Here is a 56579-nt window from a genome sequence, read left to right as displayed (position 1 = left end):
GAATTTACTGTTAGTGCACCAAAATAAAGCATGGGTAAGTGACATCACCTATATTTCTACCGATGAGGGATGGCTATATTTGGCTGGAATAAAGGAACTATTTAATGGAGAGTTGGTGGGTTATTCTATGAGTGAAAGAATGACTAAGAATCTTGTTATACAGGCTTTGTTTCGTGCAACTGCCAGAAAACGTCCGCCCATAGGATTGATTCTTCATTCAGATCGTGGCAGCCAGTACTGTGCACATGATTATCAAGATCTATTGAAGCAGTTCGACATGACCGCCTCCATGAGCCGCAAGGGTGATTGTTGGGACAATGCACCAATAGAAAGTTTTTGGGGAATACTTAAAAATGAACTGGTGCATCATCGGAAATTCAAAAACACGACAACAGGCAATTCAAGAGATTACCGAATACATCGAAATCTTTTATAACCGACAACGTAAGCAAAAAAGACTGCGCTATCTGTCACCGGCAGCATTTACTCAGCAATAATATTATGAAAAGCTTATAGCTGCTTTAACCCGATGGACTCCATATTTGACAACACACATCACATCTGCCTAGTCAGGCATTCTCGTCGATCAACTCTGCACGTCTTATTTTCTGTAACTTACGAAAATATATCTAAACTAAAAAAGGATAGTTTCAAGCGTGTCTCTGCACGTCTTATTTCTGTAACGTTTAAACCTTCGGATGTCAACATAGTCATCGTTTCAAGCGTGTCTCTGCACGTCTTATTTCTGCAACCCCCATTAGAACTAGATTAGATATCTAAACGGTTTCAAGCGTGTCTCTGCACGTCTTATTTCTGCAACAATCATCATTACTTCTTACAATAAAATAACGTTTCAAGCGTGTCTCTGCACGTCTTATTTCTGCAACCCAAGTCTTCGGAATTGTTAGAAGATAGAGTTTCAAGCGTGTCTCTGCACGTCTTATTTCTGCAACTCATACTTTTACAACAAAGAAATAAAAGCGTTTCAAGCGTGTCTCTGCACGTCTTATTTCTGCAACACATCAGTATGACGAACTACACATACCCTGGGGGTTTCAAGCGTGTCTCTGCACGTCTTATTTCTGCAACCCCCATCCATTACTTGGTTTTTATCTCAGAAACAACAGCTTATCCGCTGTTCCCTGAGTTTCTGCAGTAAAACTGTATAACGAGTGTTTTTCCATTTTACCAATTTTTCGGTGATAACCTGCTTTTTTTTCAAAAACATGATGCTGATAGATAATACACGATCTTGGAGAACCATTATAAGACGATCTTAACATTGGGCGAGTCAGTCTGCCAGAATGACAATTTGAGGCGTACCTATATGCGCTACAAGCGTTAGCGCAAGCTACCCTGGACTTATACCCCAACGACTCACACTATACCAAAGAAATAACAAACTCATCTCCTCCCAAACCGCAAGGCTTCGCCATTAGTAATACGCAGGGACTTGGGACACTTTGGTTTTTCAAGTCTGAATATAGCGACCTACTGCGGTTTTACTGATGCCTAGCTGCTCTGCAATCGCCCGCACACTCAAGCCCTGCGCCCTTAGCGCTTGTGCCTGCTGCTGCTTGGTATTCGCGGCTTCCAGGTATGTTTCCCTGTCCACTGCCCCCGCTGCACGTCTGCGCTCTCTGTCGCGGTCTCTGTGACGTTCTGCGGCCATATCCTTACTGATAATCGTGCGTAGTTCTTTTTGTTCGCTGTCTGTGATTTCAAACAGGTTGATCAGGGTGTCGTTACGGGGCGTGTAGAGTGGAGCAAATTCTTTTATCGCCAAAGCTGACCTTTTCCCCAGCCTCGTACTGTTTTCGCCTTAGAATAGAGCGTCATCAGGCTCCTTGCTGTTTGTAGCCCCAATCAGCATCAACCTCACGCGCTAACGCGGCCGCTTCGTGGTACATCAAACGGCTGTTGGTTGCACCCGATAAAAGTAAAAAGTTAAACACCAGAATAGATGCTTCATCCGGTCACCCTCACTGGCACCGCCGCGCAAGGTGGCTAAGGTTCGCAAGTCTTCCAACCGATGCCATGCGAGCTGACGGCCACTAAAGCCGCGCAAATTACTTGTGGTTTTGTCACCATCTAACAGTTTTAGCTGCTTTTGCTTCTGGCGTTGATTACGCGCCTGATTTTGCTTTTCAATATCCCAAACGCGGCTACAGGTAAAAGTATTTCTGCCAAGTATTCAAAATTGTAACGCACTGGTTGGCCGTCTGATCCGTTTTCAACGTGAACAACGCGGCAGACTTGATTGCTTTTACTGTTGACTGTTTCGACCAGGCGAAGCACGCGACTGGCATCTTTAGCGCTTACATCAGCGCCTACTGGCTTTAACCGGTCAATCCAGATAACGCTGGCAAGCATTCCAACGGGGCAATGCAGCCCGGGGTAAAGTACCCTCTAACAGCCACTTTGCCTGAATGCCTCGACCACTGAAAATCAGCATCGACGGGGTGGGGATACCTTCTTTGTGACAATGATATAAAACAGATTGAGCTAACTGTTTGGGGCTGCGCCCAGCTGCCAGTCAGTACGGTAGGTATCTAAATCGGCGAACAACAAACCTACCCGCGCAAGATTTACTACACGGCGATTAGGTCGTATAAACTCGGCTTGACTTATCCAAGTGTCGCAGGTCTTGTCGATCAGGCCCAATACGGTCGGCATTTCAATCAAACGGTGTGATGATTGCCGTTTGTCGCCGCTCACATTGACTAAGATAGAAAAAAAGCCGAAGCGGCTGGGGTCGTGGTACGTCCTGGCCTGGGGTCTAGGGAGCAATGGAACGTAAAACCGGTTAAGGATCTTCATCATCAGGGTTGCGTAATGGTCGTAACTCGCCACGTGTAACTGCTTCAGGTATTGCAAAAGAGTAACGACCTAACAAATTTATGTGTCGCTCATGAATAAAAGGTGATAGCCGTGCAACATCACTATCCAACACTTCATGACCTTCCTCTCGAAGCTGTGCTAAAACTGCATCCATATAGACCGTATTCCATAACACGATGATGTTAACCACCAAGCCAAGCGCGCCCAATTGATCCTCTTGGCCTTCTCTATAGCGTTGACGTAGTTCACCGCGCTTACCATGAAATACATCACGAGCTAAGCCGTGTCTTCCCTCGGTACGATTTAATTGCAACAAAGTAGCTCGACGATGATTTTCATCATCTATATAGCTCAAAGAGTGTAGTGTTTTTTCAATTCGACCAAATTCAGCTAGAGCCAAGGCTAGTTGAGTTGGTCGGTCCCCCACTTGCAAAGTACGCATGATACCAGCGGCAGATACACGACCCAATTTGAGAGAGCCAGCCAATCGTAATAAGTCGTCCCAATGCGCTTCAACTCGTGTAAGGGCTACACATTGTCGTGCGATAAAATTGAGTTCACCATAATCTGCATGAGGATCAATGCGCCAAAAACGCGTGCCTCCGATGTCTGCTAAACGAGGACTGAAGCGATAACCCAGCAACCGAAAGAGTCCAAAGACAATATCGCTATATGCACCTGTATCGGTCATAATCTTCGTTGGTTGCAGCTCAGTTTGCTGCTCCAATACAACTGCCAGCAAAATCAAACTATCACGCAGAGTACCAGGCACTGTGATGGCATTAAGCCCTGAACATTGATTGGACATCAAGTTGTACCAAGTAACACCACGACCAAAGCCAAAATATTTTGGATTGGGTCCGGCGTGAACCGTTCGCACCGGCACAATAAGTCGCATTCCATCCGCTGATGCTACTTCACCTCCACCCCAGATGCGAGCTAACGGAATTTGGTTCTGCGCAGCCACTAAGATTGCATTGGCGGCGACTAAGGTATCATCGCGAATATAATTCTGATCGACCCAAGCCAAGCGCTCACGCCGCAGTGCAGGAACGTCATGTCGAATTAATGGCTCTGGTCCGGTATTGCATGCTTCGGCTAACAATACCGCACATAGACTTGTGTTTAGCTCCTGCGCCCGTGCAGTACGTTCAGTAAGATGAGTAAATGCATCAGTAAAACCTGTACGTTTTGAGATTTCTAGAAGTATCTCTGGCAAGTCCACCACAGGCAACCTAGCAGCTACTGATTCGCGTAGTTTTAGTAACGACTCGGGTTCTTCAAGTTTGTCTAATGGACTCAAAACCAGCTCTTTCTTACCATCCACAACCTCAAACCGGACATCAGCATTATTGGGCAGTCGCGCGGCAACTGCACGATAAGTCTGATCTAGTTCTGCAGATAATGCAGCCAAGGTTGGCGCGGGGTCTGCTGACAGTTCTAGACTACGACAAACAATTGGGCGCGTAGTCTCCCATTCTTGGCCGGAAATTAATCCAGCACGCGGATCGGCATAGCGCCAACTCGGACTGATAAACACGTCACGGCGGCGCAGTGCCTTCCGCAGTTCATCAAGTACACAGAACGTGTATGCTTTCGAATCAACACTGCCATCATCTTGCAAGGCATAGCGTTGCCATGATTTGGTAATTACATCTCGTGGCGCTTGAGGTTCTGGTTTAACACGCAGTTCATGGATTCGTAGCCAGTCAAATCCTGCGGTTATAGATTCACCTGCTGGACTGGCACCGAACTGAACGTGTCGTAATAAAGTGGGAAGAAATAAACGCAAAGTGCGGTAACGTGTTTCTAACTCACTATAATACACATCATCAGGTGGTCTAACCAACGCGTCGACACAAGCTAATGCTTGTTCTAGCATCTTATGTGGGGTACGTATAAATACGATTTCACGTAGATCGCTATCCACATTTTCGGAATCCAACAAAGTTCGGCAAGCCGTTGCTAATACGATAGCAGCTTTATCAAGATCTTTAATGCTACGTAGTCTTGCCTTTTTGTTAGCTTTGGCCGCATCACCAAAAAATTCATGTAATAGCATATCCAGCACTTCGACCACATCATCATATGCGGTCGCTTCCAGACAGTGGATAAAGGCAACTAGAGTGGCCAGCCGACGCACGGCTGGTAATCGGCTAATAGCGGTGACTTTGGCAGTACCTGCAAATCGTGCAAGTGAAGCAAGCCGACTGGGTGGAACACCAGTCAATGGTAGCCTGATACCCAAATTGCGAACGGTTTGTAAGCGTTGAATGGCGAGCACCAATGAACGTCCGCTGACTCGCGCCGGGCCAGATCGCAATTTATCGAGCCAGGAGCTACGACCTTGTGGTGGTGCTGTAAGCAAGTCTTCCAGTTGGGTTCGTTGCTCGCTTGTGATATTACATCCAAGTCGTTTCCATAGTCGATTCTCAACACGGTTGCGCAAACGAGCCACAAAACGTTCAAGAGATGTGCAGCCAGGCAAAAGTACTTTGTGAGCAAGCATCCAAGTTGTGGCACGATCAAATAGAACACCCGATTGTTCGGTACCTGTCCAACATAAGGCATAAAGCCATCTACTCATGCGAAAACTGACAGTCGAGTTACTCCAATCACTGAAACCATATCGCAACCGTATCTCTGCTGTGTGTTCCCAACGCTGATCAGCATCGCGATAACAAAGCACTTGATCAGTGTTTGTAATCTGTAATTGTCGGGCCAATGTTTGCAATACTGAGTCAGGTACATCCAGAGGATCTTCTAGGAAGGTGCCGAGAAAACGGACGGTAGTAAGTTGTAGCGCAAAACCTAATCGGTTATGGTTGCCTCTCTTAACACTAATCACCGCGTGGTCAGCGTCATCTAGATAAAAATAGCGCGTCAATTGATCCGCGTTGGGATCGTCAATGAATCGACCATAGTTGGCGCGTTGTTCTGCTGTCAGAAATTGAACAGGCATCGGAAGGCTATTTTTTAGTTATTGCCATTGTTGCACAAACGGATGTTTGTGCAACAATGGAGCTTTACCTGAAATAAAGGTATTGCCTGTTGCGTAAATATATTGCATTATTGCATCCATTGGCAACAGGTTTTTGCAATTATGCTTATCGGTTATGCACGAGTTTCAACTCAAGATCAGGACAATGCAGCTCAAATTACTGCACTCAAGTCTGCTGGATGTGAGCTTATTTTTGAAGAAAAAGTTAGTGGTGGTCGTTGGGATAGACCTGAATTGCATCGTTTACTCGGACAACTACGCAAGGACGATGTACTTGTAGTCTGGAAGCTAGATCGCTTATCTCGCTCTTTAAAAGATGTTCTGACTTTAATGGAAAAGATTCAACAGGCCGCCGCTGGATTTCAGAGCTTAACAGAAGCAATTGATACTACATCACCTGGAGGCCGTATGATGATGCAGATTGTCGGATCATTTGCTGAATTCGAACGAGCTATGCTACGTGAACGTACACGGAATGGCTTGAATGCAGCTCGTAAAGAGGGTCGTATTGGTGGTCGTCGTCCCAAACTCAAGGTACATCAGGAACGAGAAATCATACATTTGGTGAGTTCAGGTGAGAAGACTGCTGCTGATGCCGCACGGCTTTTTAGTGTACATCCGGCAACGGTTTCACGTTTACTTGCACGCAGTAAATGAAAAACTTAGGGTCCTTAACCGGGTTTTACGTTCCATTGCTCCCTAGACCCCAACACCAAATATACGACACATGGATACAATCGGGTACGATTGTCGCATCGACTCAATTAGACCATATTTCACTGCGACTCCTTCGCGAAATAGGCCGCACACTTTTTTACAAAGTCTCGCTCCATTCTGACTTCTGCTAATTCACGTTTTACTCTGGATAGTTCCAATTCAAGATCAGATAGTGGCTTCTGGTTTTTGCCTAATCCAGCAAGCTCACCTTGCTTATCTGCATAGATCCAGTTTTTTAAAGTCCCCTTGGGTAAAGATAATCGCTTTTCTGCTTCAACGAGCACCAATCCACTTTCTTTAAAAAACTTTATTGATTCTTGGCGAAATTCCGGACTGTACCTCGCTCTCGGTGATTTTTTCATTTTTATCCTCCGTTTCATACCTCAATTTTACAAAACGTTGGACTCCATGAAAATCAGCATACATCAATCGTTTGGGTGTGCGAGTGCTGCATGATTCTGAATATCTGCTCATGTCCGATGTAAACCCCAATTCTTTTGATGCGCGGTATTTTGGACTGATTGCGGGTTTGCAGATTCAACATGTTGTTGAGCCGGTTTTTACGTGGGGTAAGTGAGCGTCTGGCTTAGTCGAACTAATACAGTTTAAGCGTCAAAAGCGACGTTATGATAGGGTTCCCCTTGCTTATGAGGGCTTATTTGGATTGTTATTTTTTGATTCATCCGTTTTAGAAAATCGAGCAATTTATCAACGGTAAAACGGCTAAAATGGCCGTTTAGCAAGTGAGACACTTCAGTTTGTTTAATTCCTAACAGTTCAGCAATTTCCCGCTGTTTCATATCTTTTCTTTTAAGAAGCTCAACCACATGAAAACCAACCATGCCGCGCGCTTGTAGCTCCTCGGCATTATCTATTCCAAGATCATCAAAAACATTACCTGAGCTGTTTTCAAATTCAATGTTCCCTTGTTTTTTCATGGCTCTCTAGCTCCTTTGCTTCCTTGTAACGTTGCTTAATCAAATCCACGTCCTGTTTTGGCGTTGAAATACCTTTTTTGGCTTTTTTCTGAAAAGCATGGAGAATATAAATTCTTTCTCCTAACTGGACGGCCTGAATACAACGGTATGCCTCTTTGTCGTATTTTAATGCGATTTCGATGACCCCTGAACCAACACCCTTAAAAATCTTTGCATCCTTCGGTATTCCGCCAAATTGGATAAGTTGAAGCTCATCCCCAATCAGCTTCCTGACTTCCTCTGGAAACGCCATAATATTTTTTCTGGTGTTTCCCAGCCATACAACAGGCCGTAACTTCGGGGGTTCCGCAATATTCATAACAACCAATTTATCATCTACAGAGCCAGGGTATAGGAAATATCCTATAATGTCAACTTATAAAGCTTTCTTGGGGTTTCGCCTCAGTTTTAATAATCTCTTCTTCCGTAGTTGCTTTGTAGCATAGCAGGCTGCATGGCTCAAAGAGACACTCGTTAAACTTCCAACCCGGCCAAATAGTCGTATCGATGAGTTGCTACCAGATATCGCCGACCGCGTGGCGGCACATTCTGCTCAATGGATTACACCTCTGGATTTCAAGAAATGCATTAGCTGGTCGATACTTTGAGAACAAATGTTTTCGTTCTCAAAGATCATGTCGACGGCCACACCCCGAGCCCAATTCCACCAAAAGAACCTGCGCCAACCAGCTCAACACGCAGCGGTTGAAAATCAGCTCCACTATGAACGGCACCGACCGGAAGAAACCACTCTGTATCGGTTGGTGCAAGAACACATCGGAACTTTCTTTGCACAGATTGAGACGGAAACCGGTTCAGGGTTACCTGACTTTGTTAAAGACGAATTTGAGACATTTCTTGAGTGTGGTATTCTGGCCCATGGGTTCTTGACATGGTCAAGTAAAACCGTACACCCCAGTTAAGCGACTTTTATCATTTTTGCGGCTTCTGCTTCATATTGATTTGGACTTTTGTATCCCAGATATGAATGTAGTCGGTAACTGTTGTAGAACATGGAAATATACTGCAATATATCCTGCTGTGCTTCATAGCGGGTCTGATAGCTTTTCCATTGGACACGCTCCTGTTTTAGGCTGCCAAAGAAACTTTCTGCAACAGCATTATCCCAACAATCACCCAGACGACTCATGCTTCCTATAAAACCATTATCTTTTAGCAATCTTCGATATTCTTTACTGGCATATTGTGACCCGCGATCCGAATGTACAATCAAACCAATTTGTGGTCGACGCTGCCATATGGCCATCCTCAACGTATCACAAACCAACCGCGCTTTCATTCTTGAACTCATACCCCAGCCAACTATTTTTCTGGAAAACAAATCAATTACAATCGCCAAATACAACCAACCTTCTTGCGTCCAGATGTATGTGATGTCACCAACATACACCTGATTTGGGCCAGCAACATCAAACTGTCGATTCAACTTATTATCGAATACCGGTTGTTTATGATTACTGTTCGTTGTTGATCTGTACTTCTTCCGGTGTCTTACCTGAACTCCAGCCTCTTTCATCAGGCTTCGAACTCTCCACCGACCAACCGTATAACCTATTGCATTTAAAGCCTTCTTTATTCTACGGCTACCATAGGTATAATGGCTGGATTCTGCAATATCAAAAATAATATCAATGAGTTTGATGTGATACGAATTATCAAAATAATTTGCTCGACGCCGAACATAATCATAATATGCACTACGACTCACCCTAAACAGCCGACACATCATGCCAACTGGATAGGTCTTCTTCTTTTGGGTGATGAACGAATATTTTACTTCGTTTCTTTCGCGAAGAAGACCGCCGCCTCCTTTAGTATTTGTTTCTCCATCTTAAGCTGCTTGTTTTCTAACTTTAAACGTCGAATTTCCTCTTGTTCCGGCGTTAACTTTCCATTCCCTCGAAATGCCTGCCCATCATTATCCGCCTGGTATTCCTTGATCCATCGCCTGAGCATGTTGGCGTTGATCTCAAGGTTACATGCAGCTTCTGCAACTGTATAACTCTGATCCAATACCAAGCTTACTGCATCTAATTTAAATTCTTTTGTATATTGTTTTTTTGCTACCATCTCTTCCTCCAGTTAAGAATATTTTCTCTCAACCGGGGTGTCCGGGTCTATTAAACCATGCCATATTTTTGAAGAAAAAGTTAGTGGTGGTCGTTGGGATAGACCTGAATTGCATCGTTTACTCGGACAACTACGCAAGGGCGATGTACTTGTAGTCTGGAAGCTAGATCGCTTATCTCGCTCTTTAAAAGATGTTCTGACTTTAATGGAAAAGATTCAACAGGCCGCCGCTGGATTTCAGAGCTTAACAGAAGCAATTGATACTACATCACCTGGAGGCCGTATGATGATGCAGATTGTCGGATCATTTGCTGAATTCGAACGAGCTATGCTACGTGAACGTACACGGAATGGCTTGAATGCAGCTCGTAAAGAGGGTCGTATTGGTGGTCGTCGTCCCAAACTCAAGGTACATCAGGAACGAGAAATCATACATTTGGTGAGTTCAGGTGAGAAGACTGCTGCTGATGCCGCACGGCTTTTTAGTGTACATCCGGCAACGGTTTCACGTTTACTTGCACGCAGTAAATGAAAAACTTAGGGTCCTTAACCGGGTTTTACGTTCCATTGCTCCCTAGACCCCAATTATCAATCGCCAGGCGACCAGGCGACCTTGCTGCCGGTAGGCAACGGCCATAAGATGGTCAATCGCGGTGAATTGTGCAGTGGTTAATCCGAAACGGGCCGGATCGATTATTGTGAGCACCGGAAATTTCTGGCGTAGCACTTTTTGGGTATCTTTTTTAGCATCACATTGCGGTTGCCTGTCATTTCGATGCCTGGAAAGTGATATGGAACTATTTGGTACATTATCATCCGTCTCTTCAAAATGTGCCCACCTGCAGCCACCCTCTTCCCTGGTAACCATATGCAGCGCCGAGTTCTGCCAGAAAAGACGCGCTTCAACCAGTGGGAAATTGTCAGGCCAGTTAGGGTAACCACGCACGAGAGGCTCAAAATTCTTCAGGCGACCGGGAGCGCCGTTAATATTAAGCGTCGTCGGTTCCGGTTCGGCCCAAGAGAGCAACGGCACGCATTCACTGGCCTGTTCAGCGAGGAACTCGACAACACTGCGAGCTGATTCGCCATTCCGACGTATGATCTTGCATGTTGTCTCTGTTTCATTATTCATGCCGTCTCCTCCATACCGATTTCTTGGCCATCAATCTCCCAGCGCAACCAGCCATGGCCGCGCCACTGGCTACCACCAATGCCGATCTGCCCGTCATGCATCAGGTCAAACAGTTCTTCCAGCGCCTTTTTTTCAACAGACGATGCGTCTTCAAGCACCATTTTCCAGATGAAGCTTGCTTGCATGACGGCGACGCGATCGAATTTCGAACTTTTGAAAGTCCCACCAGCAAACTCATCTTCGGCATGATGTTGTAACCAAGCCAGGCGCAGCGGACTTTTTTCATCTGGCAGCACATCACAAATCAAGAGCTTGGCGCTACATTCAGTTGTGCCAAACAATGTTTCGACCAATGTCTCGCTCTCTCCTCGTGCCTTGAGTAGACGTGCCAGTGCATGGCGCAAGGGGCCGCGCAGACCGGAGCCGGGAATGTAAGGCAGACGGGTGCCATCTTGCTGCTCAATCGTGACGATGGAAAAATCGGGATCAAAACCGTCCTTCGCCTTTGATGTATCCATGGCGTCTGGCGCAAGAAAGTCATTATTCCAGGCCGCGGCCAATTCCTCGCTGGCGTGACCGCCTATGGACAGGCTGTCGATCCCGTAGCCATTATCACGTTCGCCAACAATGACTCGACCGGTTATTTCCTGCCAGCCAGGTAAGGAATTTTTCGTTGGTTCGACCTTTGTAGCTATATCCTGGAATTGTTCTGTGATATAGGCCTTATAATTTTGCGATTTTTCAGCACAAGGCCAATGGTCGATATGATCAAGGGTGAGCGGATATTCAAACAAATTCTCCAGACGCATCCAGCCGAGGCCGCGTGCGACTTCACGACCAATCAGGCAACGGCCTGTTGCCCAGTGGGCAAGTGCCTTTCTTGCGCGCTCTGCGGCTTCAGGATCGCGCGCGGTGTCAACTTCCAGTATAAAATGCCAGCAAGTACCTGGTGGCAGTGTTTCGACATTAAACAAGGCATTGTCAGCCGCCGCGCCAGTTTGCGCATGAATAGCGTTATGCTGACGAAAAGCGTATTTCACGGCAGATGATGGATGGCTGTTAAAAAAACGCCAGACCGATGAGCAGTGGCCTTTATTGCTACCGGAAATCGTGTCGCTAACTTTGCCATCAAGCCTGCGCAAGATGGCGATCAGTGCACCGGCTAATCCGGTGCCACGCAGGGTCGGTCGACCCAGGCCATCGCGGCAAAACGGGCTATCTACGATGGTAAGCGGATCATCGTTACCACCAACACTCAAAAAGGACTCCTGCACCAGTGTGCCGACGAAGAGGGTGCAATAAAGCATAGAATTATTCATCCGTACTTTCCTTTTCGAGAATCAAATATTGAACAAGATAGGAAACCAACAAGCGTTTTTCTTCCAGGCTGGAAAATTTTTTAAATTCATCTTTTAATTGATCGATTGGAAATTTTTCCCAGGGCTTACCGCTCTTTGGACGTCGTTCTGGTGCGGTGCTAATCTCCTTAAGGAGATTGTCCAATTCTTTTTCATTGTTGACGGCAAGCGCATGGTTACGCAACCATTGCAGCTGGCTTGCACTGGGTTTTCTCGCACCTGATTCTTTGGCAAGATTTTTGGCAGATAAGAGCAATTTTTCTTGCTGGTTGACCAAGGGCTGATTTTCCAACCGTTTAGGTTTTTCAAGAGTCGTGATTGGTTGCACACCGATGACAAAGCGGCCGTGGCCTTCGCGAGTGCGTTCACCCATCGCCTGTTTGACAGCCAGCGCTCTTGCAAGGGCTGCACTGCCAGAACCTGTGATCCGCCAGCATGAACCGCGCCGCAGCGCCAGTGCCGGAACACGATGCAATCCACTGGCGGCGTTGAAACCGTGCACTACTTCGGTCTCAACAATGCTTTTCTCAATTCGCCATCCATCTTGCTTATCTTTACAGTTGTCTTCGCAGGCAAGTTTGCACAGCGTATCAACATCCAGATCATAGAGAAAACCGAGGTAGTCGCCACGAATGATTAAATCACTACTGAGGGTGAGTATCCAGTCGTCTTTAAAATCACTTTCACTTTGTCTGGTTTCTTCTATCGAGGTGAATGACGCTACACCTACCGGTTGTCCACCGCGTCCGACTCTGAACCAATCTTGACCTGTGAGTAGCGGAGTAAAGTCGTTAATGAATTTGGTAGCGGCAGCTGCATTGTCAAAGCACAGCTCTGCCTGAAAATAGGTTCCTTCAGCGATTTCTTCCAGACTGAATAATTTCGCTTCGGTCTCTACACCCTTGAGCGTTTTATTTCGTAATCGTACGTTCATGGTGGGGGTGTAACGTAGCCACGTACTGGACTCGTCTATTTTACAAAGATATTCGTGCATACCGGGGCGCTTGCGCTTCTCACCTTCGGTTTGCTCCTCGGCCTCGCTCAGACTATCAGAAGCCTTGAATTGCTCAGAACCACCCGCCCACCACGGCAGCGTTGTATTTTTTGCTTTAGGTTTCTGGGTCAGGATAGACAGCGGGATTGGCAAGACTGTATGGGCTTGAGTAAAACCTGCTGGCAGTGGCAATGCATCACCAATCGAAATTTTTTCCAGCTGTGCCTCTTTGGCATTGGCAAGCGCCCAGGCCATCAGCGCACCACGTAGTCTCTGGCCACGAATGAATGAATCGCTACGGATCAGGTTACCGGGATGCCCGGTCACCGGCAGGCACAGCGGTTCGTAATTGCGCAGTACAAGGCGCAGGCGCGTTACGGTCGGGGCGGGGTGCTCAACTTGGGGGTTTATTCGGGGTGCTCTATCTGACTTTGTTTGTAAAAACTCTTCAAGGAGAGTATCCGCCTTACAGGTTTGCCAATCTACTTGCACTAGCCCGCTGCCACGATTACGGCCACCACCGATTCGATCGATACGACGGAGCAAACGTTCAAGCAATGTTTGTTGGGCCTCGTTTTGTATTCGTAATATGGCTTTGAAACAAGCGCCGGCAGCCACATATTCGATAAAACGCAGCGTATCTTTTTCTGGTACTCGACTATTTGGTTTGCGCTTGCTTGAAGCCCAGACCAGGGTCTTGCTGTTTTCGTCTGTTCGCAATGAGGTCATGCACAGGGAACTTTGTTTCCCGCCTTCATCACCAAGCAATGCGGCCAGTTCTATCTTTTTAATTTTTTCTAACCAGATTAATTTGTCTCCCGCTTCGCGCAACAGTCCTTCAAAATGGCTGGCGCGAATGACTGGATTACCATAGCGGTCGCGAATGACAAGGGCATCAATATCCCCCTGGCCAGTGCCAGTTCCCGTATGCAAATTTTCTAATACTTTAATTATAAGCTGAAAAAAAAGAGGCGCGGACTGATCAGTCATTAATTCCTCCCAAGCGGGAAATTTCCCAGATACCGATGACATCGAGCGCACGCGTCATATAAAGCGGCTTATTCTCTTCGCATTGCTGCCAGAGTTTTCTGTCATCAATACTCAGTACCTTGCGCACGCAATCCGGCAGACGCTCGAAAGCCAATTCACCGGTCAGCCGTCCCTGCTCGCAGGCGCCGCGTAGTCCGCGTAAAGCCGAGCGACTCACTTTGTTATCATCCTTCCCACCCAGCGCTTTAGCTGAAGTGAGCAGCCCTTCAAGACTATCATTACCCAAAACACGGTAGGGGCGATCGGTAAACAGCAAGGTTTCTGTTTTGTCATCAACAGCATAAACTCTTTTTTCACCTTGCTGGCGCGCTACTTCGACATCAGCAAACCAGGATTGGGTGACGATTTGCCAGTCAATTACCGAAGTTCTTTCACCTACAGGTAAAGCACGATAAAGCCGCTTGGCACTGGAAGCCAAATTTTCGGCCAGTTCATGCAGTCGATGTAGTGGATAACTTGATTGCGCGATGACGACACCCAGCGCCACATGGAGTGGGTTACCATCGGCTAGCTTGTAGTTCTTTAATTCATGCGCGTAATTGTGGGCGAATTCAAGCGCGTTTTTGGCTCGGCAGACAAGCAGCAGATCATCACCACCCAGCATCAAAACCTGATAGGGCCGATTGCCACCACGTTCAGTGAACGTTTTTGAGAGTGCTGACACGACGGCCTTGCGCGCGGCTACGCGCATGCTGCGATAAAAAATTTCTCCACGAGCTTCATTATGTTCCGGCTTAACGCTTTTTTCTTTATCTTTCCATTCTTTATAGCGTAAACCGATACCGTTGCCATCGGCATGGATCAATGCAAGATAATCGCCTGACACAAGAGCAGCGAGATCGTTTGGCCTTTTCCAGCCCATGTCTTTGTCGGGGTATAGGCTGTCGTGCATCAGACCGATGATGTCACACGCGTGCCCTTGATTGAATTCTTTCCCTTTATTCTCTCGCTCGGTAACCGAACGCGCAACGGGAATATCTTTTCCCTCTTCTTGAGGCGACGCTGGCTCTTTACCCGTCACCTGGCATATCTGCAGTACCGGCAAATTTAATACATGTATTTCTTGCGGAACAGTTTGCGTAGAATCTTCTTCCGGCGCTTTTTTTAAATTTTTCTCGTCCTCTGTTTGCTCTAACGGTTTAATCCGGGCCTGAAACAACACGCCAGGTAAATGTTTTGCCAGTTCTTTTTCTGCCAGTTCCCGGAAGGCTTTTGCATCGCTTTCTTCCGAAAAAGCCACAATGAAGTGCCCGCCATCACGTGCAAGTATACCTTTCTGATAAAGCATAGCAGGGTCATCCAGATGCTCTTTTAATCCCTTTAAACAGTCATCTTTCAAATCATATTTAATGTCTTCTGGCCAGATGAATTTACAGCCTTTTCCATTTCTCTCCATCAATCCGGGCAACACATTGCGCATTGTCTCCCCAATCATGGCATTAGCACCCAGCATCGCTTTGAGCTTCGGCACGTCAAAAATGAAACTCTGGACGCGCTTTAGACTGATTTCGAGTTTGATTATGCTCATGCTTTAATGACTTCTTTCAAAAGATCGTCAAGCTGCTGACCAATGGCTTTTGTATGTTCAGAAGCCCCGAGACTACCCAGTAAATTATTTACATCTTTGCCAATCAAGAAGTTATTTCCGAACGATTGATTGGTATCCTTAATCAGCTCATTTTCTTTCAAACAACTTTTCAACGCTTTTATTTTAATGGGCTTATCTGAACCATGCGAAAGAAGATTTCTGTAATCGCGCGCACTGTTCTGGGCATTATCTTTCTTATTATAACAATGGCATATGGCATCCAAAGCATTCCCGCTCTGTCGTTGCTCACCTTGCTTAAACCATCCGGGCCAACGCCGCGTTAAGCCAAGTACCTTATGCTTACCGCAGCGCTTTGGTTCTAATAACTTTTGCTCAAATAGCTCATGGTTTGGCGATAAGTCGCCATTAACGGTTTCATTGGCACGATCCACCGTTAGATTCCATTGTTGAATTCGCGAATCATTTTCAATCAGCTTCCATGCGGAAGACTCGATGAACACGCCGAGAAGCCTCAATGCCCCGGCACAATCCCCCATGCACAAACAGATTTCAATCTGGCAAGCAATTTTCACGAATTGCTCTATCGTTTGACCCTTTACCTGCAAAGGGTGATTTGACATTCCTAACAACGGGCCAAGCAGATTTTTGACTGATTCAGTCCAAGGTAACTCTGGATATCGGCGCGCAAACCCATAGGCACTGGCATAATCAGGGCTGCGCAATGCTTCAGCACAGTGAAAACGTAACGTTTCCTGTTCGGAAACGCGGACATTATAATCAAGCGGGGCAATTACTGCGGGACCTCCTCTTTCGGATTGCTCCAGCAGGGTAATTGCCTGTTGTCCCAGGCATGTGGCCGGCACACGCTCAATGATTGGTTTGAGCGGCGGCATGCCACCCGAAGTCGTCACAACAATCTTGTGATCCGTATCATGCGTTGATTTCCATGCCTGAATAATCGCAGTCAAACGCTTGACGACTGCTTTCTGGGCAATTGTGTTCTCCATCTTTTCATCGCCGGTTAAGATATCAATCCAAGTGCTTACGTTTTGTTCTAGAATGTCAGGAATATTTCCCTGATTATCCACCCATTTTAATTTAAGCCGTTCGGCCAGATATCTTGCGACCAACGGACCGGAAGCAATAGGCTCATCTGGATCGTCACCTGGTTTCTCATTGCGATTGGTATTCAGTACGATGACTGTAACCGGTTCCTCTGCAAACAACTTCAGTGCGGGTTTCAACAGCGGATAAACTTTCGGGCAATACAACGGCAATGCTGGTTCCTGATCATTTGGGATGGCATCTCCGCCATTGGAAATTTGATACTGTTTATGCGTAATGATCGCTAAAAATTGATCGTCTATCACTTCAAACTCGAGTTTTATATCACGCGCTTCTTCACGCGAAACTGGTTTAGGCAGCTCATCGCCTGAGTTTGGAAACTTGACCTTATCTTGCTGGAGCAAGGTAAGTAATCCTTCGTGCACACTACGAATGCCTCCACGACCTTTTTCAAAACGTAATGGCCCATTCCATTGTCCACATTGGTCTTTCTTGTACACCGGAAATTGCACATCGGATACACCCACCGAAATTAGCCATAACCATGACATGTTTGTTATTTCCTTTATTTTTCGTCACGAAACTTTTGGTCATTGTGGAATCAATTCAACACTGCCAAATCCCTTATCTGCATTTTCACCACCACCACAGATGGACAAAATGCTGAGCCATGGCAGCAGTGTCTCGTCGACTGACAATGTCACATCACCATTCCAGACAAGTGCATTGAACATTCCACCATTTCCTCTGCTTGAAAGCTTCAGTCGCTGCGGTTCAATACGCACTTGGTCAATTGAAAATGCTGTCGGTAGCAGTGCATTGGTCACGTGATGCGCGAGATGACAGGTCAATTTTTGCCAGGTAGCCTCTCGTGAACATAGTGCAGTAAATTTTTTTGCTCGCTCACGCAAGCTTTTGCCAATCTCGTGTGCTATCGCGATAGCATCAGGCTTACTTTCCAAAGATGTTATTGTTCGTTTGCTTTTAAAAACCAACCAGGGTGTTACGAACACCAAGCGCCAGTGCTTTGTGCCACGAAATTCCAAATCCCCATAATGGGTGACGTCGGTTGATAATACCGCGTCCAGTCCATGATGTTCACGTAAGCAACGTGCCGCCCAGTCAAGTTCTTCACAAGCCGTTTCACCTACGGAAATCAGGTGTAATTCTTGTACACTTGGCCGCCACTGTAGAAACATCGTAGCCATGCGCCATTTTTGTGCACCACCTCCGATTTGAGCCGGAAACAAGACATCCGCCCGACAGCAGTTACGATCCACCATAGCGCATGAATTACCCGACTCTACGCAACTCACCGTTGTCGCTGCGGCACAATGTTCGCGCCAGGCACGCGCTCGCAGGATGTCACTCAAAACTGCAGTACCATGCGCGGGTGCCAGAGTTGATGCAGGGTAACGCAGTATGGATACTGGCAATGTGCGCCATAGCTCAACCAGGTCTTGTGCGCCACGCACCTTGATTGAGTGCTCAGACTTTTTCATTATTCTGCTTGATCCATATTTCCTGGCTAAATTGATCAGATTTTTTTTTAAGAATATCCGACACTGTTTGCTGGCTGAGACCTAGCAGTTTACCGATCTCTTTTTGACTACGTCCCTCAGCTTGAATCCGGCGAGCGATAGCGGAACGGATTATATTAAGTATGTCATCCAGCTTCGGTCTTCCCGGACCAAACTCTAACCCGACAAGTATTTCCCAGGCATGTGCGAGCACTTCATTTGCACTCTTTATTTGTCTTGATCGTTCGTAAGCTAAGCGATCAATATGCGCACCGGAGCTTTGTGCAGCCGCTGTCGCCAATAAGGATTTCAGATCGTGTAAATTCCGTGGATATAAATCAGTCTGTAAATCATGCTGCAATCGTTCCTTCAGTTTACCGTTCATCAGCCCAAGCTGTCGCAACAGTGCTTCACTCAATGCCACGACGTCGCTACGCGCACCCAGTGAGGGCAGCTCGATATGGATAGCGCCGCGCAACCCATCATGTGTCAATGTGTTCAATGTTGCAGCAGGCGTATGGTCTGTGCGGAATGTGGCTGCAATGGCGATTTTTGAATATTTTTCTGACAGATTTGTCAATTTTTGCAACGCTTTTTCTGGCCAGGCATCAAGATGCCTGATCAGCAGTGTACCTGTTTGAGCAGAGCCAATTTCTGGTTCTTTTGACCATTCTGTCCATTTAATCATTTCGCCACCATGCCACTTGGAAAATTGTTCACTGGCGTGCCATTTACCGCTGCCGCTCGGTCCTTTTATCAACAATCGCTGAGGCATCTTTCTGTTGGTTGCTGCCCTATGTATCGCAGCAAAACTCGCTTTCACATGGGGATCATCAAACACGGTATCGGGTATTAACTGTCGCCTGGCTCTGTCTGATAATTTGGACAAGCTTTTTGTACGTGCACGTTCATGAATCCCGCGAGCAGCTAATACATAAGGTGGGTACACTTCCAGAACATCATTTTGAATCGAAGTCTCGAACATGCGCACATTTTCCAGCGGCAGACAATTGGCAGCAAGCAACAATGTAAACTTCATAGCAGGTGTGCCTGAAGATAGATGAAAAATCACTTCATTATTACGTTGCGCGCCTGAAGTCGGTATCTTCTTCCAAACAATCTCATATAGTGCGTTCAGGTCAGTAGGACCTTCAGGCAGAACAATTTTACGCCGCTCTACTGCCAGCCCATCAAGTCCCATTTGTGGCAATACTTGCTGCAGCTTTTGGTAAAATTCATATCGATCAGTCTTACCATCGAGATCATCATCAAATAATAGTAAACATGTCTGATGCAGCGAAAGTTTTGGCTCGAGACACGAAAGATGTGTTAACAGTCTTAGAATAGGACTGATATTTTCTCCTTGAGACTCAATATAATTAAGATCGGTTCTGCCAATAAACGAAATGACCAGGCGTTTTTTTATTTTTTTCTTAGATAGTATAGTCATGAGATATTTGCCCAGAGAGCGATACGCCTGATTTACACAGTAGCAAGGAATGAAGCAGTATTTTTGGCATATCTTGTGGCAATGCCGCGCCTTCTATGGAGATAGAGAAAAGCATTTTCAACCAGATGCCGTCGTTTATAGCGTTCCTTGTCGTAAGACCTTTGTGCTGTACGATTCTTTTTTGAGGAGATTACGATTTCCATACCCTGCCTTCTTGCCTGTTCAATAGTTGCATTACTAGCATAACCGCAATCGCCAATAGATAATCCACATCAGGTCCTTCGATTAAGCGATTAGCCCGCGGGTAATCCGCTGTGGTGCCTTGTGTAATAAAAACGCTGACTGGCACACCATGCGCATCCACGGCCAGACAAATGAACCTCAAGCAGTGCCCATACTTCATCTGATATAGCATGCCTACGATGTGAGTGTGTCATATGAAATCCTTTCTTTTTTACAAGCCGCTCATATTTTTTTCCATAACTTGATTATGAAAAAAAATATTCAGAAAGCGGGGTTTTTTTGTTCGAATCCACAAGTATCAAGTCACCCATCGAAAATAATTCAGGAGGAAAATTTTTCGGATTCTTTTTTTGCACACCGGTTTCTACCATATATTCCAATAAACTGCGAACAAGATAGCGTTGCGACGTCTCTAAATTGCGGATCTTATCCAATATGAGCAAGGCATATTCCGCATTCTGGCTTTGTGCTGCACTTGATCTGAGCATGCGCTCCCCTAAACCGTCTGTTTCATCCAATGCACCGAGTATCAGATTTGGCTTCTGCAACACAGATATTTTTTCAATCAAATTCATCCAATCAAACCAACGCTTAAGCGGTTCGGGAGGATTCCCCTTAGTCCGCTGGTAAAGTTCGACAAAGGTTTCTCTCACTGATTGACTCAGGATAACGGCATCATTAGGATGGCAAAGAAGGCAATCGTGAATGCTGCCAATGTCTGTCACACCTGAAGCTTTAGCGTCCAATAGCGTCATAGCTAAATGAGTGGCGTCCAGGCTATGAATCAAGTTGGGTAATAAAGAAGATTTTTGCTTACTGGATTCGACCCCATCTCCCAGGCGCTCTACACCGATAGTAATTTTCTTGGTGCCTAAACTTGCCGTTACAGAGCTTCCTCCAAGCTTAAACTTATCCTGGCATACCGGAAAACCAAGCGGAGTCAACCATAGCAGCGGCAGACCGGCACAGGCATCCGCAATATCTTCCAACCAACCGGCAAATTTATCGACAGATGGATATTTTTTCGATAACGCAAATCGTAAATGGTGAACTATCGTCAGTGCTACATAACTTGCCAGCGCGGTTAGTTCGATTAATTCCTGCCATGCTTCTTGTTTTTCAATAACATCACTACAAAAAGCCTTTTTACGTAAAGCCTTATAATGAGGCTTACTGCAGTTGATAACAAATTTTTTCTGTTTTTTACCTTTACCCTTCTCGTCCCAGGGAATCAATTGTGCAAATTGATTATAAATCGCGGTATCTTTTTCGTTCTCTTGTTCCTTTGTTTTACGCCATTCCTCAAAAACCAGCTCAGCAATGGCTTCAAGTACGAAACCAGCTTGCGAGGTTTCACTCGCACCGTAAGGAATGGTCATGACAATTTTTTTTGCAGTGTCACGATTTAGCCATTTCTGCCGATTCTGATTATTGACAAGCCAGGCATCAGCCAGAACGAGTCCTTTCTCATGAATACCAACACCAAGCTTCCTCAGTTTGCCGAGTTGACCAATTGTTGTAACCGCTTCGTTCGCCAGCTCAATGTATATATCACTTGGAAGGTTATCATTGCTCGGCATCACATTGACTGCGCGCGCCAGTCCTTCGTCACAGGTTAGCGCTGATATATGCTGTAATCCATTACAGGTGCCATCTATCTGTATGGGTAAATGGATAGATTTCTGCGGATCATTTTTCCATTGTTGATATGTCAGACAAAATGCAAGAAACTGCATTGGCTTGGATGCAACGTCTCGCCAGAATGATTCTTGAAGCGGTGCTTTCGCACTAGCCAGGATTTCAGATTCATGATCCACTACCCATTGCTCGCGCTCATCAAGCGTAAGCACCTGCCTGTCCGTTATTCCAAGATCTGACAAAATCTGTGTACGCCGCACCAAATTCGCGCCATGCCGACATAGCGCACTAATGCCCTGCTCGTTAAGCGGTTTACCATTGGCAAATTCAAACAATGCTCGCTGCATATCGCCCCCTTGCGGTGTTAACCAGGGTGTTTCAGCGTAGATACGGCCACGATAATCTGCTTTCCACGGCAGGTAGAATACGGTTCTGGAGCCTTCATCAGTTATTTGGCTCAATTCATCAAGCGCTTGGCGTGACAGGATATGATCGAGAAATTCACCGGACCGCTCAAAGTGTTTGCGCTTTTCAGCTGCATCGGGTTCATAAAATGCTTTGGCAATCCATTCGCGCAGACTGTCGAGTTGTGCAACATTCAAATCATAATCCATGACAAGTGGATTTGCAGCCTGTTCGCTTTCTTCAACATTTGTTTTCTCCCGGATGGCATATTTTTTAGCCAGATCATTGAAGCATTTTGCCCAATGCAACACTGTCAGGTTTATGCGCCAGGGTACGGCCTGCTGGACATTAATTGCTTTAATGTATTGTTTAAATTGCTTGGCCATATAGTCAGTTTTTATGGCACCCGCATGGAATTGGTACAAAAAATTATTTGTAGAGCGATATTTGATGAGTTCAACACAAAAAAAATTGTCACCATTACTGGCGATTGGATTAATATCGCCAATTTCATACTGAACTGCTTGTCTGAGCGGTTGCAGGGTATAGCGATACGGTAATTTCGTTAAAAATGATTTGATTCGCTGTGTGAAATCGTCTGAGCTGACTCCGATGTAATAGCGTTCCCATTTTTCGTTATCAGGCCTAAGTTTTTCCACGATAATCCAACCATGCATTGCCACAAGCAAACTTTCTAGTAATACCTTGGCCAATAGCTGATAGATCTCGGATTTTGTCGTTTTATCATTGACATCATGATCCCGTAACCAACGCCAGGTACCTTGTTGCAACAAGGAAGCAATGATGTACACCACTTGCGTGTACGCAGCCCGTCCTTGTTTAAATTTTGTAGCTATATCAGGATATTTTTCATCGTTTTCACTTTCAAAACCCAATTCCTTCACAAATGATTCTGCCAATGCTTGGCATAATCCCTGAATAGCCACACAAAATACAACTTCGAAGGATGCAGGCACTTGTTGGGAATCCAAATCAACTAGCTTGGCAGCTTGGATATCTTCATCTGTAAGTATCGCTTGCCTCAAGGAATGGACCGACAATTGTGAAGCTGAAAATTCTCTCAGCTGTTTTGTAAATACTACTAACATCTGGTCATAACTATAATTGTTATTATCAGTGTTATTCGTATCGTCAAATAGATGGCGTTTAATGTACTCCACTAGCACGCGTTGCATTGCACCACTGCGTGCAACACCTGGCGCCACTTGTCCATACTGCAAATCTGCTGAAATCCACATTGATAGTGTCATGCCAAATCTCCATATTTAACGCAAATCAACTTTGCTTTTAACTAGATTTCTTGATGATTAATGATTACGTTGATACTTATCTTAAAAAATGGTGATTTTAGGCACGATTTTCTCAACAATTTATTATCACCTATTCTATATGATAGAGACTTTTGAAAAGCTCTCTGGGAGTGTCTTCATCTTCAGCAAATACCGCATCAAATTGGCCGGCTGGTGTAAGAACCTTATAAATGGTATCCATCATGATTGCTCTCTTGATAGTTGATGGGACTGTCTCGTAATGAGACCTTTGCCGAGGCTTTTTTTGGATACGGAACCGTAACAACATAATCATAGTCAGGGTGAGAAAACTGATAGTGACTACCACGCACCCGAATTTCTTTCCATCCGGCTTGCTTCATTTCCTTGATGAGTTACTTACTGTTCATCATGTGTATGACACACACATATTAAAAATAATATCAACATAATGGGGCTCCGTGGAGAAACCCCTTGTTGGCATTAAAATATTGGCAGACGGCAAACATAAAGAAGAATTGGATATCGCATTGAAGGAATTGGTGACGGAGCTTGGAGGTCAATTGGCATGGTTTAATAGACCCGGACACCCCGGTTGAGAGAAAATATTCTTAACTGGAGGAAGAGATGGTAGCAAAAAAACAATATACAAAAGAATTTAAATTAGATGCAGTAAGCTTGGTATTGGATCAGAGTTATACAGTTGCAGAAGCTGCATGTAACCTTGAGATCAACGCCAACATGCTCAGGCGATGGATCAAGGAATACCAGGCGGATAATGATGGGCAGGCATTTCGAGGGAATGGAAAGTTAACGCCGGAACAAGAGGAAATTCGACGTTTAAAGTTAGAAAACAAGCAGCTTAAGATGGAGAAACAAATACTAAAGGAGGCGGCGGTCTTCTTCGCGAAAGAAACGAAGTAAAATATTCGTTCATCACCCAAAAGAAGAAGACCTATCCAGTTGGCATGATGTGTCGGCTGTTTAGGGTGAGTCGTAGTGCATATTATGATTATGTTCGGCGTCGAGCAAATTATTTTGATAATTCGTATCACATCAAACTCATTGATATTATTTTTGATATTGCAGAATCCAGCCATTATACCTATGGTAGCCGTAGAATAAAGAAGGCTTTAAATGCAATAGGTTATACGGTTAGTCGGTGGAGAGTTCGAAGCCTGATGAAAGAGACTGGAGTTCAGGTAAGACACCGGAAGAAGTACAGATTAACAACGAACAGTAATCATAAACAACCGGTATTCGATAATAAGTTGAATCGACAGTTTGATGTTGCTGGCCCAAATCAGGTGTATGTTGGTGACATCACATACATCTGGACGCAAGAAGGTTGGTTGTATTTGGCGATTGTAATTGATTTGTTTTCCAGAAAAATAGTTGGTTGGGGTATGAGTTCAAGAATGAAAGCGCGGTTGGTTTGTGATACGTTGAGGATGGCCATATGGCAGCGTCGACCACAAATTGGTTTGATTGTACATTCGGATCGCGGGTCACAATATGCCAGTAAAGAATATCGAAGATTGCTAAAAGATAATGGTTTTATAGGAAGCATGAGTCGTCTGGGTGATTGTTGGGATAATGCTGTTGCAGAAAGTTTCTTTGGCAGCCTAAAACAGGAGCGTGTCCAATGGAAAAGCTATCAGACCCGCTATGAAGCACAGCAGGATATATTGCAGTATATTTCCATGTTCTACAACAGTTACCGACTACATTCATATCTGGGATACAAAAGTCCAAATCAATATGAAGCAGAAGCCGCAAAAATGATAAAAGTCGCTTAACTGGGGTGTACGGTTTTACTTGACCATGTCACCAGAAAGAGGCCCAATGCACCCAGTCAGAATAATTGTTATTCAACTCATTGCAAAACCAATTAGAAATAATCTTTTCTTGGTTTAAATACTCGAATCCCACTGCGGCCACATCAAGACTATGATAAACCAGTGGGTGCCACTTCTGTTTACCTTGGTAGTTCTGATCTGCTTTACCCCAGTACTTAAAAACCAGTTCCTCTAGCGACTTCATTATTTTCTAATTCGAAGGATTTTCATGTGTCATGGCATTATTGCTTTTTTTCTCAGTTTTATCGCATTAGCTATTGGTAGTGAATTTGGCATTCTAAGCACATTTCCAATAAGAAGCTGCAAATCTCCCTGCTTAATATCAAAAAAATGCGATTTCCGTTAGATATAACCTTATTACGCATGTTGATACGTAACATATCTCATTGATTTATAAATATATTGAAAAATGATGAGAAAAGAGGTGTATTTGCCGGGCATAATCACTGGCCGACCCATTTTCTCTATCGTTCCTTGAAAAATTTTTCGCAAGAACAAGCGCCCGATTGGCGTGAGTTGGAACGGAGATCTCCGTAAGGCCACGGTGGATAAGAATAAGACCGCTGCATAACTGTGTTTTTGAGCTTTTCTGATTACTTGCAGCATTGATAACTCAAGCACTTAAAAATCTTTCCCAGCTCGAAATAACCAGTTATGTAGCGGCCTTAGAATGGCTCCAACCTCCATAATCCGATGGTAAATCCCGTCACGGTGCGCCCGTGCGTATAATCCAGAGAACGGCATTAATGAACTGGCGATTATCTCTAGCTATACCTCCCCAAGCGCCTTGGCGGCCAGGTAAAGGAGTCTCAAGCAGCGCCCCATACTTCTTCTGATATATTTATTATGCCTACGATGTGAATGTGTCATATTTTTAATCTCATGACTGCACTATCTAGCGAAATAACAAAAAGAATTGAAAAGCTTCGGAAAAAGAAAGTTAATCAGAAAGAGTCGAATGAATTGACAGAGCATCATTCTCAGGAACATAATAGAAGCCATGCAACCATGCAACCATGCAACCATGCAACCATGCAACCATGCAACCATGCAACCATGCAACCATGCAACCATGCAACCATGCAACCATGCAACCATGCAACCATGCAACCATGCAACCATGCAACCATGCAACCATGCAACCATGCAACCATGCAACCATGCAACCATGCAACCATGCAACCATGCAACCATGCAACCATGCAACCATGCAACCATGCAACCATGCAACCATGCAACCATGCAACCATGCAACCATGCAACCATGCAACCATGCAACCATGCAACCATGCAACCATGCAACCATGCAACCATGCAACCATGCAACCATGCAACCATGCAACCATGCAACCATGCAACCATGCAACCATGCAACCATGCAACCATGCAACCATGCAACCATGCAACCATTTTTATTTATTATGACGTCGTGAGTTAGTAGATTCATGACGCAATAACGCTATGAAGAAGATTGCTTTTCTTGCCCAAAAGGGTGGAAGTGGTAAAACAACACTCGCAGTACATACAGCCGTAGCTGCTGCTGAATCTGGAGAGATTGTCGTTGTCATCGACACCGATCCTCAAAAGAGCGCCACAGTTTGGGGTAATTCTCGAATGCAGGAGACACCTATTGTTGCGACAGCTGTCGCTACTGATCTAGGTCGTGTGATTGAAGCTGCCATTCAGGAGCAAATGACATTAGTAATCGTTGACACTGCCCCTCATGCAGCCCCAGCCGCTACGCATATCGTTCGTGCTGTCGATTTAGTAGTTATCCCTGTTCGTCCCACTGCTTTTGACGTTGCTGCTGTCGGGAGTGCTGTTGATATTGTCAAGGCAGCAGGTGTTCGTGCAGTGTTCGCTTTGTCAGCCTGTCCGTTTCGCTCACCAGAAATTGCAGAAACTCGGATTGTATTAGCGGAGTATGGTTTGCCAGTGGCGCCAACTGAAATTATTGATCGTCGCGCTTTCGCGCGTGCGATAGCTACAGGCCGATCTGTCACTGAATTTGAGAGTGATGGAAAGGCTGCAATTGAAATTCGCGCTTTTTGGGCGTGGCTTAGGGAGGAATTAAAATGAGTAGTAAAACAATAGGACTTGCGGCCTTTACAAAAAAAGGGACTGCTGATATTCAGCAAACTTCAGACGATCAAGGGGGGGAGCCAATAGGCAGAACCCATAAACGCGGACGAGGAAAAGGCGAAGTGGTTGCTCTCACAATTCGTTTTTCTCGTGCAGATTGGGAGCGTGTGCATCAACTTGCGGTATCTGAGGGAGTTAGTATCCAGCATCTAGCTATTAGTGGGATATCTAAGATTTTTGAAGAAAAAGGGCTTGCTGGATTGAAGCTGTGACTGCATGATTTTATGCAACCATGCAACCATGCAACCATGCAACCATGCAACCATGCAACCATGCAACCATGCAACCATGCAACCATGCAACCATGCAACCATGCAACCATGCAACCATGCAACCATGCAACCATGCAACCATGCAACCATGCAACCATGCAACCATGCAACCATGCAACCATGCAACCATGCAACCATGCAACCATGCAACCATGCAACCATGCAACCATGCAACCATGCAACCATGCAACTAGCTTCTATCCATTGAATTTTGATGTTTGCATTTTTATCCATCGTGACCTTTTCAGGAACGCCATTGGCTTGTATGGCTTTTTCGAAGAAGCGTTTAGCAGCAGCCTTATCGCGCTTGGCCGTTAATAGAAAGTCGATCGTTTTACCATCCCTGTCCACAGCGCGATAGAGGTATGGCGTGGTTTAATAGACCCGGACACCCCGGTTGAGAGAAAATATTCTTAACTGGAGGAAGAGATGGTAGCAAAAAAACAATATACAAAAGAATTTAAATTAGATGCAGTAAGCTTGGTATTGGATCAGAGTTATACAGTTGCAGAAGCTGCATGTAACCTTGAGATCAACGCCAACATGCTCAGACGATGGATCAAGGAATACCAGACGGATAATGATGGGCAGGCATTTCGAGGGAATGGAAAGTTAACGCCGGAACAAGAGGAAATTCGACGTTTAAAGTTAGAAAACAAGCAGCTTAAAATGGAGAAACAAATATTAAAGGAGGCGGCGGTCTTCTTCGCGAAAGAAACGAAGTAAAATATTCGCTCATCACCCAAAAGAAGAGACCTATCCAATTGACATGATGTGTCGGCTGTTTAGGGTGAGTCGTAGTGCATATTATGATTATGTTCGGCATCGAGCAAATTATTTTGATAATTCGTATTACATGAAACTCATTGATATTATTTTTGATATTGCAGAATCCAGCCATTATACCTATGCTAGCTGTAGAATAAAGAAGGCTTTAAATGCAATAGGTTATACGGTTAGTCGGTGGAGAGTTCGAAGCCTGATGAAAGAGACTGGAGTTCAGGTAAGACACCGGAAGAAGTACAGATCAACAACGAACAGTAATCATAAACAACCGGTATTCGATAACAAGTTGAATCGACAGTTTGATGTTGCTGGCCCAAATCAGGTGTATGTTGGTGACATCACATACATCTGAACGCAAGAAGGTTGGTTGTATTTGACGATTGTAATTGATTCGTTTTCCAGAAATATAGTTGGCTGGGGTATGAGTTCAAGAATGAAAGCGGGGTTGGTTTGTGATACGTTGAGGATGGCCATATGGCAGCGTCGACCACAAATTAGTTTGATTGTACATTCGGATCGCGGGTCACAATATGCCAGTAAAGAATATCGAAGATTGTTAAAAGATAGTGGTTTTATAGGGAGCATGAGTCGTCGGGGTGATTGTTGGGATAATGCTGTTGCAGAAAGTTTCTTTGGCAGCCTAAAACAGGAACGTGTCCAATGGAAAAGCTATCAGACCCGCTATGAAGCACAGCAGGATATATTGCAGTGCATTTCCATGTTCTACAACAGTTACCGACTACATTCATATCTGGGATACAAAAGTCCAAATCAATATGAAGCAGAAGCCGCAAAAATGATAAAAGTCGCTTAACCGGGGTGTACGGTTTTACTTGACCATGTCAGTCTTGGGGCTGAAGCGGCCATCGATCTGGTACGAAATTCAGAAATCTTTGTTGCCATGTTTGTTCAAGATGGGTAACTTGATCAGCGCACCTAGTACCGACAAACTCTTACTCTTACTTACGATGTAATCAACGTCACCAACCAGATACACCGCATCACGAGCACGGGAAATGGCAACGTTCATTCGCCGGTCATCAGCGTAAAACTTTGCAGGCCCGGTATTTCTAACAAATGAAAAAAACACGATATCAGCTTGCCTACCTTGGAAAGCATCTACAGTATCGACTTCCACCGTGATGGTCTCTCTAAAGTCGTGTTTCTTTAATGCCTTGCACAACTCTTTGCTCTGGGCGCGGTATGGCGTGATGAGGGCTACACTGATTTTTCGCTCGATCTTGGCTTGCAGGAGGCGTTCATTTATCTCAGCAAGGCGGTCCATAATAATTCGGATCTCAAAACAGTTGATTAGAATCTTCTTCTCCTCACCCCGCTGAGCAGGTACGCGGTAGCCATTGGACTTGTATGTAAGCCAACCAAAATCCTGAAATTCATGATCGGTTTCCGTGCGATGGTGCTCAAGCTCTCCTTTGTAGAAGTGGTGAGAGATGAACAGACCAATATCCGGAAGCATGCGGAACTGCTTGCCCAGGGTTCCTTTCATATTTGATGGCAGGTTCTCAAAGAGTCGCTCGATAACTCCGTTTCGGATCAGCCCCTCCTTATTATCGTTCATTTGCTCCAGAACTTCTGACTCTTCCGTACAGAACGTAGGCGGTAACTGTTTGTGGTCGCCGACCAGAATGCACTTCTTGGCCACGCTCATAGCCATGAGCCATTCTGGCATAGTAGCCTTAGAGCATTCATCGACGATGGCCAAGTCGAACATCTGAGTTTCTCTATCCCTCAGGTGGTCAATCTGATTGCAGGTGACGCCAATCACCTGGTGCATTTCAGCAAGGCTGCGGGCTTGCCAGCGAGCAATAGAGGGAACACCGCTGTCATTCTCTACACATGCAGCCAGATCAGTCCATAGCTGCTTGGTCAGCTCTGGAGCTGCTTCGTGAGCCTTGTGCCAGAGAGTATCCGCTCGTGTTAGCGCATCTGCCTGCGGAGTTTTTTCGCATTCAAACTCAGAAATAGAGAACTTTGGGTAGCGCAAGATTGATTCCATAAGCTCGGTGGATGCCTCATTTGCTAGGCGGTCTAAAGCATTATCAACGGCCACGTGAGTTTCAGAGCTAATCAAGATACGAACATTGGGCTTAGCTTTTATTAACTGCAGGACGATTTCCACAATTGCCGTTGTCTTGCCAGTACCTGGCGGCCCTTGCATGAAGAACAGGTCTTCGCTGGCCAAAGCCTTGAGGATTAGCTTGAAGGCAGAATCGTTGGGCTGGTAGCTTTTTTGGATAGGCTGAGTCGGGTGGATCGACATGGAGGTTGAACCTTCCCGGGCTTTAAACTCCGCAATAAAGCTATCTACGCTGGCTTGTGCCTCAGACGATCTTTTGTTCGGAACGCACTCATCTTCAGCGCTGTAGCTCTCATCGGGCAAAGAGATGTTGTCGCCGCCTTCCTTGGCTTGGTTGCTATAGTAATATTGCAGCAGTCGGTTGTGATTGATATTGCAGTTCGTACCGGCGCGAAAGCCTAGTAGATATTTGATTTGACGCTCCAGCTTCGGCTTGGTTGCTTTATCAGCATTGCCAAGCAGTGCCGTGAGATACTCAAGCCAATGGTCGATGTGATCGACGAAATCAATGGATACTTCGGGCTCGATGTGCAAATTCGGTTGTTGTTTGCTCATTTAAACTCCAGGGGTACTTATGTTCAAGAGTGTTTCCACGCCAGCGGGATTCTTGCAACCAAGTTTGTTTAAGAGTACTCGGCGTATTGCTGGTGCCTTTGCGTCCTTCAAACTCAACGGGAGCACAAACTTGCCTTTTAGTAGCTCAAAGACAATATCCATGTCAGGATGAATCGAAAGCGTGCCGAGATTATTTTCTGCCATGTCAGCAGTAATCAGCGCATCGATTGCCAAGGCAATTCTAAAGGTTGAGAATTGAGGCAACGCGGCCAGCAGTTTAACTTTGGTATCGTAACCAGCAGCGATAGCCTTAGCGACTGCGGTGATGGCTTCCTTGATATCCTGATGTCTCCAGTAAAACTGCAGTTCAATTTGTGGATGCATTCTCAATCCTATTTTGTTTTTTCTCCCAGTATTCGCGCTTTTGCTTACTGGTGTTGATGCCGAAGGCGAGCCAGGCATTGAATTCGCGGTCAGAGTTCAGGATTTCACGCATTGCATCAATGGCCACGTCGGGATGCAGTAAGGGTTCAATGCGAGCGATATAGCCGTGTAGCTCATCGCGGCGGGTGCCAATGAGAGATTGAGCCGCACGGCGTTTATTTAGATCCTCCCATGCATCATCAGCTGCGTGCTTCCAATGATCTCTTAGAGATTTGTCGTTTTCAAAGCTATCTGGATATTCTTTGGTGTCATGTGCCTTTTTCACACGAGATGCATAGCGCTTGCGCTGCGCTTCAAGCTCTTTGTGATTTTCACTGGCACATGAGACGCTCTGTTTTGCTACTTCTATAAGTTTTTTGATTTCAGGCAATGCTTCGGTCTTCCTAAGATTGCTAATCCAGTCGTTGACATAGCTGAGTTCGCTAACCTCAAATGCATAGTAGGCTTCAAACTTCTTGGCAATCTGACTCCAATGCTCAACGCACAACTTATGTTTGTCAATCAAAGCCTTTTTGTTGGCTTTATGCTGTTGGTCCACGTATTCTTTTCTGTTAGATAAATCAGTACGCTCAGTACATAGCTCACGTCTGTCTTTTTTAAGAACTTCGAGATGGCTTTCAAGACGCTTGAGCTCATTCTTGAATTCATCGTGATTAGATTTCGAGGTGCGATCAATGCGATCCTTTGTTTTCTCAACAAAGTCGTTGGTGACCGTCAGCTTCCGTGCCGCAGTAAATTCCCGCCATGCATGTCGCCCCTGGCGCTGAGATAGTTTACCCAGCTCGGAAATATATGCATCGAGCAGGCTAATCGTGGTGACGACGGCACTAAGCTTCTGAGAGACGATATCGATCTCTTGCTGACACAAATCGACGCGCATCCAAGAGTCCACGCAAGTGAGCGTGAAGCTTTGAAACTGATTGAGTTCTGGCAAATAATCTGCAGTTATCTCCTCTAACTGCTCATTCATAAAGTCAATGTAAGTCTTCAGCTCTTTATTGCGTTTTTCTTGATGAGCTTTGATTTTGTGTGAACATTCACTCTTCTTGTTTTGGATACGCTTGCTGGCAGAGGCTTTGGCCCGGTCTAGTTCACGGATCAGCGATTGTGTGCGCGCTTCTTCTTTTTCCAACTTGGAGCTGGCCCAGTAATAGGCTACGGATTTTAAAAACATAATGACAGGTCCTTACTGCAACTCAAGAAATTCGCAGGCTTGATCCCAGCCTGTCTTGTTGGGGATGAGTATTTCCATGCGGGTAAGGATCGTCTCCTGCACGGCTTGCCTGATGGTGCGGTCTGCTTGATTCGACTCGATAAAGCTTTTGAGTTTGTTCTGCAGCCCCTCAAGCTCACGGGTAAAAGCTTGCGAGCGTTCATGATTCTCTTGCTGCTTGCGCAGTTCAATGTCCATCAGCACGGAGCCTTCAATATAGTTTTTGCGTATAGGTGCGAACATTAGATACTGCATCTCCAGGTGCTGACTGAGATTTTTGCTCATGGAATCGAACTGGTCGAATGCCTGCTTGGTAATGCTTGCGCGAGCCTCTTCGTATTGGCGATCAATATCGGTAATAGCTTTGCTGTACTGATTGGCCAGCTCCTGCATCATTTCCCGTTCTTGCTCTGGCAATGCATCGAGTTGGTTGAGGATGCTGCTTTGAACGGCACGCAGTTGGTTCTTGCGGGAGCCGTATTCGGAAATAACCGAGATCGCACCGCTGAAGGGCAGTATGTCGCTCCAACTGAAGGTCAAATCAGACATCTTGCCAACCTTGCCCACATAGGTAGACAGATCGATTTGTCCTCCATTGAGCAGATCCAAAGCCGATTTCAAGTCTGTATTGGCAAGCGCAACGCCTTTGGACGAGAAGTGATTGACGTAAGCACCAGCTGCGACAGCGAACCCAATCGCAAACACTGCGCCGCTGGCTATCACGCCCAGGCTTCCCAGTGTAGTGCCGCCAATCGCGTAGCCTGAAATAGCCGCGGGAACGCTTGCGCCAAGGTAGACACCAACACCTGTCCCCACATTAAATGCCAAGCTGGTACCAACAACCTGTACCGCACCACCAATCGTTGACGAAGCAAACTGCAGATTGTCAATCTCACCTGTGGAGAATTTGTACAGGTTCTGGGCCAGCTGTACAGTGATTTGAGCAACGGCAGCAGCTACGTTGCCCTTGATGAGTTGTTTGCCGATTGTCTGGCTGATGGCTTTGCCGGTTTGTTTGGCTGCAGCATCGATCATCGCTTGGCCTGCATGCTGGATACTGGTGATCAGCAGCGCGTTGCCGGCACCTTTTACGGAGCTAACTACCACTCGTTGTGCGGCTTCCATGCATTGATCCATGGTCAGAGGTTCGTCGCTGCGCAAGACCTCTAGCAAGATGGTTGCACTCTCGCTAACAGCGCCACCAATTGCGCCAGCCTTGGCTGCATTGCGGTACTGCATCGAATTAAAATCGCTACGCACGCGCCCTTTTTCCTTGTACTCAGGGCCGTTTTCTTTTGTCTTAGCTTCCTTTACAAGTTCTTCAGCACTGCCGTCACCCTTTCGGTTTAGTCCTTTGCTGGAAATCTTGCCATCGCTCGATGTCAGCGTGTCGGTGGCGTTGTCAGCGGTGTCCTGATTGCTCTTCGAGACGTTGGGGCGTATTTCTTCGTTGCGTAGCGCCTGCTTGTGCGCCGAAGCCTTCACGGAGTCAACTTGATCTTTGGGTACGATCTTACCGACGTTGTCGTATTTTTCAGGTGATAACGCAGCAGCGGTCTTCTCGCCATCCTTATAGAACTTGACCTGGTGCCTGGTCGTGCCATCAGGCGTTGTCACGTGGATGTCGGCCACGGGGTCGTTATGGGCGCCAACATCGCGGGTGGCGCGATGGTTGTTCTGTCCCTTGGATGCTGCTTCAATATTGAACGAGCCAGTGTGATGTGCTTCTGCTGCAAAGCCCTGCTGTACGTCCATAGACTGATTGGTGAATCCGCCCCCTTTTTGGGAAATGGATTCCTGGATGCCTTTCCCGTAATCGGACAGTGCTTTATTCAGGGCGTCGCCCTGCTGTTGATTCCATAAGCCTTGGGAGTACGCAATACCTTGGTTGATGCTGTCTTTTGATTTCATTTTATCGCTCATCGTCTGTTCAAGCTGGTGTTGATTATTCGCTCGCAGTTTTTCCACAGTATTCTATTCTTTTCCGGCCAGGCGAAACTACGCTTAACGATTCATCGCTTGGGCATGACCTTGAAGCTGTGTAGTTCACTGTATTTGGCAATTTGTACTTGCACATGCGTGTCCAGGATTTCGCGCACACCCTGTGCAAAGGCCTGATAAGCTCGAATTGCTCCGGCTTGATATCACTTGGATAACCTCTTCTCATAATTCAGAGACTTTGAACAGATTCTTACGCTGCATGACCAACTCAGGATCGGTGCTTGTAATCGCACAGCAAACACGCAGCAACATATCAGGTGTATTCTGATTACTCATGACGGATCTTCTTTTGAAAATAATAGGGTTTGCAGCAACATTCGATTCGATGCTTTTCCGAAGCGAGGTGTTCTTCATCTTGCCATTTTGAAAAAACTGCGGGATTTCACCGGAAAACCGGTAAATAAATTTGTAGATTTAAGAAACAATTGTTTCAGATGAACGATAATGACGCAGATCCGAAAGCATGTTTGCCAGCAACATGCGCATCGGGTGCAAAGCGACACGATAACCCTCACGATACCAGTCTGGATAAAACAATCCTCGGCCTTCTTTGGTCAGCCAGACAGATCCGTCTGCGGAATGCGAGAACATAGCGGGCTTTATCGTTTGTTGTTCTATTAGCAGCTTTTTTACCCATTCATCGAGTTCGGCCCTTGCCGGTTCGATCAAATCCAATGCCAGCGATTGCCGGTCACGGTGTATGCCATGCAAGAAACCCACTTGAACATCCAGCCCAGCTTGCAAAACGAGTTGGGTAGCCAGGGACTGAGCCAGCGTATAAGCCAGTGACATTAATGCATTCACTTCATCTTTAGGAGGCTGCCGTGAACGTTTATCAAAACGGAAAGTGTCGCTATTCTCATACACAGCTGCCAGCACCTTGAAATGTTGCAATGTCGCGGCACCCTCCAACCCCATCAGGCTTGCCACATCGGATGCACTTGCAGCAGCATGTATCGTTTGATAGTATCCGTTCACATGATCAGGCGCATATTGACGAGCAAACTTGGCCATCGATTCCAACTTGGCCCAGATAACCCTACGCGCCAAATTGATTCGACGATATGCATCTGCATACGCCAGATGTTGCTGATGACGCAATGTGGCATGTCGAACCGGTAGTTGACCAAATCCCATGACAGGCGTATGACCCTGATGACAACGCAGCGGCAATACGGTGAGAGTCACACCATGCGCAGATATTGTCTGCAATAACCCGGTGCTCAACTTCACATCGCCATGAATGACGACAGAACCGAGTGCCCGCAAACCAACACGTTCACGACGGCCATCAGCATGAATCAATACAACCGTATCATGTGTTCCTTTTTCAAGTGTAGCGCCGGTTTTATCGACAACTAACGCCATTTTTCCATTCATGGTTATTTACTCCAGCGATGTGTTGAAATAGGCAAAACGGACTGCTCGAAAATACCGATATGCCACAAATCATGACAACCGCGCAATGGATAAATCCATAATCGATCACCGTCCGTTAAATATTGTGCACAACTTTCCATCAATCCAGATAATTGCGAAGCTGTGCCCCTCAGCCAGTACACAGAGCGTTGTATAAATGTCGTTTCAGATGCGATCTTACCGGCCACTGTTCGCAATGCATCAGGATCGGAAATATCCGAACAAATGATAAAATTACCTGTATTTGGTGGCAAAATTGCAACTTCGCTGCATGTCTGACCTGAACGTGCGCAAACCATGAGCCGTTTTTCTTGATGACGCAACCGCAGACCCTCGCGTGGCCACCATACCACCAGTGAATCCTGCTCAAGATCACAAAGCTCGCTCAGTTCAGCAAGCAACCCTTTGAATTCACAGTTATCCAGTATCGCCTCAAATACCGAATATTGCTTGGCATGATGAATCGAATCCAGCACGCGCCGTACACGGCGCGCACGACGTTCGCATGTCATATCGTACGAGATGACAACAAGCCGGGATGGTTTGTTATTTCCTTGTATTGTAAATAGCATATAATTTTATTCTGGATTGAGTGGTTGGGCTGCAAGCAGATTTGTCGTACGCAACCATTGCCCTAGAAAACGAAACGGCTTTACAGCATTGACGACTATCGTTTTGGATGGGTTCAGGCGTAAACGCATTGTGCTAACTAGATCGGCACATTGATTCTTAACCGTTTCCGCCATACAGCGCGTTGCAGTCATCAACAAAAAATCATCCGCAAAACGAACCATCGAAACATTCTGTTTGCGCATATCATCATCTAAACGCCATAAATAGATATTGCACAGCCAGGGTGCCAATACAGATCCTTGTGGAATGCCGATTGACTGCTCGGTCAAGTCACCCTGCCACCCAAGATATTGTGTTACCAGATCAGATGCGGCTGTATCCTGTAACCTATACGCTACCTCCTTGAGCAAGGCCTGGCGTGGAATAGCGTCGAAACAACGTTCGATATCGGCATCAACAACCCACGGCAAACCAGCATCAATAAATGCTTTTGCCTGCGTTACCGCATCTTTAACACCACGCCCGGGGCGATAACCATAAGAAAATGGCGACATCAATTGATCAGTGCGCGCTTGCAATGCCTGTAACAATGCACGTTGGGCAACACGATCACGAATCATATAAACTTTGATATCTCGTCGCTCGCCATTTGCCTTGGCAATTGATATGCACTTTGGCGGGGTAGGGCGATAACTGCCATTACGCAATGCCTCGGCAAGTGTTAGGATTGGGCCGACCGGATCATTTGCGACCGATGACATTGGCATTCTGTTCGCCCACAGGCCGCGATAACGCTTGTAGCGCATATAGGCACGCCTCAAATTGTCACTCTGGCAGACTGACTCGCCCAATGCTAAGATCGGTCTTATAATGGTTCTCCAAGATCGTGTATTATCTATCATCATAATGTTTTTAAAAAAAAGCAGGTTATCACCGAAAAATTGGTAAAATGGAAAAACATCCGCTACACTGCTTTACTGCAGAAACTCAGGGAGCAACGGATAAGCTGTTGTTTCTGAGATAAAAACCAAGTAATGGATGGGGGTTGCAGAAATAAGACGTGCAGAGACACGCTTGAAACGTGTATATCGTTAAACTTATCATAAACTTCCCGTTGCAGAAATAAGACGTGCAGAGACACGCTTGAAACCTTTACGTCGATAGCTTCTACTGGCTTATTGTTGCAGAAATAAGACGTGCAGAGACACGCTTGAAACATAGTTGTTCTAAGCTCTGACAATGTTTTCGTTGCAGAAATAAGACGTGCAGAGACACGCTTGAAACTTTGTAGTCTTCAGGCTTCATACCTTCAGGGGTTGCAGAAATAAGACGTGCAGAGACACGCTTGAAACGTGTATATCGTTAAACTTATCATAAACTTCCCGTTGCAGAAATAAGACGTGCAGAGACACGCTTGAAACCTTACTTTGATGTAAGAATTAATAACGAAATGTTGCAGAAATAAGACGTGCAGAGACACGCTTGAAACAACATAAACACATATATAACCTGATTTATGGTTGCAGAAATAAGACGTGCAGAGACACGCTTGAAACAGCATGAACATTCAGGTATTTAATTATATGTTGCAGAAATAAGACGTGCAGAGACACGCTTGAAACGTTCTCAGTAGATCGTCCATTACTACCGTGTGGTTGCAGAAATAAGACGTGCAGAGACACGCTTGAAACAGACCTTCATGCTGGCCCTCCTTTTCATTTCGTTGCAGAAATAAGACGTGCAGAGACACGCTTGAAACGTCGTAAGGCACCTGTAAGTTCATTTTATGTTGCAGAAATAAGACGTGCAGAGACACGCTTGAAACTTAATTCATTGCCAGTAACCAGCTCAGCTGTTGCAGAAATAAGACGTGCAGAGACACGCTTGAAACAGAACTTTTAGGATCAACTACATTTTCGATGTTGCAGAAATAAGACGTGCAGAGACACGCTTGAAACTCTTACTGATGACGCGATTTTTTGCTGACTGTGTTGCAGAAATAAGACGTGCAGAGTTGATCGACGAAAATGCCTGACTAGGCAGACGACATGGTGAACCGAAGATTTTCAAACAGGCTAGACGGTGAAATTGTAGGGGAGAATTACGAAAACGGGGTTAGTTGTACGCGATGGTCTGTGTTTTTACAAGTAACCTGAGCCGGCTATTTTTCTACGAGATTTTTTGATCTTATGACGATGGTTCTCGTTGTGTTTATAAGGCATTGGCTTCTCTGCAGGTGAAATTCCTCAACATTATGCCTGACAGATTATCTTCTCGCCGCTAAGTTCGATTTATTCAACAACGTCTATGCAACCATGCAATCAGCTTCTGCTCATTGAACTTTGATGTTTTCATTATTGGATATTGCTTGACACCATAACAGGGGTGATGCATGATTAAGTATGTTTAAATCTGAATTAAAAACTGTTATCACTCCGCCCGCGTTTAAAGAGATCCTGTTGATTGGCGGCGTCAAGAGCGCAGCTGTTCGCATGGCAGATAAGGGCTTGGTTCTTATACTGCGGATCGGTGGAGAAGATCGTATATTGGGGCAGTATCGGGGCGGCCCTCGCTATTTCCGTTCGCTGGATGGAGCAGCATCAGTGCTGATTCAACATGGTATCTACCAGTTCGAAGTGAATGTGACCGGATGGCTACCGAGAACATTGGTTCGAAAGGGTGGTGATTTGCTGGATGGTACCAACGAGACATCTTAGAAAAAGCAAAAGCCCCGTTTTTTGGCAACGGGGCTTTGCAGGGATCGGTTCCTATCAGTCTTGGCGGACTGATAAATACCACAGCCGTAGAATAGAAAAAAACAACGACTGTTTCGCAAACGCTATTCTACGGCTTGATCCCTGCTTTGACAAGTTTTTGTGTTTTTAGCACAGGGCTGAAAGGGGAAAAATGGCTGTTGTACAGTTAGCACTATTTAATGGAACCGAAGAGGCCAGGACGTACCACGACCCCAGCCGCTTCGGCTTTTTTTCTATCTTAGTCAATGTGAGCGGCGACAAACGGCAATCATCACACCGTTTGATTGAAATGCCGACCGTATTGGGCCTGATCGACAAGACCTGCGACACTTGGATAAGTCAAGCCGAGTTTATACGACCTAATCGCCGTGTAGTAAATCTTGCGCGGGTAGGTTTGCTGTTCGCCGATTTAGATACTTACCGTACTGACTGGGCAGCTGGGCGCAGCCCCAAACAGTTAGCTCAATCTGTTTTATATCATTGTCACAAAGAAGGTATCCCCACCCCGTCGATGCTGATTTTCAGTGGTCGAGGCATTCAGGCAAAGTGGCTGTTAGAGGGTACTTTACCCCGGGCTGCATTGCCCCGTTGGAATGCTTGCCAGCGTTATCTGATTGACCGGTTAAAGTCAGTAGGCGCTGATGTAAGCGCTAAAGATGCCAGTCGCGTGCTTCGCCTGGTCGAAACAGTCAACAGTAAAAGCAATCAAGTCTGCCGCGTTGTTCACGTTGAAAACGGATCAGACGGCCAACCAGTGCGTTACAATTTTGAATACTTGGCAGAAATACTTTTACCTGTAGCGCGTTGGGATATTGAAAAGCAAAATCAGGCGCGTAATCAACGCCAGAAGCAAAAGCAGCTAAAACTGTTAGATGGTGACAAAACCACAAGTAATTTGCGCGGCTTTAGTGGCCGTCAGCTCGCATGGCATCGGTTGGAAGACTTGCGAACCTTAGCCACCTTGCGCGGCGGTGCCAGTGAGGGTGACCGGATGAAGCATCTATTCTGGCGTTTAAACTTTTTACTTTTATCGGGTGCAACCAACAGCCGTTTGATGTACCACGAAGCGGCCGCGTTAGCGCGTGAGGTTGATGCTGATTGGGGCTACAACAGCAAGGAGCTGATGACGCTCTATTCTAAGGCGAAACAGTACGAGGCTGGGGAAAAGGTCAGCTTTGGCGATAAAGAATTTGCTCCACTCTACACGCCCCGTAACGATACCCTGATCAACCTGTTTGAAATCACAGACAGCGAACAAAAAGAACTACGCACGATTATCAGTAAGGATATGGCTTTAAATCGCAGACGTGACCGTGACAGAAAGCGAGACGAAGAGCGGAGACGCGCTGCAGGCACAATGGACAGAGAAACATACCTGGAAGCCGCGAATGCCAAGCAGCAACAGGCACAAGCGCTAAGGGCGCAGGGCTTGAGTGTGCGGGCGATTGCAGAGCAACTAGGCATCAGTAAAACCGCAGTAGGCCGTTATATTCAGACTTGAAAAATCAAGTGTCCCAAGTCCCTCCCCTATTACTAATGGCGAAGCCTTGCGGTCTGGGAGGAGGGGATGAGTTTGTTATTTCTTTGGTATAGTGTGAGTCGTTGGGGTATAAGTCCAGGGTAGTTCGCGCTAACGCTTGTAGCGCATATAGGTACGCCTCAAATTGTCATTCTGGCAGACTGACTCGCCCAATGTTAAGATCGGTCTTATAATGGTTCTCCAAGATCGTGTATTATCTATCAGCATCATGTTTTTGAAAAAAAAGCAGGTTATCACCGAAAAATTGGTAAAATGGAAAAACACCCGTTATACAGTTTTACTGCAGAAACTCAGGGAACAGCGGATAAGCTGTTGTTTCTGAGATAAAAACCAAGTAATGGATGGGGGGTTACAGAAATAAGACGTGCAGAGTTGATCGACGAGAATGCCTGACTAGGCAGATGATGACATGGTAAACCGAAGATTTTTAAACAGGTTAGACAGTGAAATTGTAGGGGAGAATTACGAAAACGGGGTTAGTTGTACACGATGGGCTGTGTTTTTACAAGTAACCTGAGCCGGCTATTTTTCCTTTTGTAACGCTTGTATCATTTTTTTCAGTGGTTGCCAGTCTGGATTTCTTTTCCGGCGTAGTTTACTGTAGTTACTGCGGTACCTTCGCTTTTAGACGCGGATAATCGAGAAGTCCGTGATCAGTATATGCGTGCATCGTCAGCCAATCCTGTGTAGCAATTTTGTTTGTAGCGAGTTTATCCTTTAAAGCTACCAAAGCTTGCGTTTTGTGTTTCTCAACGTCATTATTTTCCAGAAACCGGGTATCTTTTTCCTGCCGCAGGCGAATTTGATCGGTTATGATATACACGCTTCCCATTCCCAGCGGGCGTCCCAGTCCAAGCTTATGAGCATAATCTATTGGATTTCCATTTTTAGCAAGCTGATGTGGTTGGAGCACCGCCAGCAAGGCGCCCAGTTCCCAATCTTGTAGCCGTGCAAACCGGATGGTATATTTGAATTGTGTCTCTGGTGCACAAATGAAGCGTGCTAGTGTAGATTGATTAGAGTTGATTGCCTTTTCACCTTGTGCAGCAATATCGTTATCAGTCTTGACAGAAGGCTGGTGCCGATAATACTTGCGTCCATTTCGGTTAAGATAGTGCTTGGCCGTTGGTTTTGGTTGACCAAGAACCTTGAGTGGTACGCAATAACTTTTTTCCTTTTTACCCATAAACCTAGGAACACCCACGCTGACGGCATGGTTGGGCACGATGCGCCCGGCCATCCGCTCAAAAACACCCTTACCGATCGGCGTATCTTCGTCGTTACGCACATAGCCAAACAGAAGGCGTGCACCGGTAAGACATTCCGGCGCGACATCCCTGTCGTTCTGTTTTTCTCTCGGAACTTTTTCGCAATCTTTTGGTGTCAGGCAGTTTTGAAGTACAACTTTCTTCCCGTGCTCATTAACCCGCTCCATTGGCGCTGACAATAACGCGCTCAGACTGTGACGGATCATGCCTTTCAAGGCGCTACCGGCAATGACCACACGGCCATCTTCCAGAAGCAGTGGCTCTGAAATCTGTTTTTCTTTGTCCAGGTTGCCGAACCGCCATTGTCGCAGTTTTGTTTGATCTGCTTCATCTACTTTATACCGCGCATTGCCGGGCAATAGTGGTGTCAAAGCTTTGAGAGTGCAAAGAATTTCTCCCGATAGCAAGTCTCCACCACTTGAACCATCGTGCCAGACTGGCGATTCTGTGACGGCCTGATCGATGTTGATCATTTTAAAGCCATAAGGCAGCAGGCTAGATGCAGCAGTTGTAGTTGTAGCTGCTTTTTCCAGGGGTTTGATGAGCCTGACGTTGACTGCATCTTGTTTGCCAGGTTTCTTTTGGCTTTTCTTCAGATCATAACTGACAACCTGTCCTTCCTGTAATGTATCAAAGCGATAAGGCTTGACAATATTACTAGAATGGAAGAAATGGCTTTTCTTGCTACCAGAGGATCCAACAAAACCAAATCCTTTGTCTTTGACGAGTTTCTGAATTACGCCTTCAGGCATGGTTATTCTCCTTTTGAATTAGGGGTCTAGGGAGCAATGGAACGTAAAACCCGGTTAAGGACCCTAAGTTTTTCATTTACTGCGTGCAAGTAAACGTGAAACCGTTGCCGGATGTACACTAAAAAGCCGTGCGGCATCAGCAGCAGTCTTCTCACCTGAACTCACCAAATGTATGATTTCTCGTTCCTGATGTACCTTGAGTTTGGGACGACGACCACCAATACGACCCTCTTTACGAGCTGCATTCAAGCCATTCCGTGTACGTTCACGTAGCATAGCTCGTTCGAATTCAGCAAATGATCCGACAATCTGCATCATCATACGGCCTCCAGGTGATGTAGTATCAATTGCTTCTGTTAAGCTCTGAAATCCAGCGGCGGCCTGTTGAATCTTTTCCATTAAAGTCAGAACATCTTTTAAAGAGCGAGATAAGCGATCTAGCTTCCAGACTACAAGTACATCGTCCTTGCGTAGTTGTCCGAGTAAACGATGCAATTCAGGTCTATCCCAACGACCACCACTAACTTTTTCTTCAAAAATAAGCTCACATCCAGCAGACTTGAGTGCAGTAATTTGAGCTGCATTGTCCTGATCTTGAGTTGAAACTCGTGCATAACCGATAAGCATAATTGCAAAAACCTGTTGCCAATGGATGCAATAATGCAATATATTTACGCAACAGGCAATACCTTTATTTCAGGTAAAGCTCCATTGTTGCACAAACATCCGTTTGTGCAACAATGGCAATAACTAAAAAATAGCCTTCCGATGCCTGTTCAATTTCTGACAGCAGAACAACGCGCCAACTATGGTCGATTCATTGACGATCCCAACGCGGATCAATTGACGCGCTATTTTTATCTAGATGACGCTGACCACGCGGTGATTAGTGTTAAGAGAGGCAACCATAACCGATTAGGTTTTGCGCTACAACTTACTACCGTCCGTTTTCTCGGCACCTTCCTAGAAGATCCTCTGGATGTACCTGACTCAGTATTGCAAACATTGGCCCGACAATTACAGATTACAAACACTGATCAAGTGCTTTGTTATCGCGATGCTGATCAGCGTTGGGAACACACAGCAGAGATACGGTTGCGATATGGTTTCAGTGATTGGAGTAACTCGACTGTCAGTTTTCGCATGAGTAGATGGCTTTATGCCTTATGTTGGACAGGTACCGAACAATCGGGTGTTCTATTTGATCGTGCCACAACTTGGATGCTTGCTCACAAAGTACTTTTGCCTGGCTGCACATCTCTTGAACGTTTTGTGGCTCGTTTGCGCAACCGTGTTGAGAATCGACTATGGAAACGACTTGGATGTAATATCACAAGCGAGCAACGAACCCAACTGGAAGACTTGCTTACAGCACCACCACAAGGTCGTAGCTCCTGGCTCGATAAATTGCGATCTGGCCCGGCGCGAGTCAGCGGACGTTCATTGGTGCTCGCCATTCAACGCTTACAAACCGTTCGCAATTTGGGTATCAGGCTACCATTGACTGGTGTTCCACCCAGTCGGCTTGCTTCACTTGCACGATTTGCAGGTACTGCCAAAGTCACCGCTATTAGCCGATTACCAGCCGTGCGTCGGCTGGCCACTCTAGTTGCCTTTATCCACTGTCTGGAAGCGACCGCATATGATGATGTGGTCGAAGTGCTGGATATGCTATTACATGAATTTTTTGGTGATGCGGCCAAAGCTAACAAAAAGGCAAGACTACGTAGCATTAAAGATCTTGATAAAGCTGCTATCGTATTAGCAACGGCTTGCCGAACTTTGTTGGATTCCGAAAATGTGGATAGCGATCTACGTGAAATCGTATTTATACGTACCCCACATAAGATGCTAGAACAAGCATTAGCTTGTGTCGACGCGTTGGTTAGACCACCTGATGATGTGTATTATAGTGAGTTAGAAACACGTTACCGCACTTTGCGTTTATTTCTTCCCACTTTATTACGACACGTTCAGTTCGGTGCCAGTCCAGCAGGTGAATCTATAACCGCAGGATTTGACTGGCTACGAATCCATGAACTGCGTGTTAAACCAGAACCTCAAGCGCCACGAGATGTAATTACCAAATCATGGCAACGCTATGCCTTGCAAGATGATGGCAGTGTTGATTCGAAAGCATACACGTTCTGTGTACTTGATGAACTGCGGAAGGCACTGCGCCGCCGTGACGTGTTTATCAGTCCGAGTTGGCGCTATGCCGATCCGCGTGCTGGATTAATTTCCGGCCAAGAATGGGAGACTACGCGCCCAATTGTTTGTCGTAGTCTAGAACTGTCAGCAGACCCCGCGCCAACCTTGGCTGCATTATCTGCAGAACTAGATCAGACTTATCGTGCAGTTGCCGCGCGACTGCCCAATAATGCTGATGTCCGGTTTGAGGTTGTGGATGGTAAGAAAGAGCTGGTTTTGAGTCCATTAGACAAACTTGAAGAACCCGAGTCGTTACTAAAACTACGCGAATCAGTAGCTGCTAGGTTGCCTGTGGTGGACTTGCCAGAGATACTTCTAGAAATCTCAAAACGTACAGGTTTTACTGATGCATTTACTCATCTTACTGAACGTACTGCACGGGCGCAGGAGCTAAACACAAGTCTATGTGCGGTATTGTTAGCCGAAGCATGCAATACCGGACCAGAGCCATTAATTCGACATGACGTTCCTGCACTGCGGCGTGAGCGCTTGGCTTGGGTCGATCAGAATTATATTCGCGATGATACCTTAGTCGCCGCCAATGCAATCTTAGTGGCTGCGCAGAACCAAATTCCGTTAGCTCGCATCTGGGGTGGAGGTGAAGTAGCATCAGCGGATGGAATGCGACTTATTGTGCCGGTGCGAACGGTTCACGCCGGACCCAATCCAAAATATTTTGGCTTTGGTCGTGGTGTTACTTGGTACAACTTGATGTCCAATCAATGTTCAGGGCTTAATGCCATCACAGTGCCTGGTACTCTGCGTGATAGTTTGATTTTGCTGGCAGTTGTATTGGAGCAGCAAACTGAGCTGCAACCAACGAAGATTATGACCGATACAGGTGCATATAGCGATATTGTCTTTGGACTCTTTCGGTTGCTGGGTTATCGCTTCAGTCCTCGTTTAGCAGACATCGGAGGCACGCGTTTTTGGCGCATTGATCCTCATGCAGATTATGGTGAACTCAATTTTATCGCACGACAATGTGTAGCCCTTACACGAGTTGAAGCGCATTGGGACGACTTATTACGATTGGCTGGCTCTCTCAAATTGGGTCGTGTATCTGCCGCTGGTATCATGCGTACTTTGCAAGTGGGGGACCGACCAACTCAACTAGCCTTGGCTCTAGCTGAATTTGGTCGAATTGAAAAAACACTACACTCTTTGAGCTATATAGATGATGAAAATCATCGTCGAGCTACTTTGTTGCAATTAAATCGTACCGAGGGAAGACACGGCTTAGCTCGTGATGTATTTCATGGTAAGCGCGGTGAACTACGTCAACGCTATAGAGAAGGCCAAGAGGATCAATTGGGCGCGCTTGGCTTGGTGGTTAACATCATCGTGTTATGGAATACGGTCTATATGGATGCAGTTTTAGCACAGCTTCGAGAGGAAGGTCATGAAGTGTTGGATAGTGATGTTGCACGGCTATCACCTTTTATTCATGAGCGACACATAAATTTGTTAGGTCGTTACTCTTTTGCAATACCTGAAGCAGTTACACGTGGCGAGTTACGACCATTACGCAACCCTGATGATGAAGATCCTTAACCGGGTTTTACGTTCCATTGCTCCCTAGACCCCAGGCCAGGACGTACCACGACCCCAGCCGCTTCGGCTTTTTTTCTATCTTAGTCAATGTGAGCGGCGACAAACGGCAATCATCACACCGTTTGATTGAAATGCCGACCGTATTGGGCCTGATCGACAAGACCTGCGACACTTGGATAAGTCAAGCCGAGTTTATACGACCTAATCGCCGTGTAGTAAATCTTGCGCGGGTAGGTTTGTTGTTCGCCGATTTAGATACCTACCGTACTGACTGGGCAGCTGGGCGCAGCCCCAAACAGTTAGCTCAATCTGTTTTATATCATTGTCACAAAGAAGGTATCCCCACCCCGTCGATGCTGATTTTCAGTGGTCGAGGCATTCAGGCAAAGTGGCTGTTAGAGGGTACTTTACCCCGGGCTGCATTGCCCCGTTGGAATGCTTGCCAGCGTTATCTGATTGACCGGTTAAAGCCAGTAGGCGCTGATGTAAGCGCTAAAGATGCCAGTCGCGTGCTTCGCCTGGTCGAAACAGTCAACAGTAAAAGCAATCAAGTCTGCCGCGTTGTTCACGTTGAAAACGGATCAGACGGCCAACCAGTGCGTTACAATTTTGAATACTTGGCAGAAATACTTTTACCTGTAGCGCGTTGGGATATTGAAAAGCAAAATCAGGCGCGTAATCAACGCCAGAAGCAAAAGCAGCTAAAACTGTTAGATGGTGACAAAACCACAAGTAATTTGCGCGGCTTTAGTGGCCGTCAGCTCGCATGGCATCGGTTGGAAGACTTGCGAACCTTAGCCACCTTGCGCGGCGGTGCCAGTGAGGGTGACCGGATGAAGCATCTATTCTGGTGTTTAAACTTTTTACTTTTATCGGGTGCAACCAACAGCCGTTTGATGTACCACGAAGCGGCCGCGTTAGCGCGTGAGGTTGATGCTGATTGGGGCTACAACAGCAAGGAGCTGATGACGCTCTATTCTAAGGCGAAACAGTACGAGGCTGGGGAAAAGGTCAGCTTTGGCGATAAAGAATTTGCTCCACTCTACACGCCCCGTAACGACACCCTGATCAACCTGTTTGAAATCACAGACAGCGAACAAAAAGAACTACGCACGATTATCAGTAAGGATATGGCCGCAGAACGTCACAGAGACCGCGACAGAGAGCGCAGACGTGCAGCGGGGGCAGTGGACAGGGAAACATACCTGGAAGCCGCGAATACCAAGCAGCAGCAGGCACAAGCGCTAAGGGCGCAGGGCTTGAGTGTGCGGGCGATTGCAGAGCAGCTAGGCATCAGTAAAACCGCAGTAGGTCGCTATATTCAGACTTGAAAAACCAAAGTGTCCCAAGTCCCTGCGTATTACTAATGGCGAAGCCTTGCGGTTTGGGAGGAGATGAGTTTGTTATTTCTTTGGTATAGTGTGAGTCGTTGGGGTATAAGTCCAGGGTAGCTTGCGCTAACGCTTGTAGCGCATATAGGTACGCCTCAAATTGTCATTCTGGCAGACTGACTCGCCCAATGTTAAGATCGGTCTTATAATGGTTCTCCAAGATCGTGTATTATCTATCAGCATCATGTTTTTGAAAAAAAAAGCAGGTTATCACCGAAAAATTGGTAAAATGGAAAAACACTCGTTATACAGTTTTACTGCAGAAACTCAGGGAACAGCGGATAAGCTGTTGTTTCTGAGATAAAAACCAAGTAATGGATGGGGGTTGCAGAAATAAGACGTGCAGAGACACGCTTGAAACCCCCAGGGTATGTGTAGTTCGTCATACTGATGTGTTGCAGAAATAAGACGTGCAGAGACACGCTTGAAACGCTTTTATTTCTTTGTTGTAAAAGTATGAGTTGCAGAAATAAGACGTGCAGAGACACGCTTGAAACTCTATCTTCTAACAATTCCGAAGACTTGGGTTGCAGAAATAAGACGTGCAGAGACACGCTTGAAACGTTATTTTATTGTAAGAAGTAATGATGATTGTTGCAGAAATAAGACGTGCAGAGACACGCTTGAAACCGTTAGATATCTAATCTAGTTCTAATGGGGGTTGCAGAAATAAGACGTGCAGAGACACGCTTGAAACGATGACTATGTTGACATCCGAAGGTTTAAACGTTACAGAAATAAGACGTGCAGAGACACGCTTGAAACTATCCTTTTTAGTTTAGATATATTTTCGTAAGTTACAGAAATAAGACGTGCAGAGTTGATCGACGAGAATGCCTGACTAGGCAGATGTGATGTGTGTTGTCAAATATGGAGTCCATCGGGTTAAGCAGCTATAAGCTTTTCATAATATTATTGCTGAGTAAATGCTGCCGGTGACAGATAGCGCAGTCTTTTTTGCTTACGTTGTCGGTTATAAAAGATTTCGATGTATTCGGTAATCTCTTGAATTGCCTGTTGTCGTGTTTTGAATTTCCGATGATGCACCAGTTCATTTTTAAGTATTCCCCAAAAACTTTCTATTGGTGCATTGTCCCAACAATCACCCTTGCGGCTCATGGAGGCGGTCATGTCGAACTGCTTCAATAGATCTTGATAATCATGTGCACAGTACTGGCTGCCACGATCTGAATGAAGAATCAATCCTATGGGCGGACGTTTTCTGGCAGTTGCACGAAACAAAGCCTGTATAACAAGATTCTTAGTCATTCTTTCACTCATAGAATAACCCACCAACTCTCCATTAAATAGTTCCTTTATTCCAGCCAAATATAGCCATCCCTCATCGGTAGAAATATAGGTGATGTCACTTACCCATGCTTTATTTGGTGCACTAACAGTAAATTCACGTTTTAATACATTAGGCGCTATTGGCAAGCGATGTTTAGAATCGGTTGTCACCTTAAATTTTCGATTCTGTTTACAGCGTAAACCCAGCTTCTTACGTAGCGTTCGCACACGGTACGGGGTGGTCTGCACGCCATGATCTGCTAGATCACTATGCAGACGTGTTGCACTGTAGGTTTCACGTGTTCGTTGATGGGCAGCTTTTATCTCTATTTCCAGCCTTGCATTCTCCCGTTCACGCTCACTCGGCGCACGAACTCTCCAAGCATAAAAGCCACTTTCAGAAACACGGGGTCTAGGGAGCAATGGAACGTAAAACCCGGTTAAGGATCTTCATCATCAGGGTTGCGTAATGGTCGTAACTCGCCACGTGTAACTGCTTCAGGTATTGCAAAAGAGTAACGACCTAACAAATTTATGTGTCGCTCATGAATAAAAGGTGATAGCCGTGCAACATCACTATCCAACACTTCATGACCTTCCTCTCGAAGCTGTGCTAAAACTGCATCCATATAGACCGTATTCCATAACACGATGATGTTAACCACCAAGCCAAGCGCGCCCAATTGATCCTCTTGGCCTTCTCTATAGCGTTGACGTAGTTCACCGCGCTTACCATGAAATACATCACGAGCTAAGCCGTGTCTTCCCTCGGTACGATTTAATTGCAACAAAGTAGCTCGACGATGATTTTCATCATCTATATAGCTCAAAGAGTGTAGTGTTTTTTCAATTCGACCAAATTCAGCTAGAGCCAAGGCTAGTTGAGTTGGTCGGTCCCCCACTTGCAAAGTACGCATGATACCAGCGGCAGATACACGACCCAATTTGAGAGAGCCAGCCAATCGTAATAAGTCGTCCCAATGCGCTTCAACTCGTGTAAGGGCTACACATTGTCGTGCGATAAAATTGAGTTCACCATAATCTGCATGAGGATCAATGCGCCAAAAACGCGTGCCTCCGATGTCTGCTAAACGAGGACTGAAGCGATAACCCAGCAACCGAAAGAGTCCAAAGACAATATCGCTATATGCACCTGTATCGGTCATAATCTTCGTTGGTTGCAGCTCAGTTTGCTGCTCCAATACAACTGCCAGCAAAATCAAACTATCACGCAGAGTACCAGGCACTGTGATGGCATTAAGCCCTGAACATTGATTGGACATCAAGTTGTACCAAGTAACACCACGACCAAAGCCAAAATATTTTGGATTGGGTCCGGCGTGAACCGTTCGCACCGGCACAATAAGTCGCATTCCATCCGCTGATGCTACTTCACCTCCACCCCAGATGCGAGCTAACGGAATTTGGTTCTGCGCAGCCACTAAGATTGCATTGGCGGCGACTAAGGTATCATCGCGAATATAATTCTGATCGACCCAAGCCAAGCGCTCACGCCGCAGTGCAGGAACGTCATGTCGAATTAATGGCTCTGGTCCGGTATTGCATGCTTCGGCTAACAATACCGCACATAGACTTGTGTTTAGCTCCTGCGCCCGTGCAGTACGTTCAGTAAGATGAGTAAATGCATCAGTAAAACCTGTACGTTTTGAGATTTCTAGAAGTATCTCTGGCAAGTCCACCACAGGCAACCTAGCAGCTACTGATTCGCGTAGTTTTAGTAACGACTCGGGTTCTTCAAGTTTGTCTAATGGACTCAAAACCAGCTCTTTCTTACCATCCACAACCTCAAACCGGACATCAGCATTATTGGGCAGTCGCGCGGCAACTGCACGATAAGTCTGATCTAGTTCTGCAGATAATGCAGCCAAGGTTGGCGCGGGGTCTGCTGACAGTTCTAGACTACGACAAACAATTGGGCGCGTAGTCTCCCATTCTTGGCCGGAAATTAATCCAGCACGCGGATCGGCATAGCGCCAACTCGGACTGATAAACACGTCACGGCGGCGCAGTGCCTTCCGCAGTTCATCAAGTACACAGAACGTGTATGCTTTCGAATCAACACTGCCATCATCTTGCAAGGCATAGCGTTGCCATGATTTGGTAATTACATCTCGTGGCGCTTGAGGTTCTGGTTTAACACGCAGTTCATGGATTCGTAGCCAGTCAAATCCTGCGGTTATAGATTCACCTGCTGGACTGGCACCGAACTGAACGTGTCGTAATAAAGTGGGAAGAAATAAACGCAAAGTGCGGTAACGTGTTTCTAACTCACTATAATACACATCATCAGGTGGTCTAACCAACGCGTCGACACAAGCTAATGCTTGTTCTAGCATCTTATGTGGGGTACGTATAAATACGATTTCACGTAGATCGCTATCCACATTTTCGGAATCCAACAAAGTTCGGCAAGCCGTTGCTAATACGATAGCAGCTTTATCAAGATCTTTAATGCTACGTAGTCTTGCCTTTTTGTTAGCTTTGGCCGCATCACCAAAAAATTCATGTAATAGCATATCCAGCACTTCGACCACATCATCATATGCGGTCGCTTCCAGACAGTGGATAAAGGCAACTAGAGTGGCCAGCCGACGCACGGCTGGTAATCGGCTAATAGCGGTGACTTTGGCAGTACCTGCAAATCGTGCAAGTGAAGCAAGCCGACTGGGTGGAACACCAGTCAATGGTAGCCTGATACCCAAATTGCGAACGGTTTGTAAGCGTTGAATGGCGAGCACCAATGAACGTCCGCTGACTCGCGCCGGGCCAGATCGCAATTTATCGAGCCAGGAGCTACGACCTTGTGGTGGTGCTGTAAGCAAGTCTTCCAGTTGGGTTCGTTGCTCGCTTGTGATATTACATCCAAGTCGTTTCCATAGTCGATTCTCAACACGGTTGCGCAAACGAGCCACAAAACGTTCAAGAGATGTGCAGCCAGGCAAAAGTACTTTGTGAGCAAGCATCCAAGTTGTGGCACGATCAAATAGAACACCCGATTGTTCGGTACCTGTCCAACATAAGGCATAAAGCCATCTACTCATGCGAAAACTGACAGTCGAGTTACTCCAATCACTGAAACCATATCGCAACCGTATCTCTGCTGTGTGTTCCCAACGCTGATCAGCATCGCGATAACAAAGCACTTGATCAGTGTTTGTAATCTGTAATTGTCGGGCCAATGTTTGCAATACTGAGTCAGGTACATCCAGAGGATCTTCTAGGAAGGTGCCGAGAAAACGGACGGTAGTAAGTTGTAGCGCAAAACCTAATCGGTTATGGTTGCCTCTCTTAACACTAATCACCGCGTGGTCAGCGTCATCTAGATAAAAATAGCGCGTCAATTGATCCGCGTTGGGATCGTCAATGAATCGACCATAGTTGGCGCGTTGTTCTGCTGTCAGAAATTGAACAGGCATCGGAAGGCTATTTTTAGTTATTGCCATTGTTGCACAAACGGATGTTTGTGCAACAATGGAGCTTTACCTGAAATAAAGGTATTGCCTGTTGCGTAAATATATTGCATTATTGCATCCATTGGCAACAGGTTTTTGCAATTATGCTTATCGGTTATGCACGAGTTTCAACTCAAGATCAGGACAATGCAGCTCAAATTACTGCACTCAAGTCTGCTGGATGTGAGCTTATTTTTGAAGAAAAAGTTAGTGGTGGTCGTTGGGATAGACCTGAATTGCATCGTTTACTCGGACAACTACGCAAGGACGATGTACTTGTAGTCTGGAAGCTAGATCGCTTATCTCGCTCTTTAAAAGATGTTCTGACTTAATGGAAAAGATTCAACAGGCCGCCGCTGGATTTCAGAGCTTAACAGAAGCAATTGATACTACATCACCTGGAGGCCGTATGATGATGCAGATTGTCGGATCATTTGCTGAATTCGAACGAGCTATGCTACGTGAACGTACACGGAATGGCTTGAATGCAGCTCGTAAAGAGGGTCGTATTGGTGGTCGTCGTCCCAAACTCAAGGTACATCAGGAACGAGAAATCATACATTTGGTGAGTTCAGGTGAGAAGACTGCTGCTGATGCCGCACGGCTTTTTAGTGTACATCCGGCAACGGTTTCACGTTTACTTGCACGCAGTAAATGAAAAACTTAGGGTCCTTAACCGGGTTTTACGTTCCATTGCTCCCTAGACCCCTAATTCAAAAGGAGAATAACCATGCCTGAAGGCGTAATTCAGAAACTCGTCAAGACAAAGGATTTGGTTTTGTTGGATCCTCTGGTAGCAAGAAAAGCCATTTCTTCCATTCTAGTAATATTGTCAAGCCTTATCGCTTTGATACATTACAGGAAGGACAGGTTGTCAGTTATGATCTGAAGAAAAGCCAAAAGAAACCTGGCAAACAAGATGCAGTCAACGTCAGGCTCATCAAACCCCTGGAAAAAGCAGCTACAACTACAACTGCTGCATCTAGCCTGCTGCCTTATGGCTTTAAAATGATCAACATCGATCAGGCCGTCACAGAATCGCCAGTCTGGCACGATGGTTCAAGTGGTGGAGACTTGCTATCGGGAGAAATTCTTTGCACTCTCAAAGCTTTGACACCACTATTGCCCGGCAATGCGCGGTATAAAGTAGATGAAGCAGATCAAACAAAACTGCGACAATGGCGGTTCGGCAACCTGGACAAAGAAAAACAGATTTCAGAGCCACTGCTTCTGGAAGATGGCCGTGTGGTCATTGCCGGTAGCGCCTTGAAAGGCATGATCCGTCACAGTCTGAGCGCGTTATTGTCAGCGCCAATGGAGCGGGTTAATGAGCACGGGAAGAAAGTTGTACTTCAAAACTGCCTGACACCAAAAGATTGCGAAAAAGTTCCGAGAGAAAAACAGAACGACAGGGATGTCGCGCCGGAATGTCTTACCGGTGCACGCCTTCTGTTTGGCTATGTGCGTAACGACGAAGATACGCCGATCGGTAAGGGTGTTTTTGAGCGGATGGCCGGGCGCATCGTGCCCAACCATGCCGTCAGCGTGGGTGTTCCTAGGTTTATGGGTAAAAAGGAAAAAAGTTATTGCGTACCACTCAAGGTTCTTGGTCAACCAAAACCAACGGCCAAGCACTATCTTAACCGAAATGGACGCAAGTATTATCGGCACCAGCCTTCTGTCAAGACTGATAACGATATTGCTGCACAAGGTGAAAAGGCAATCAACTCTAATCAATCTACACTAGCACGCTTCATTTGTGCACCAGAGACACAATTCAAATATACCATCCGGTTTGCACGGCTACAAGATTGGGAACTGGGCGCCTTGCTGGCGGTGCTCCAACCACATCAGCTTGCTAAAAATGGAAATCCAATAGATTATGCTCATAAGCTTGGACTGGGACGCCCGCTGGGAATGGGAAGCGTGTATATCATAACCGATCAAATTCGCCTGCGGCAGGAAAAAGATACCCGGTTTCTGGAAAATAATGACGTTGAGAAACACAAAACGCAAGCTTTGGTAGCTTTAAAGGATAAACTCGCTACAAACAAAATTGCTACACAGGATTGGCTGACGATGCACGCATATACTGATCACGGACTTCTCGATTATCCGCGTCTAAAAGCGAAGGTACCGCAGTAACTACAGTAAACTACGCCGGAAAAGAAATCCAGACTGGCAACCACTGAAAAAAATGATACAAGCGTTACAAAAGGAAAAATAGCCGGCTCAGGTTACTTGTAAAAACACAGCCCATCGTGTACAACTAACCCCGTTTTCGTAATTCTCCCCTACAATTTCACTGTCTAACCTGTTTAAAAATCTTCGGTTTACCATGTCATCATCTGCCTAGTCAGGCATTCTCGTCGATCAACTCTGCACGTCTTATTTCTGTAACCCCCATCCATTACTTGGTTTTTATCTCAAAACAACAGCTTATCCGCTGTTCCCTGAGTTTCTGCAGTAAAACTGTATAACGGGTGTTTTTCCATTTTACCAATTTTTCGGTGATAACCTGCTTTTTTTTCAAAAACATGATGCTGATAGATAATACACGATCTTGGAGAACCATTATAAGACCGATCTTAACATTGGGCGAGTCAGTCTGCCAGAATGACAATTTGAGGCGTACCTATATGCGCTACAAGCGTTAGCGCGAACTACCCTGGACTTATACCCCAACGACTCACACTATACCAAAGAATAACAACTCATCCCCCTCCTCCCAGACCGCAAGGCTTCGCCATTAGTAATAGGGGAGGGACTTGGGACACTTGATTTCAAGTCTGAATATAACGCCTACTGCGGTTTTACTGATGCCTAGTGCTCTGCAATCGCCCGCACACTCAAGCCTGCGCCTTAGCGCTTGGCCTGTTGCTGCTTGGCATTCGCGGCTTCCAGGTATGTTTCTCTGTCCATTGTGCCTGCAGCGCGTCTCCGCTCTTCTCTCGCTTTCTGTCACGGTCACGTCTGCGATTTAAAGCCATATCCTTACTGATAATCGTGCGTAGTTCTTTTTGTTCGCTGTCTGTGATTTCAAACAGGTTGATCAGGGTATCGTTACGGGCCGTGTAGAGTGGAGCAAATTCTTTATCGCCAAAGCTGACCTTTTCCCCAGCCTCGTACTGTTTCGCCTTAGAATAGAGCGTCATCAGCTCCTTGCTGTTGTAGCCCCAATCAGCATCAACCTCACGCGCTAACGCGGCCGCTTCGTGGTACATCAAACGGCTGTTGGTTGCACCCGATAAAAGTAAAAAGTTTAAACGCCAGAATAGATGCTTCATCCGGTCACCCTCACTGGCACCGCCGCGCAAGGTGGCTAAGGTTCGCAAGTCTTCCAACCGATGCCATGCGAGCTGACGGCCACTAAAGCCGCGCAAATTACTTGTGGTTTTGTCACCATCTAACAGTTTTAGCTGCTTTTGCTTCTGGCGTTGATTACGCGCCTGATTTTGCTTTTCAATATCCCAACGCGCTACAGGTAAAAGTATTTCTGCCAAGTATTCAAAATTGTAACGCACTGGTTGGCCGTCTGATCCGTTTTCAACGTGAACAACGCGGCAGACTTGATTGCTTTTACTGTTGACTGTTTCGACCAGGCGAAGCACGCGACTGGCATCTTTAGCGCTTACATCAGCGCCTACTGACTTTAACCGGTC

General features: G+C 46.0%; 42 protein-coding genes, 10 pseudogenes and 3 CRISPR repeat arrays. Of the genes and pseudogenes, 16 read left to right on the top strand and 36 right to left on the bottom strand.

The window, feature by feature from the left end:
* Positions 1-497 (top strand): annotated as a pseudogene (locus tag BUQ89_RS13130) (IS3 family transposase); the annotation flags it as partial.
* 150 nt (positions 498-647) lie between these two features.
* A CRISPR array of direct repeats spans positions 648-1089; the repeat unit is 37 nt; unit sequence GTTTCAAGCGTGTCTCTGCACGTCTTATTTCTGCAAC.
* Positions 1090-1471: 382 nt separating this feature from the next.
* Here BUQ89_RS13130 and BUQ89_RS13780 read toward each other — a convergent pair.
* The 4 genes from BUQ89_RS13780 to BUQ89_RS13120 all read right to left on the bottom strand — a co-directional run bounded on the left by BUQ89_RS13780 (position 1472) and on the right by BUQ89_RS13120 (position 5803).
* Positions 1472-1786, bottom strand: coding sequence for a helix-turn-helix domain-containing protein (locus BUQ89_RS13780; protein ID WP_178377651.1), 315 nt, complete (start codon positions 1784-1786; stop codon positions 1472-1474).
* Between the two features lie 314 nt (positions 1787-2100).
* Positions 2101-2373 carry a hypothetical protein gene (locus tag BUQ89_RS13775; RefSeq protein ID WP_178377650.1) on the bottom strand — a complete coding sequence of 91 codons (273 nt, stop codon included), beginning with the start codon at positions 2371-2373 and terminating at the stop codon, positions 2101-2103.
* A gap of 132 nt (positions 2374-2505) precedes the next feature.
* Positions 2506-2718, bottom strand: a complete 213-nt coding sequence (locus tag BUQ89_RS13770; RefSeq protein ID WP_178377649.1) for a hypothetical protein — start codon at positions 2716-2718, stop codon at positions 2506-2508.
* Between the two features lie 88 nt (positions 2719-2806).
* Complete coding sequence (locus BUQ89_RS13120) at positions 2807-5803, bottom strand: Tn3 family transposase (RefSeq protein WP_028462522.1); 2997 nt, start codon at positions 5801-5803, stop codon at positions 2807-2809.
* Positions 5804-5944: 141 nt separating this feature from the next.
* Between BUQ89_RS13120 and BUQ89_RS13115 the strand changes: the two genes are divergently transcribed.
* Entirely contained in the window at positions 5945-6499 is a 555-nt protein-coding gene (locus tag BUQ89_RS13115) for a recombinase family protein (protein ID WP_074202673.1), read from the top strand.
* Positions 6500-6618: 119 nt separating this feature from the next.
* Here BUQ89_RS13115 and BUQ89_RS13110 read toward each other — a convergent pair whose 3' ends face one another.
* Positions 6619-6921, bottom strand: coding sequence for an IS3 family transposase (locus BUQ89_RS13110; protein WP_074202679.1), 303 nt, complete (start codon positions 6919-6921; stop codon positions 6619-6621).
* A gap of 110 nt (positions 6922-7031) precedes the next feature.
* On the opposite strand from BUQ89_RS13110, the gene BUQ89_RS13105 reads away from it, so the two are divergent.
* A complete protein-coding gene (locus BUQ89_RS13105; protein ID WP_083399586.1) occupies positions 7032-7136 on the top strand; it encodes a S26 family signal peptidase in 105 nt (34 codons plus the stop codon).
* A 28-nt stretch (positions 7137-7164) separates the two neighbouring features.
* Here BUQ89_RS13105 and BUQ89_RS13100 read toward each other — a convergent pair whose 3' ends face one another.
* From BUQ89_RS13100 to BUQ89_RS13085, 3 genes are all read right to left on the bottom strand, one after another.
* Positions 7165-7497 carry a helix-turn-helix domain-containing protein gene (locus BUQ89_RS13100; protein ID WP_028462532.1) on the bottom strand — a complete coding sequence of 111 codons (333 nt, stop codon included), beginning with the start codon at positions 7495-7497 and terminating at the stop codon, positions 7165-7167.
* Positions 7475-7855: a type II toxin-antitoxin system RelE/ParE family toxin gene (locus tag BUQ89_RS13095; protein ID WP_028462533.1), complete on the bottom strand. Its 381-nt coding sequence runs from the start codon at positions 7853-7855 to the stop codon at positions 7475-7477. Before BUQ89_RS13095 ends, BUQ89_RS13100 begins: the two co-directional genes overlap by 23 nt.
* A 600-nt stretch (positions 7856-8455) precedes the next feature.
* A protein-coding gene (locus BUQ89_RS13085; protein ID WP_143772793.1) for an IS3 family transposase occupies positions 8456-9627 on the bottom strand; the annotation gives its coding sequence in 2 pieces (ribosomal slippage) (positions 8456-9378 and positions 9378-9627; 1173 coding nt in all).
* A 37-nt stretch (positions 9628-9664) separates the two neighbouring features.
* On the opposite strand from BUQ89_RS13085, the gene BUQ89_RS13075 reads away from it, so the two are divergent.
* Complete coding sequence (locus BUQ89_RS13075) at positions 9665-10159, top strand: recombinase family protein (RefSeq protein WP_074202676.1); 495 nt, start codon at positions 9665-9667, stop codon at positions 10157-10159.
* 42 nt (positions 10160-10201) lie between these two features.
* On the opposite strand, the gene BUQ89_RS13070 is transcribed toward BUQ89_RS13075, so the two are convergent.
* From BUQ89_RS13070 to BUQ89_RS13025, 10 genes and pseudogenes are all read right to left on the bottom strand, one after another.
* Complete coding sequence (locus BUQ89_RS13070) at positions 10202-10759, bottom strand: hypothetical protein (RefSeq protein WP_028462376.1); 558 nt, start codon at positions 10757-10759, stop codon at positions 10202-10204.
* The gene (locus BUQ89_RS13065) at positions 10756-12078 is read right to left on the bottom strand and encodes an RAMP superfamily CRISPR-associated protein (protein WP_028462375.1); all 1323 of its coding nucleotides are present in this window, start codon (positions 12076-12078) and stop codon (positions 10756-10758) included. Before BUQ89_RS13065 ends, BUQ89_RS13070 begins: the two co-directional genes overlap by 4 nt.
* Positions 12071-14101: an RAMP superfamily CRISPR-associated protein gene (locus tag BUQ89_RS13060; protein WP_028462374.1), complete on the bottom strand. Its 2031-nt coding sequence runs from the start codon at positions 14099-14101 to the stop codon at positions 12071-12073. Before BUQ89_RS13060 ends, BUQ89_RS13065 begins: the two co-directional genes overlap by 8 nt.
* Positions 14094-15689 (bottom strand): Cas10/Cmr2 second palm domain-containing protein, encoded by a 1596-nt coding sequence (locus tag BUQ89_RS13055; protein WP_028462373.1) that lies wholly within the window; start codon positions 15687-15689, stop codon positions 14094-14096. Before BUQ89_RS13055 ends, BUQ89_RS13060 begins: the two co-directional genes overlap by 8 nt.
* A complete protein-coding gene (locus BUQ89_RS13050; protein ID WP_028462372.1) occupies positions 15686-17326 on the bottom strand; it encodes a hypothetical protein in 1641 nt (546 codons plus the stop codon). The genes BUQ89_RS13055 and BUQ89_RS13050 overlap by 4 nt, the downstream gene beginning before the upstream one ends.
* 39 nt (positions 17327-17365) lie before the next feature.
* Positions 17366-18277, bottom strand: a complete 912-nt coding sequence (locus tag BUQ89_RS13045) for a hypothetical protein (RefSeq protein ID WP_028462371.1) — start codon at positions 18275-18277, stop codon at positions 17366-17368.
* Positions 18264-19745, bottom strand: a complete 1482-nt coding sequence (locus BUQ89_RS13040; RefSeq protein ID WP_028462370.1) for a hypothetical protein — start codon at positions 19743-19745, stop codon at positions 18264-18266. Before BUQ89_RS13040 ends, BUQ89_RS13045 begins: the two co-directional genes overlap by 14 nt.
* A 32-nt stretch (positions 19746-19777) precedes the next feature.
* Positions 19778-20121 (bottom strand): annotated as a pseudogene (locus tag BUQ89_RS13035) (transposase); the annotation flags it as partial.
* Between the two features lie 112 nt (positions 20122-20233).
* Positions 20234-23302 carry a DNA-directed RNA polymerase gene (locus BUQ89_RS13030; protein WP_028462369.1) on the bottom strand — a complete coding sequence of 1023 codons (3069 nt, stop codon included), beginning with the start codon at positions 23300-23302 and terminating at the stop codon, positions 20234-20236.
* A 224-nt stretch (positions 23303-23526) separates the two neighbouring features.
* Complete coding sequence (locus BUQ89_RS13025) at positions 23527-23703, bottom strand: type II toxin-antitoxin system HicA family toxin (RefSeq protein WP_177183626.1); 177 nt, start codon at positions 23701-23703, stop codon at positions 23527-23529.
* A gap of 78 nt (positions 23704-23781) precedes the next feature.
* On the opposite strand from BUQ89_RS13025, the gene BUQ89_RS13765 reads away from it, so the two are divergent.
* Both BUQ89_RS13765 and BUQ89_RS13015 read left to right on the top strand, forming a co-directional pair.
* Positions 23782-23919 carry a hypothetical protein gene (locus BUQ89_RS13765; RefSeq protein ID WP_177183627.1) on the top strand — a complete coding sequence of 46 codons (138 nt, stop codon included), beginning with the start codon at positions 23782-23784 and terminating at the stop codon, positions 23917-23919.
* Between the two features lie 28 nt (positions 23920-23947).
* A protein-coding gene (locus tag BUQ89_RS13015) for an IS3 family transposase (protein WP_143772736.1) occupies positions 23948-25119 on the top strand; the annotation gives its coding sequence in 2 pieces (ribosomal slippage) (positions 23948-24197 and positions 24197-25119; 1173 coding nt in all).
* Between the two features lie 28 nt (positions 25120-25147).
* On the opposite strand, the gene BUQ89_RS13010 is transcribed toward BUQ89_RS13015, so the two are convergent.
* The 3 genes and pseudogenes from BUQ89_RS13010 to BUQ89_RS14320 all read right to left on the bottom strand — a co-directional run bounded on the left by BUQ89_RS13010 (position 25148) and on the right by BUQ89_RS14320 (position 26626).
* Positions 25148-25363 (bottom strand): HD domain-containing protein, encoded by a 216-nt coding sequence (locus BUQ89_RS13010; protein WP_028462537.1) that lies wholly within the window; start codon positions 25361-25363, stop codon positions 25148-25150.
* A gap of 525 nt (positions 25364-25888) precedes the next feature.
* Positions 25889-26020, bottom strand: a pseudogene (locus BUQ89_RS13635) (IS5/IS1182 family transposase); the annotation flags it as partial.
* Between the two features lie 99 nt (positions 26021-26119).
* Entirely contained in the window at positions 26120-26626 is a 507-nt protein-coding gene (locus BUQ89_RS14320; protein ID WP_245813065.1) for a hypothetical protein, read from the bottom strand.
* Positions 26627-26640: 14 nt separating this feature from the next.
* On the opposite strand from BUQ89_RS14320, the gene BUQ89_RS12995 reads away from it, so the two are divergent.
* Both BUQ89_RS12995 and BUQ89_RS12990 read left to right on the top strand, forming a co-directional pair.
* Positions 26641-27258, top strand: a complete 618-nt coding sequence (locus BUQ89_RS12995; RefSeq protein ID WP_028462572.1) for an AAA family ATPase — start codon at positions 26641-26643, stop codon at positions 27256-27258.
* Complete coding sequence (locus BUQ89_RS12990) at positions 27255-27533, top strand: hypothetical protein (RefSeq protein WP_028462573.1); 279 nt, start codon at positions 27255-27257, stop codon at positions 27531-27533. Before BUQ89_RS12995 ends, BUQ89_RS12990 begins: the two co-directional genes overlap by 4 nt.
* 10 nt (positions 27534-27543) lie before the next feature.
* Here BUQ89_RS12990 and BUQ89_RS14705 read toward each other — a convergent pair whose 3' ends face one another.
* Both BUQ89_RS14705 and BUQ89_RS12980 read right to left on the bottom strand, forming a co-directional pair.
* Positions 27544-27783, bottom strand: coding sequence for a hypothetical protein (locus BUQ89_RS14705; RefSeq protein ID WP_245813064.1), 240 nt, complete (start codon positions 27781-27783; stop codon positions 27544-27546).
* A gap of 32 nt (positions 27784-27815) precedes the next feature.
* Positions 27816-27959: pseudogene (locus BUQ89_RS12980) on the bottom strand (DDE-type integrase/transposase/recombinase); the annotation flags it as partial.
* Positions 27960-28022: 63 nt separating this feature from the next.
* Here BUQ89_RS12980 and BUQ89_RS12970 point away from each other — a divergent pair.
* A pseudogene (locus BUQ89_RS12970) lies at positions 28023-29193 on the top strand (IS3 family transposase).
* 69 nt (positions 29194-29262) lie between these two features.
* Here BUQ89_RS12970 and BUQ89_RS12965 read toward each other — a convergent pair.
* The 8 genes and pseudogenes from BUQ89_RS12965 to BUQ89_RS12930 all read right to left on the bottom strand — a co-directional run bounded on the left by BUQ89_RS12965 (position 29263) and on the right by BUQ89_RS12930 (position 37488).
* The gene (locus BUQ89_RS12965; protein ID WP_028462576.1) at positions 29263-31032 is read right to left on the bottom strand and encodes a DEAD/DEAH box helicase; all 1770 of its coding nucleotides are present in this window, start codon (positions 31030-31032) and stop codon (positions 29263-29265) included.
* Entirely contained in the window at positions 31033-31416 is a 384-nt protein-coding gene (locus tag BUQ89_RS12960; protein WP_036574295.1) for a hypothetical protein, read from the bottom strand.
* Complete coding sequence (locus BUQ89_RS12955) at positions 31400-32650, bottom strand: hypothetical protein (RefSeq protein WP_028462578.1); 1251 nt, start codon at positions 32648-32650, stop codon at positions 31400-31402. The genes BUQ89_RS12960 and BUQ89_RS12955 overlap by 17 nt, the downstream gene beginning before the upstream one ends.
* A 12-nt stretch (positions 32651-32662) precedes the next feature.
* Positions 32663-34657 (bottom strand): hypothetical protein, encoded by a 1995-nt coding sequence (locus BUQ89_RS12950; RefSeq protein WP_218146785.1) that lies wholly within the window; start codon positions 34655-34657, stop codon positions 32663-32665.
* A pseudogene (locus BUQ89_RS12945) lies at positions 34609-34800 on the bottom strand (IS5/IS1182 family transposase); the annotation flags it as partial. The pseudogene BUQ89_RS12945 and the gene BUQ89_RS12950, both read right to left, overlap by 49 nt.
* Positions 34801-35104: 304 nt before the next feature.
* Positions 35105-36070 (bottom strand): CRISPR-associated endonuclease Cas1, encoded by a 966-nt coding sequence (gene cas1 / locus BUQ89_RS12940; RefSeq protein ID WP_028462580.1) that lies wholly within the window; start codon positions 36068-36070, stop codon positions 35105-35107.
* Between the two features lie 2 nt (positions 36071-36072).
* A complete protein-coding gene (gene cas2, locus BUQ89_RS12935; RefSeq protein WP_083399571.1) occupies positions 36073-36681 on the bottom strand; it encodes a CRISPR-associated endonuclease Cas2 in 609 nt (202 codons plus the stop codon).
* A 6-nt stretch (positions 36682-36687) separates the two neighbouring features.
* Positions 36688-37488 carry a reverse transcriptase domain-containing protein gene (locus BUQ89_RS12930; protein ID WP_028462582.1) on the bottom strand — a complete coding sequence of 267 codons (801 nt, stop codon included), beginning with the start codon at positions 37486-37488 and terminating at the stop codon, positions 36688-36690.
* A 238-nt stretch (positions 37489-37726) separates the two neighbouring features.
* Positions 37727-38640: direct repeats of the CRISPR family, unit length 37 nt; unit sequence GTTGCAGAAATAAGACGTGCAGAGACACGCTTGAAAC.
* Positions 38641-39084: 444 nt separating this feature from the next.
* Between BUQ89_RS12930 and parC the strand changes: the two genes are divergently transcribed.
* Both parC and BUQ89_RS12920 read left to right on the top strand, forming a co-directional pair.
* Positions 39085-39399, top strand: a complete 315-nt coding sequence (parC, locus tag BUQ89_RS12925; RefSeq protein WP_028462583.1) for a ParC family partition-associated protein — start codon at positions 39085-39087, stop codon at positions 39397-39399.
* Between the two features lie 190 nt (positions 39400-39589).
* Positions 39590-40939 (top strand): replication protein, encoded by a 1350-nt coding sequence (locus BUQ89_RS12920; protein ID WP_074202674.1) that lies wholly within the window; start codon positions 39590-39592, stop codon positions 40937-40939.
* 643 nt (positions 40940-41582) lie between these two features.
* Here the strand turns inward: BUQ89_RS12920 and BUQ89_RS12915 are convergent.
* Together BUQ89_RS12915 and BUQ89_RS12910 are read right to left on the bottom strand one after the other, a co-directional pair.
* Positions 41583-42998, bottom strand: a complete 1416-nt coding sequence (locus BUQ89_RS12915) for a cold shock domain-containing protein (RefSeq protein ID WP_051537774.1) — start codon at positions 42996-42998, stop codon at positions 41583-41585.
* 72 nt (positions 42999-43070) lie between these two features.
* Positions 43071-43625, bottom strand: coding sequence for a recombinase family protein (locus BUQ89_RS12910; RefSeq protein ID WP_074202673.1), 555 nt, complete (start codon positions 43623-43625; stop codon positions 43071-43073).
* A 141-nt stretch (positions 43626-43766) separates the two neighbouring features.
* On the opposite strand from BUQ89_RS12910, the gene BUQ89_RS12905 reads away from it, so the two are divergent.
* Together BUQ89_RS12905 and BUQ89_RS12900 are read left to right on the top strand one after the other, a co-directional pair.
* The gene (locus BUQ89_RS12905; protein WP_028462522.1) at positions 43767-46763 is read left to right on the top strand and encodes a Tn3 family transposase; all 2997 of its coding nucleotides are present in this window, start codon (positions 43767-43769) and stop codon (positions 46761-46763) included.
* Positions 46764-46852: 89 nt separating this feature from the next.
* Positions 46853-48094 carry a replication protein gene (locus BUQ89_RS12900; RefSeq protein ID WP_218612826.1) on the top strand — a complete coding sequence of 414 codons (1242 nt, stop codon included), beginning with the start codon at positions 46853-46855 and terminating at the stop codon, positions 48092-48094.
* A 384-nt stretch (positions 48095-48478) separates the two neighbouring features.
* Positions 48479-48919: direct repeats of the CRISPR family, unit length 37 nt; unit sequence GTTGCAGAAATAAGACGTGCAGAGACACGCTTGAAAC.
* 147 nt (positions 48920-49066) lie between these two features.
* On the opposite strand, the pseudogene BUQ89_RS12895 reads toward BUQ89_RS12900, so the two are convergent.
* Together BUQ89_RS12895 and BUQ89_RS12890 are read right to left on the bottom strand one after the other, a co-directional pair.
* Positions 49067-49849, bottom strand: a pseudogene (locus BUQ89_RS12895) (IS3 family transposase); the annotation flags it as partial.
* 35 nt (positions 49850-49884) lie between these two features.
* Positions 49885-52881: a Tn3 family transposase gene (locus tag BUQ89_RS12890; RefSeq protein ID WP_028462522.1), complete on the bottom strand. Its 2997-nt coding sequence runs from the start codon at positions 52879-52881 to the stop codon at positions 49885-49887.
* A 140-nt stretch (positions 52882-53021) separates the two neighbouring features.
* On the opposite strand from BUQ89_RS12890, the pseudogene BUQ89_RS14690 reads away from it, so the two are divergent.
* The 3 genes and pseudogenes from BUQ89_RS14690 (at position 53022) to BUQ89_RS12875 (ending at position 55062) form a co-directional block, all read left to right on the top strand.
* Positions 53022-53575, top strand: a pseudogene (locus tag BUQ89_RS14690) (recombinase family protein).
* A 113-nt stretch (positions 53576-53688) separates the two neighbouring features.
* A pseudogene (locus BUQ89_RS14685) lies at positions 53689-53841 on the top strand (cold shock domain-containing protein); the annotation flags it as partial.
* An 84-nt stretch (positions 53842-53925) separates the two neighbouring features.
* A complete protein-coding gene (locus BUQ89_RS12875) occupies positions 53926-55062 on the top strand; it encodes an RAMP superfamily CRISPR-associated protein (RefSeq protein WP_074202671.1) in 1137 nt (378 codons plus the stop codon).
* 704 nt (positions 55063-55766) lie between these two features.
* On the opposite strand, the pseudogene BUQ89_RS12870 reads toward BUQ89_RS12875, so the two are convergent.
* A pseudogene (locus BUQ89_RS12870) lies at positions 55767-56579 on the bottom strand (replication protein); the annotation flags it as partial.

Origin of the sequence: Nitrosomonas cryotolerans ATCC 49181, from assembly GCF_900143275.1 — a bacterium.
Classification (GTDB): domain Bacteria; phylum Pseudomonadota; class Gammaproteobacteria; order Burkholderiales; family Nitrosomonadaceae; genus Nitrosomonas; species Nitrosomonas cryotolerans.
Note: the sequence above shows the minus strand (reverse complement) of the source record. Positions and strands in the feature narration are given on the sequence as shown.

Bases quoted from the DNA above. Each gene is read 5' to 3' on its own strand.
- BUQ89_RS13775 (WP_178377650.1), bottom strand. From the start codon at position 2,373: ATGCTTGCCAGCGTTATCTGGATTGACCGGTTAAAGCCAGTAGGCGCT.
- BUQ89_RS13120 (WP_028462522.1), bottom strand. From the start codon at position 5,803: ATGCCTGTTCAATTTCTGACAGCAGAACAACGCGCCAACTATGGTCGA.
- BUQ89_RS13115 (WP_074202673.1), top strand. From the start codon at position 5,945: ATGCTTATCGGTTATGCACGAGTTTCAACTCAAGATCAGGACAATGCA.
- BUQ89_RS13110 (WP_074202679.1), bottom strand. From the start codon at position 6,921: ATGAAAAAATCACCGAGAGCGAGGTACAGTCCGGAATTTCGCCAAGAA.
- BUQ89_RS13105 (WP_083399586.1), top strand. From the start codon at position 7,032: ATGTCCGATGTAAACCCCAATTCTTTTGATGCGCGGTATTTTGGACTG.
- BUQ89_RS13100 (WP_028462532.1), bottom strand. From the start codon at position 7,497: ATGAAAAAACAAGGGAACATTGAATTTGAAAACAGCTCAGGTAATGTT.
- BUQ89_RS13095 (WP_028462533.1), bottom strand. From the start codon at position 7,855: ATGAATATTGCGGAACCCCCGAAGTTACGGCCTGTTGTATGGCTGGGA.
- BUQ89_RS13070 (WP_028462376.1), bottom strand. From the start codon at position 10,759: ATGAATAATGAAACAGAGACAACATGCAAGATCATACGTCGGAATGGC.
- BUQ89_RS13065 (WP_028462375.1), bottom strand. From the start codon at position 12,078: ATGAATAATTCTATGCTTTATTGCACCCTCTTCGTCGGCACACTGGTG.
- BUQ89_RS13060 (WP_028462374.1), bottom strand. From the start codon at position 14,101: ATGACTGATCAGTCCGCGCCTCTTTTTTTTCAGCTTATAATTAAAGTA.
- BUQ89_RS13055 (WP_028462373.1), bottom strand. From the start codon at position 15,689: ATGAGCATAATCAAACTCGAAATCAGTCTAAAGCGCGTCCAGAGTTTC.
- BUQ89_RS13050 (WP_028462372.1), bottom strand. From the start codon at position 17,326: ATGTCATGGTTATGGCTAATTTCGGTGGGTGTATCCGATGTGCAATTT.
- BUQ89_RS13045 (WP_028462371.1), bottom strand. From the start codon at position 18,277: ATGAAAAAGTCTGAGCACTCAATCAAGGTGCGTGGCGCACAAGACCTG.
- BUQ89_RS13040 (WP_028462370.1), bottom strand. From the start codon at position 19,745: ATGACTATACTATCTAAGAAAAAAATAAAAAAACGCCTGGTCATTTCG.
- BUQ89_RS13030 (WP_028462369.1), bottom strand. From the start codon at position 23,302: ATGACACTATCAATGTGGATTTCAGCAGATTTGCAGTATGGACAAGTG.
- BUQ89_RS13025 (WP_177183626.1), bottom strand. From the start codon at position 23,703: ATGAAGCAAGCCGGATGGAAAGAAATTCGGGTGCGTGGTAGTCACTAT.
- BUQ89_RS13010 (WP_028462537.1), bottom strand. From the start codon at position 25,363: ATGAAGTCGCTAGAGGAACTGGTTTTTAAGTACTGGGGTAAAGCAGAT.
- BUQ89_RS14320 (WP_245813065.1), bottom strand. From the start codon at position 26,626: ATGAATCTACTAACTCACGACGTCATAATAAATAAAAATGGTTGCATG.
- BUQ89_RS12995 (WP_028462572.1), top strand. From the start codon at position 26,641: ATGAAGAAGATTGCTTTTCTTGCCCAAAAGGGTGGAAGTGGTAAAACA.
- BUQ89_RS12990 (WP_028462573.1), top strand. From the start codon at position 27,255: ATGAGTAGTAAAACAATAGGACTTGCGGCCTTTACAAAAAAAGGGACT.
- BUQ89_RS12965 (WP_028462576.1), bottom strand. From the start codon at position 31,032: ATGAGCAAACAACAACCGAATTTGCACATCGAGCCCGAAGTATCCATT.
- BUQ89_RS12960 (WP_036574295.1), bottom strand. From the start codon at position 31,416: ATGCATCCACAAATTGAACTGCAGTTTTACTGGAGACATCAGGATATC.
- BUQ89_RS12955 (WP_028462578.1), bottom strand. From the start codon at position 32,650: ATGTTTTTAAAATCCGTAGCCTATTACTGGGCCAGCTCCAAGTTGGAA.
- cas1 (WP_028462580.1), bottom strand. From the start codon at position 36,070: ATGAATGGAAAAATGGCGTTAGTTGTCGATAAAACCGGCGCTACACTT.
- cas2 (WP_083399571.1), bottom strand. From the start codon at position 36,681: ATGCTATTTACAATACAAGGAAATAACAAACCATCCCGGCTTGTTGTC.
- BUQ89_RS12930 (WP_028462582.1), bottom strand. From the start codon at position 37,488: ATGCGCTACAAGCGTTATCGCGGCCTGTGGGCGAACAGAATGCCAATG.
- parC (WP_028462583.1), top strand. From the start codon at position 39,085: ATGTTTAAATCTGAATTAAAAACTGTTATCACTCCGCCCGCGTTTAAA.
- BUQ89_RS12920 (WP_074202674.1), top strand. From the start codon at position 39,590: ATGGCTGTTGTACAGTTAGCACTATTTAATGGAACCGAAGAGGCCAGG.
- BUQ89_RS12915 (WP_051537774.1), bottom strand. From the start codon at position 42,998: ATGCCTGAAGGCGTAATTCAGAAACTCGTCAAAGACAAAGGATTTGGT.
- BUQ89_RS12910 (WP_074202673.1), bottom strand. From the start codon at position 43,625: ATGCTTATCGGTTATGCACGAGTTTCAACTCAAGATCAGGACAATGCA.
- BUQ89_RS12905 (WP_028462522.1), top strand. From the start codon at position 43,767: ATGCCTGTTCAATTTCTGACAGCAGAACAACGCGCCAACTATGGTCGA.
- BUQ89_RS12890 (WP_028462522.1), bottom strand. From the start codon at position 52,881: ATGCCTGTTCAATTTCTGACAGCAGAACAACGCGCCAACTATGGTCGA.
- BUQ89_RS12875 (WP_074202671.1), top strand. From the start codon at position 53,926: ATGATCAACATCGATCAGGCCGTCACAGAATCGCCAGTCTGGCACGAT.